Source organism: Roseibium sp. R5 (assembly GCF_055755305.1).
This window is the reverse complement of the sequence record NZ_CM146910.1, coordinates 340,633-397,745: the sequence shown is the minus strand read 5'-3', so window position 1 is coordinate 397,745 and position 57,113 is coordinate 340,633. Positions and strand designations below refer to the sequence as shown.

General features: G+C 57.1%; 51 protein-coding genes, 1 tRNA gene, 1 pseudogene and 2 riboswitches (1 of these 55 running past the window's edge). Of the genes and pseudogenes, 21 read left to right on the top strand and 32 right to left on the bottom strand.

All coding sequences use genetic code 11. From position 1 onward, the window contains the following. On the top strand, nt 1-1,482 hold the full coding sequence (locus tag AC0J4F_RS01850) for a sensor histidine kinase (RefSeq protein WP_166672692.1): 1,482 nt from the start codon (nt 1-3) through the stop codon (nt 1,480-1,482). Between the two features lie 264 nt (nt 1,483-1,746). Beyond that, nucleotides 1,747-1,823, top strand: a tRNA-Arg gene (locus tag AC0J4F_RS01845). A gap of 547 nt (nt 1,824-2,370) precedes the next feature. On the opposite strand, the pseudogene AC0J4F_RS01840 reads toward AC0J4F_RS01845, so the two are convergent. Continuing rightward, nucleotides 2,371-3,336: pseudogene (locus AC0J4F_RS01840) on the bottom strand (recombinase family protein); the annotation flags it as partial. A gap of 246 nt (nt 3,337-3,582) precedes the next feature. Here AC0J4F_RS01840 and AC0J4F_RS01835 point away from each other — a divergent pair. Together AC0J4F_RS01835 and AC0J4F_RS01830 are read left to right on the top strand one after the other, a co-directional pair. Further along, a protein-coding gene (locus AC0J4F_RS01835) for an IS3 family transposase (protein ID WP_473023626.1) occupies nt 3,583-4,772 on the top strand; the annotation gives its coding sequence in 2 pieces (ribosomal slippage) (nt 3,583-3,874 and nt 3,874-4,772; 1,191 coding nt in all). A gap of 216 nt (nt 4,773-4,988) precedes the next feature. Beyond that, nucleotides 4,989-7,235 (top strand): CHAT domain-containing protein, encoded by a 2,247-nt coding sequence (locus AC0J4F_RS01830; RefSeq protein WP_473025257.1) that lies wholly within the window; start codon nt 4,989-4,991, stop codon nt 7,233-7,235. A 189-nt stretch (nt 7,236-7,424) separates the two neighbouring features. Here the strand turns inward: AC0J4F_RS01830 and AC0J4F_RS01825 are convergent, their stop codons facing one another. The 8 genes from AC0J4F_RS01825 to AC0J4F_RS01790 all read right to left on the bottom strand — a co-directional run bounded on the left by AC0J4F_RS01825 (nt 7,425) and on the right by AC0J4F_RS01790 (nt 14,387). Next, a complete protein-coding gene (locus tag AC0J4F_RS01825; RefSeq protein WP_473025256.1) occupies nt 7,425-8,891 on the bottom strand; it encodes a type IV secretory system conjugative DNA transfer family protein in 1,467 nt (488 codons plus the stop codon). Then, nucleotides 8,888-9,118, bottom strand: coding sequence for a hypothetical protein (locus tag AC0J4F_RS01820; protein ID WP_209170564.1), 231 nt, complete (start codon nt 9,116-9,118; stop codon nt 8,888-8,890). Before AC0J4F_RS01820 ends, AC0J4F_RS01825 begins: the two co-directional genes overlap by 4 nt. Next, nucleotides 9,115-9,636 (bottom strand): hypothetical protein, encoded by a 522-nt coding sequence (locus AC0J4F_RS01815; RefSeq protein ID WP_473025254.1) that lies wholly within the window; start codon nt 9,634-9,636, stop codon nt 9,115-9,117. The genes AC0J4F_RS01820 and AC0J4F_RS01815 overlap by 4 nt, the downstream gene beginning before the upstream one ends. Nucleotides 9,637-9,648: 12 nt before the next feature. Then, nucleotides 9,649-10,920, bottom strand: a complete 1,272-nt coding sequence (locus AC0J4F_RS01810; RefSeq protein ID WP_473025253.1) for a relaxase/mobilization nuclease domain-containing protein — start codon at nt 10,918-10,920, stop codon at nt 9,649-9,651. After that, a complete protein-coding gene (locus tag AC0J4F_RS01805) occupies nt 10,917-11,339 on the bottom strand; it encodes a hypothetical protein (RefSeq protein ID WP_473025252.1) in 423 nt (140 codons plus the stop codon). The genes AC0J4F_RS01810 and AC0J4F_RS01805 overlap by 4 nt, the downstream gene beginning before the upstream one ends. A 103-nt stretch (nt 11,340-11,442) precedes the next feature. After that, on the bottom strand, nt 11,443-12,609 hold the full coding sequence (locus tag AC0J4F_RS01800; protein ID WP_473025250.1) for a tyrosine-type recombinase/integrase: 1,167 nt from the start codon (nt 12,607-12,609) through the stop codon (nt 11,443-11,445). A gap of 150 nt (nt 12,610-12,759) precedes the next feature. Continuing rightward, on the bottom strand, nt 12,760-13,347 hold the full coding sequence (locus AC0J4F_RS01795; RefSeq protein ID WP_473025249.1) for a MerR family transcriptional regulator: 588 nt from the start codon (nt 13,345-13,347) through the stop codon (nt 12,760-12,762). A 74-nt stretch (nt 13,348-13,421) separates the two neighbouring features. Continuing rightward, nucleotides 13,422-14,387, bottom strand: a complete 966-nt coding sequence (locus tag AC0J4F_RS01790; RefSeq protein WP_473025248.1) for a LysR family transcriptional regulator — start codon at nt 14,385-14,387, stop codon at nt 13,422-13,424. Between the two features lie 124 nt (nt 14,388-14,511). Between AC0J4F_RS01790 and AC0J4F_RS01785 the strand changes: the two genes are divergently transcribed. The 10 genes from AC0J4F_RS01785 (at nt 14,512) to AC0J4F_RS01740 (ending at nt 23,792) form a co-directional block, all read left to right on the top strand. Then, complete coding sequence (locus AC0J4F_RS01785) at nt 14,512-15,378, top strand: ABC transporter permease (RefSeq protein ID WP_133948733.1); 867 nt, start codon at nt 14,512-14,514, stop codon at nt 15,376-15,378. Further along, nucleotides 15,378-16,163 (top strand): ABC transporter permease, encoded by a 786-nt coding sequence (locus AC0J4F_RS01780; RefSeq protein ID WP_055670450.1) that lies wholly within the window; start codon nt 15,378-15,380, stop codon nt 16,161-16,163. Before AC0J4F_RS01785 ends, AC0J4F_RS01780 begins: the two co-directional genes overlap by 1 nt. 53 nt (nt 16,164-16,216) lie before the next feature. Continuing rightward, nucleotides 16,217-17,356, top strand: a complete 1,140-nt coding sequence (locus tag AC0J4F_RS01775; protein ID WP_473025247.1) for an extracellular solute-binding protein — start codon at nt 16,217-16,219, stop codon at nt 17,354-17,356. Nucleotides 17,357-17,431: 75 nt separating this feature from the next. Continuing rightward, complete coding sequence (locus AC0J4F_RS01770) at nt 17,432-18,517, top strand: ABC transporter ATP-binding protein (protein WP_133948729.1); 1,086 nt, start codon at nt 17,432-17,434, stop codon at nt 18,515-18,517. After that, nucleotides 18,514-19,869, top strand: a complete 1,356-nt coding sequence (locus AC0J4F_RS01765; RefSeq protein ID WP_133948727.1) for an aminotransferase family protein — start codon at nt 18,514-18,516, stop codon at nt 19,867-19,869. The genes AC0J4F_RS01770 and AC0J4F_RS01765 overlap by 4 nt, the downstream gene beginning before the upstream one ends. Nucleotides 19,870-19,878: 9 nt before the next feature. Beyond that, nucleotides 19,879-20,808 (top strand): 3,5-dioxohexanoate:acetyl-CoA acetone transferase, encoded by a 930-nt coding sequence (kce, locus tag AC0J4F_RS01760; RefSeq protein ID WP_473025245.1) that lies wholly within the window; start codon nt 19,879-19,881, stop codon nt 20,806-20,808. A 2-nt stretch (nt 20,809-20,810) separates the two neighbouring features. Beyond that, complete coding sequence (locus AC0J4F_RS01755; RefSeq protein ID WP_473025243.1) at nt 20,811-21,299, top strand: GNAT family N-acetyltransferase; 489 nt, start codon at nt 20,811-20,813, stop codon at nt 21,297-21,299. Next, complete coding sequence (locus AC0J4F_RS01750; RefSeq protein WP_473025241.1) at nt 21,296-22,318, top strand: histone deacetylase family protein; 1,023 nt, start codon at nt 21,296-21,298, stop codon at nt 22,316-22,318. Before AC0J4F_RS01755 ends, AC0J4F_RS01750 begins: the two co-directional genes overlap by 4 nt. Next, entirely contained in the window at nt 22,315-23,415 is a 1,101-nt protein-coding gene (locus tag AC0J4F_RS01745; protein WP_133948719.1) for an NAD(P)/FAD-dependent oxidoreductase, read from the top strand. The genes AC0J4F_RS01750 and AC0J4F_RS01745 overlap by 4 nt, the downstream gene beginning before the upstream one ends. Before the next feature lie 26 nt (nt 23,416-23,441). Further along, a complete protein-coding gene (locus AC0J4F_RS01740) occupies nt 23,442-23,792 on the top strand; it encodes a RidA family protein (RefSeq protein WP_133948717.1) in 351 nt (116 codons plus the stop codon). Nucleotides 23,793-23,918: 126 nt separating this feature from the next. Here the strand turns inward: AC0J4F_RS01740 and AC0J4F_RS01735 are convergent, their stop codons facing one another. The 9 genes from AC0J4F_RS01735 to AC0J4F_RS01695 all read right to left on the bottom strand — a co-directional run bounded on the left by AC0J4F_RS01735 (nt 23,919) and on the right by AC0J4F_RS01695 (nt 34,539). Next, the gene (locus tag AC0J4F_RS01735; protein WP_133948716.1) at nt 23,919-24,683 is read right to left on the bottom strand and encodes an SDR family oxidoreductase; all 765 of its coding nucleotides are present in this window, start codon (nt 24,681-24,683) and stop codon (nt 23,919-23,921) included. 18 nt (nt 24,684-24,701) lie between these two features. Beyond that, nucleotides 24,702-25,604 carry a 2-oxo acid dehydrogenase subunit E2 gene (locus AC0J4F_RS01730; protein WP_209002323.1) on the bottom strand — a complete coding sequence of 301 codons (903 nt, stop codon included), beginning with the start codon at nt 25,602-25,604 and terminating at the stop codon, nt 24,702-24,704. Nucleotides 25,605-25,614: 10 nt separating this feature from the next. Further along, nucleotides 25,615-27,060 (bottom strand): NAD-dependent succinate-semialdehyde dehydrogenase, encoded by a 1,446-nt coding sequence (locus AC0J4F_RS01725; RefSeq protein WP_133948712.1) that lies wholly within the window; start codon nt 27,058-27,060, stop codon nt 25,615-25,617. 19 nt (nt 27,061-27,079) lie between these two features. Continuing rightward, entirely contained in the window at nt 27,080-28,453 is a 1,374-nt protein-coding gene (locus AC0J4F_RS01720) for a biotin/lipoyl-containing protein (protein WP_473025240.1), read from the bottom strand. Continuing rightward, nucleotides 28,443-29,441: an alpha-ketoacid dehydrogenase subunit beta gene (locus tag AC0J4F_RS01715; protein ID WP_133948708.1), complete on the bottom strand. Its 999-nt coding sequence runs from the start codon at nt 29,439-29,441 to the stop codon at nt 28,443-28,445. The genes AC0J4F_RS01720 and AC0J4F_RS01715 overlap by 11 nt, the downstream gene beginning before the upstream one ends. Beyond that, complete coding sequence (locus tag AC0J4F_RS01710; protein WP_473025238.1) at nt 29,438-30,457, bottom strand: thiamine pyrophosphate-dependent dehydrogenase E1 component subunit alpha; 1,020 nt, start codon at nt 30,455-30,457, stop codon at nt 29,438-29,440. Before AC0J4F_RS01710 ends, AC0J4F_RS01715 begins: the two co-directional genes overlap by 4 nt. Nucleotides 30,458-30,522: 65 nt before the next feature. Beyond that, nucleotides 30,523-31,821: a M24 family metallopeptidase gene (locus AC0J4F_RS01705; protein WP_133948706.1), complete on the bottom strand. Its 1,299-nt coding sequence runs from the start codon at nt 31,819-31,821 to the stop codon at nt 30,523-30,525. A 66-nt stretch (nt 31,822-31,887) separates the two neighbouring features. After that, nucleotides 31,888-32,697: an SDR family oxidoreductase gene (locus AC0J4F_RS01700; protein WP_133948705.1), complete on the bottom strand. Its 810-nt coding sequence runs from the start codon at nt 32,695-32,697 to the stop codon at nt 31,888-31,890. Between the two features lie 12 nt (nt 32,698-32,709). Continuing rightward, entirely contained in the window at nt 32,710-34,539 is a 1,830-nt protein-coding gene (locus tag AC0J4F_RS01695; protein ID WP_133948703.1) for an ABC transporter substrate-binding protein, read from the bottom strand. Nucleotides 34,540-34,756: 217 nt separating this feature from the next. On the opposite strand from AC0J4F_RS01695, the gene AC0J4F_RS01690 reads away from it, so the two are divergent. The 7 genes from AC0J4F_RS01690 (at nt 34,757) to AC0J4F_RS01660 (ending at nt 41,791) form a co-directional block, all read left to right on the top strand. Next, nucleotides 34,757-35,719: a sugar ABC transporter substrate-binding protein gene (locus AC0J4F_RS01690; protein ID WP_133948701.1), complete on the top strand. Its 963-nt coding sequence runs from the start codon at nt 34,757-34,759 to the stop codon at nt 35,717-35,719. An 81-nt stretch (nt 35,720-35,800) separates the two neighbouring features. Continuing rightward, nucleotides 35,801-36,598 (top strand): SDR family oxidoreductase, encoded by a 798-nt coding sequence (locus AC0J4F_RS01685; RefSeq protein ID WP_133948699.1) that lies wholly within the window; start codon nt 35,801-35,803, stop codon nt 36,596-36,598. An 85-nt stretch (nt 36,599-36,683) separates the two neighbouring features. After that, nucleotides 36,684-37,658: an ABC transporter permease gene (locus tag AC0J4F_RS01680; protein WP_133948697.1), complete on the top strand. Its 975-nt coding sequence runs from the start codon at nt 36,684-36,686 to the stop codon at nt 37,656-37,658. Nucleotides 37,659-37,669: 11 nt separating this feature from the next. Then, nucleotides 37,670-38,671, top strand: a complete 1,002-nt coding sequence (locus AC0J4F_RS01675; RefSeq protein ID WP_133948695.1) for an ABC transporter permease — start codon at nt 37,670-37,672, stop codon at nt 38,669-38,671. Next, the gene (locus tag AC0J4F_RS01670; protein ID WP_473025235.1) at nt 38,668-40,179 is read left to right on the top strand and encodes a sugar ABC transporter ATP-binding protein; all 1,512 of its coding nucleotides are present in this window, start codon (nt 38,668-38,670) and stop codon (nt 40,177-40,179) included. The genes AC0J4F_RS01675 and AC0J4F_RS01670 overlap by 4 nt, the downstream gene beginning before the upstream one ends. Further along, complete coding sequence (locus tag AC0J4F_RS01665) at nt 40,179-41,057, top strand: NAD(P)-dependent oxidoreductase (protein WP_473025234.1); 879 nt, start codon at nt 40,179-40,181, stop codon at nt 41,055-41,057. Before AC0J4F_RS01670 ends, AC0J4F_RS01665 begins: the two co-directional genes overlap by 1 nt. Next, nucleotides 41,054-41,791, top strand: coding sequence for a ThuA domain-containing protein (locus AC0J4F_RS01660; RefSeq protein WP_473025233.1), 738 nt, complete (start codon nt 41,054-41,056; stop codon nt 41,789-41,791). The genes AC0J4F_RS01665 and AC0J4F_RS01660 overlap by 4 nt, the downstream gene beginning before the upstream one ends. A gap of 211 nt (nt 41,792-42,002) precedes the next feature. Here AC0J4F_RS01660 and AC0J4F_RS01655 read toward each other — a convergent pair whose 3' ends face one another. The 14 genes from AC0J4F_RS01655 to AC0J4F_RS01590 form a co-directional block, all read right to left on the bottom strand. Beyond that, complete coding sequence (locus AC0J4F_RS01655; protein WP_133948689.1) at nt 42,003-42,800, bottom strand: helix-turn-helix domain-containing protein; 798 nt, start codon at nt 42,798-42,800, stop codon at nt 42,003-42,005. 124 nt (nt 42,801-42,924) lie between these two features. Then, nucleotides 42,925-44,301 (bottom strand): sigma-54-dependent transcriptional regulator, encoded by a 1,377-nt coding sequence (locus AC0J4F_RS01650; RefSeq protein WP_473025232.1) that lies wholly within the window; start codon nt 44,299-44,301, stop codon nt 42,925-42,927. Continuing rightward, on the bottom strand, nt 44,294-45,817 hold the full coding sequence (locus AC0J4F_RS01645; RefSeq protein ID WP_473025231.1) for an ATP-binding protein: 1,524 nt from the start codon (nt 45,815-45,817) through the stop codon (nt 44,294-44,296). The genes AC0J4F_RS01650 and AC0J4F_RS01645 overlap by 8 nt, the downstream gene beginning before the upstream one ends. Before the next feature lie 95 nt (nt 45,818-45,912). Further along, nucleotides 45,913-47,184, bottom strand: a complete 1,272-nt coding sequence (mnhG, locus tag AC0J4F_RS01640) for a monovalent cation/H(+) antiporter subunit G (RefSeq protein WP_473025229.1) — start codon at nt 47,182-47,184, stop codon at nt 45,913-45,915. After that, entirely contained in the window at nt 47,184-47,540 is a 357-nt protein-coding gene (locus AC0J4F_RS01635) for an MrpF/PhaF family protein (RefSeq protein ID WP_473025228.1), read from the bottom strand. The genes mnhG and AC0J4F_RS01635 overlap by 1 nt, the downstream gene beginning before the upstream one ends. Further along, complete coding sequence (locus AC0J4F_RS01630) at nt 47,537-47,917, bottom strand: Na+/H+ antiporter subunit E (RefSeq protein WP_473025227.1); 381 nt, start codon at nt 47,915-47,917, stop codon at nt 47,537-47,539. The genes AC0J4F_RS01635 and AC0J4F_RS01630 overlap by 4 nt, the downstream gene beginning before the upstream one ends. Beyond that, nucleotides 47,914-49,455: a Na+/H+ antiporter subunit D gene (locus AC0J4F_RS01625; protein ID WP_008193634.1), complete on the bottom strand. Its 1,542-nt coding sequence runs from the start codon at nt 49,453-49,455 to the stop codon at nt 47,914-47,916. The genes AC0J4F_RS01630 and AC0J4F_RS01625 overlap by 4 nt, the downstream gene beginning before the upstream one ends. A 5-nt stretch (nt 49,456-49,460) precedes the next feature. Beyond that, the gene (locus AC0J4F_RS01620; RefSeq protein WP_133948680.1) at nt 49,461-49,850 is read right to left on the bottom strand and encodes an NADH-quinone oxidoreductase subunit K; all 390 of its coding nucleotides are present in this window, start codon (nt 49,848-49,850) and stop codon (nt 49,461-49,463) included. After that, nucleotides 49,847-52,768, bottom strand: coding sequence for a hydrogen gas-evolving membrane-bound hydrogenase subunit E (mbhE, locus tag AC0J4F_RS01615; RefSeq protein ID WP_473025226.1), 2,922 nt, complete (start codon nt 52,766-52,768; stop codon nt 49,847-49,849). The genes AC0J4F_RS01620 and mbhE overlap by 4 nt, the downstream gene beginning before the upstream one ends. Nucleotides 52,769-53,305: 537 nt before the next feature. Continuing rightward, nucleotides 53,306-53,519, bottom strand: a riboswitch (cobalamin riboswitch). Nucleotides 53,520-53,611: 92 nt separating this feature from the next. Next, nucleotides 53,612-54,508: a metal ABC transporter solute-binding protein, Zn/Mn family gene (locus AC0J4F_RS01610; protein WP_473025225.1), complete on the bottom strand. Its 897-nt coding sequence runs from the start codon at nt 54,506-54,508 to the stop codon at nt 53,612-53,614. After that, on the bottom strand, nt 54,505-55,407 hold the full coding sequence (locus tag AC0J4F_RS01605; RefSeq protein WP_473025224.1) for a metal ABC transporter permease: 903 nt from the start codon (nt 55,405-55,407) through the stop codon (nt 54,505-54,507). Before AC0J4F_RS01605 ends, AC0J4F_RS01610 begins: the two co-directional genes overlap by 4 nt. Further along, complete coding sequence (locus AC0J4F_RS01600) at nt 55,400-56,158, bottom strand: metal ABC transporter ATP-binding protein (protein WP_473025223.1); 759 nt, start codon at nt 56,156-56,158, stop codon at nt 55,400-55,402. Before AC0J4F_RS01600 ends, AC0J4F_RS01605 begins: the two co-directional genes overlap by 8 nt. Then, nucleotides 56,158-56,295 carry a hypothetical protein gene (locus AC0J4F_RS01595; RefSeq protein ID WP_473025222.1) on the bottom strand — a complete coding sequence of 46 codons (138 nt, stop codon included), beginning with the start codon at nt 56,293-56,295 and terminating at the stop codon, nt 56,158-56,160. The genes AC0J4F_RS01600 and AC0J4F_RS01595 overlap by 1 nt, the downstream gene beginning before the upstream one ends. Before the next feature lie 205 nt (nt 56,296-56,500). Further along, nucleotides 56,501-56,725, bottom strand: a riboswitch (cobalamin riboswitch). Between the two features lie 116 nt (nt 56,726-56,841). Then, a protein-coding gene (locus tag AC0J4F_RS01590; RefSeq protein WP_473025221.1) for an aldo/keto reductase crosses the window boundary here: on the bottom strand, nt 56,842-57,113 show its 3' end. Its footprint extends 1,198 nt past the window's final position; only the last 272 of its 1,470 coding nucleotides appear in the window; the start codon falls outside the window, past its right edge — the gene reads right to left on this strand; it ends in the stop codon at nt 56,842-56,844.

Sequence of the window (57,113 nt, the reverse complement as noted above, 5' to 3'; positions counted from 1 at the left end):
ATGAAGCATGAGGGCACCCCACAGGGGACTGCAGCACCCGATGCAAGCGGATTGGGGCCGGGCGGACCTCCGGAACTTGATCCGGGGTTCGGCCGGCATCGTTTTGGCGGCCTGTCGAGCAAACTTCTTCTTTTGACCATCGTGTTCGTTATGATTGCGGAGGTGCTCATTTATGTGCCGTCCATCGCAAATTTCAGGAACACGTGGTTGATGGACCGGCTGACAACGGCAGGTGTTGCCGCATCGGTCCTTGCTGAAACCAATACGCTTGCGCCGCGATTGCAGGAAGAACTTCTGAGAACAACGGGTGCTGTGGCCATCGCGCTGGATCAAGGCGCGCAGCGCCGGTTGATCGCGATGAGCAATGTGCCGACGCAGGTCGATTTCGTGGTGGACATGGCGGAAGTCACGCCGTTGACCTCGATCCTTGGAAGCTTTGCAATTCTGACCTACCGCGGGGACGGCGTCATGCGGGCGGTCGCAGCGGGTCAGATGGGCCATACCGAACGTGTTGACGTTGTCTTTCCGGTTGCGCTTCTTCAACAGGACATGCTGGCGTTTTCTGGCCGGATTCTGGCGCTGTCTCTGGTGATCTCCGGGATAACCGCCGCGTTGGTGTATATAACTTTGCGCGCGATTTTCATCCGCCCGTTGCGCCGGCTGACTCGCTCCATGGAACAATTTGCCGAAAACCCGGAAGATGGATCCCGGATTATAAAAGTGTCCGGGCGGCGCGATGAGCTTGGCGATGCGGAAGTCCGTCTGGCAGCCATGGAAGAGGCGCTCTCGCGCGCCTTGCACCAAAAACAGCGTTTGGCCGATCTCGGATTGGCCGTTTCCAAGATCAACCACGATTTGCGCAATTTGCTGGCATCCGCGCAGCTTTTTTTGGAGCGGCTGGAACATGTGCCTGACCCCACGGTCAACAGGTTGGCACCGAAGATCCTGGCAACACTCGATCGGGCGGTCGGGTACACGCAGGCGGTCATGGCCTATGGCAAGGCCCAGGAACGCGCGCCGCAAAGGAGGCTGATCGCGCTCCGCCGTGTGGGGGAGGATGTTGCTGATGTCCTAGGGCTCGTCGACCATGACACCATTCAGTTCGAAAACCGGATTGGCGAAACACTTGAGGTCGATGCGGATCCCGAACAGATCTTTCGTGTCCTTTTGAATCTGACCCGCAATGCGGTGCAGGCGCTTGAGGCGGAACGGGACGGGACGCTGGTTCGCCGGATCAGTCTTTCCGCGGAACGCCGCGCGAATTGCGTTCATATTGAGGTTCACGACACGGGCCCGGGTATTCCAGAAAACACGCAGAAAGGCCTTTTCAAGGCGTTTCACAGCGGTGCGAAAGCAGGCGGTGTCGGCCTGGGACTTGCTATCGTTGCGGAGCTGCTCAGGGCTCATGGCGGCGTAATCGAACTGGACTGTGACCAACCGGGAACGTGTTTCAAGATCCAATTGCCTGACAGGGCAGCTTAAGCGCGGTCAAACTGTTCGACAACCGGCATGAGCGAACACGAAGCTCAGCGTTCATGCAGTACTTGTGCAGAGTTGGAGCCCGGTTTCCCGGAAAACTGCGGGCGAAAAGACAACTTGGTGTGACTTTCAAAAAAAGTTCAAAAAGGCGCTTGCATCCCCCGCCAGTCCGCAGTAGATAAGCGCCCTGTCCGGGGCACACAGCGCCCCGCAGACTGAACAGCCATAAAGCAGATCGCTTCAAGATCTTATAGGCTTCGTTCTTAAGCACCGGTAGCTCAGCTGGATAGAGCACCAGACTACGAATCTGGGGGTCGGGGGTTCGAATCCTCCCCGGTGCGCCATCTCACCATCACACCTAAAAAAATCAGCTAAGACCTTGAAGGGTAAACTAAAATTTGCCGTTCTAAATCCCTCTTTGCGGGAGTATGCCAGCCGCTTGCTAAAAGCCAGTTTTAGCAGCGTATGACGGTCTTCAATTCTCTCCGAACGCCAGAGAATCAAAGGGTTTTTGAGAAATTCGAAAGCCGTTCTAAGTGACTCGTCAAAGGTGCTCGCTGGCTTGGCGCTCAAAGCCATATTTTCCTTGAGAGATTGTTTCTCCAATTCCAGCTCGCGAACCTTTTCCTCATAGGCTTTAATGACGCTCGGCACAGAAGCATCGAGAATGTGGTCAAGCAGCTTTGAAAGCTTGCCTTCTATTTTAGCGAGCTTCGCGCCCATGGCCTTCGCATTGGTCTCTGCCTGCGCGCCCTGGTACTCCCACAGTTCCTTGAACATGGACTTGCCCACCTTAAAGAGGGCATCGCTTGGCGTCGCTTGACCGATCAAAGCCTCAAATTCGCCTTCGATCTTATCGCGGCGGATTGATTTGCCGTAGCTATCGCAGCCGCGCTTCGGGCAGAGATAGTACGGGTATTTTTTGTTCGAGCCTTTCGACCAGCAGGCCGTCAAAGGCGTTCCGCAGTCGCTACACACGACATGACCGCGCAGCGGGAAGTCCTCTTTCAAATCGGACTGACGCGGCGCGTAGAAGCCGCCCTTGAGACGTTCTTGAATGCGCTGATAGGTCTGCGAAGAAATAATTGGCTCATGCTGACCAACTCGCATCTCAACGCCCCAGTTCGGCGCTTCGACATATCCGGCATACCCAGCTTGATTCAGCAGGACAGAAACGCGCTGATGACGAACCTCTCCGCGCTTATCTTTTGGGAAAAGAGGATTGTCTTGCAAAAAACGCTGAACGTCGGCCTGACTGTTAAAGCGGCCAGAGGCGTAGCCTTCCAGAGCTTCTTGAATAACCGAAGCGAGAGGTTCGTCTCGAACAATCATATTACCGCGTCCAGAGACGCGCTCATATTTATAGCCAGCCGGAGCCTGAAAGACCCAATAGCCATTCTGGACGCGGGCCTTCATTCGGTTCTTCGTTTGCTCACCGTTTTTCTCACGCTGATGCTGCGAGACACAGGCAAGCAGGTTCTCGACCAGGATTGAATCTGAGTCTTCCCCAAATTCGATAGAGGGAGATTCTAAAACGCCGCCAGCCTCGGCGATATTTCGGCGCAATTCGAGATGCGCTTCCACGCCCCGCGCCAGGCGCGAGACGTCATCAATGAGAATGCGAGTGCCTTTAGCTTTCTGCTTTCTTACGAAGGAAAGCATTGTTTCCATACCGGGGCGCTGTTTCGTGCTGCCTGACATATCGTCGCTGAACACACCAATCACCTGATAACCCTTGAGCCGCGCGAAGTCGCGGCAGCGGGTTTCCTGTGATTTTAGACCATCACCAACTTTGGTTTGTTTGGTGCTGGAAACGCGGCAATAAATGGCCGCTTGCTTTGGGTTAGTGTCACTCATGGCGATGCGTCCTCCCGTTTTTTGCTCGATGGCTTCTCCTCATTGTCTGAATGAGAAGAGTCTATCGCGCCGGGGTCGCCCTGAGTCTCTAGAGTGAAGTTTTCAAAAATCTGCCCACAATTTTTGACGTCAAAGCCTAGTCGGACGAAGGAATACATGATCGACCTGAGCTACCTCCCGAAATTAGGACACTGACGTAAGCTACGATTTGTTGTCTGCTGGTCTTCGAGAACAAGGAGATCAGAGATGTCGAAACGCAAGCAGCACTCGCCGGAGTTCAAGGCGAAAGTCGCCCTGGCAGCGTTGAAGGGCGAAGAGACGGTATCGGAACTGGCGAGCCGCTTCGGGGTTCATCCGACCATGATCCATCAATGGAAGCGTGCCCTGCTGGAAGGCGCCTCGGACGTGTTTGAACGTGGCGGCAAACGAAAGCCGGAGATTGACGAGGACCAGGTGAAGGAGCTGCACGCCAAGATCGGGGAGCTGGCCGTCGCCAACGATTTTTTGTCCAGAAAGCTCAAGCCTTGGGGCGTGAAGTGAGGCGCGGCATGATCGAGCTGGGACATCCCGAACTGTCGGTCGGCAAGCAGTGTTCTCTGCTGTCGATCTCGCGCTCGTCTTTCTATTACACGCCGAAGGGCGAGAGCGAGATGAACCTCGCGCTGATGCGCGAGATCGACGAGCAGTTCCTTGAGACGCCGTTTTTCGGCGTCCGTCAGATGACCTGGCACTTGAAGAACGAAGGCCATCCGGTGAACGAAAAGCGGATCCGGCGGCTGATGCGGCTTATGGGTCTGATGCCGATCTACCAGAAGCCCAATACAAGCAGGCCGGCCAAGGGACACAAGATCTGGCCATATCTGTTGAAGGGATTGCGGGTGGAGCGGCCGAACCAGGTTTGGGCGTCTGACATCACGTATTTGCCGATGCGCCGTGGGTTCTTGTATCTCGTGGCAATCATGGACTGGTTCACCCGCAAGGTGCTGGCCTGGCGGATCTCCAATACGCTGGAGGCCGATTTCTGCGTCGAGGCGTTGAACGAGGCGGTCCACAAATTCGGTGCACCGGAAATCATGAATACGGACCAGGGATCGCAGTTCACCTCGTTTGCATGGACAGACCGGCTGCGGAGGATCGGCGTGCGCATCTCGATGGACGGCAAAGGACGGTTCCTCGACAATATCTTCGTCGAGCGGCTGTGGCGCACGCTCAAATACGAGTGTGTTTATCTGCACGCTTGGGAAACCGGCTCACAGGCCCGGGACAGTGTCCGAAAATGGATGAATTTTTACAACCAGAAGCGTCCGCACACCGCCCTTGGCGGCAAACCGCCTGCCGTGATCTACTGGCAGCGCATTGAACAAAACCAACTCCCTCTCGGTGATGTGAACATCACCTGTCGGGCAATGGATCAGCAGGTGCAGAGAGTAGCTTAATTACGCCAGATCCTGTCCAACGGATGGGGAGTAGCTCAAAGCGAGAAATTCGCGGGGTCATCGAGCAGAAGAGAATGGAAAACTCACCTAACTTGAATGCGGAAGGGGAGTAATGGCGAGGGCGCAAACAAAGTAAAGTCTGAATAAATGACATGCCCTGTTACGCAGAATCAAGCCCTCACTTTATTCTAATAATAAACATTTGATATTTTTATTATGAATGAAACTCGCGCAGAAAATAGTAAGACACTACCCGGACTTTTTGGTGCTATTACGTATGTTATTCCTGTCGAAGATGGAGACCCTTACGAAGCGAGTCTGCTACAGGGTTTTGCCCGAAGTCTGATAGGTAACTCCGGCCTAATTCGTCTTATCAACACGTTGCCAAGTGATATATGGGAGTTGACGCCAGAGGGCCATGAAGTGCGTCTCCCTCGCAGGATGTCGGGCCAAGCCCCTGTGACTTGGTTTGGCCAATCCCCGCGAGCTTTGACGAGCAGCGTTACGCCAACATATCTGCCATTCTTAGTTCTATTTCTCGGACGTGATCATAAGATTGAAACCTACCGAGACTGGATCAATTCCCATTCATTTCCACTTACCGTAGTTGCGGAGAATGGCGGAACGATTTCATACGAAGAATTCAGCATAGAAAAGCTAAAAGAAGCATTCTTGGACGTTTGCAGCGCTTTAGAGGGTCAAGTAGAAGCAGAACATTTATCCGCAGCTAGGGACTACATTACAAGTTGGTACGAGCCCGAGGAGCGGCAGCTTGGATATCAGGTCGGCGGCCACAACGTCGTAACCCCAAATCTGTTTGCGCTTCACGCTGCCGGATACAGGGATATGGTGAGTGGCAGGTTCGATCAAATTGACAAAGGTACCGCGCCATATGTGGAAGCAATTGTGCAGACTACGCGGTCAGTCCTCGCTGAAAGGAAACGCATAGGTGAGCGCGAGGCTAATCAGTATTTCCGGCGCCCTCCGAGTGTTAGTCTATATGCGCCATCAATATATCCCCATTTCAATGAAATCGGAGTAGGTAACGCGCCGCTTTCGAATGAAGAGAAGAAGCGCTTTATAGCAGTCAGGCGGGCGCTGCAACGTCAAGAGGGCTACGGTTTTGATGCAAGCACTGAGGCGCAGGCGCAGGCACTTTTCGGCGGAAAATCAGGCAAAGAACCATCCCCGCACTTCCTGCTCCATGAGCGCGCAGGCGAGCTTTTGCTTGGCACCGATTGTGTGAGTACGCTGACGGCATCTGAAGTTTCGGCTCTTGTTCGGCTTCCCAACGCTGTAAACCGAACGTCTGGACAGGTCCGGCAATTTGCCCAACATTACCATGCGAACAGCACAACGGATCGCAAAAGACGAGATGCATTCCGCAAAGTTCAGAATACAATCACGGCCTCAATCCCCGAGGAGTTTCTGGAATTCGTGGAGCCAGCAGAAGACGGCGTCAGGCTGATAACAGACGCTCATATAGAGTGGATGAATGTGCGAGGCTTGCCGCTGTGTGTTCAAAAGGACATTACGAGAATTCCTGTCACTCCCGGAAACCTCTTTTTAGATCAAGTATCCCCAAGATCGTATCGACATCTAACGACGACGGATTTCGAAGAAATACTCATTTTAAGTGCACTTCAGGACAATGATCCGATAAGCAAATTTTTCTCAGTGGCGATTGACGGGTTCAAGCCGCACTTTAAAGATAAGATTCGGGTTAGGACGGAGCGCATACGAAACGAGGAAGACCTAATAAATGCTCTAAATTCATTTGACGGCTCTATTATGATGTTTGACGGGCATGGTGGACACAAGAAAAATAAACCCGCCGAACTTCAGCTTTTGGAAGAGAGCATTGATATCTGGCAGTTGGCGAGAAAACGACCACGCGTTCCCCCTATTGTCGTTCTCAGCGCGTGCGACACGCATGCTGCCGACAGGAACCATGCTACAACAGCTAACGGATTTCTCTCAATTGGTGCACGGACGGTTCTGGGATCAGTCTTTCCAATAGATGCCAGAGACGCCGCCTCGTTCGCGGCGCGGTTGCTGTATCGCGTAGCTGAGTTTGTACCTGCGGCGCAACGCATGTTCAATCGCTCCCTAACTTGGATGGAGATCATGGGGGGGATGATTCGAATGCAACTACTAACGGACTTTTGCCGTCGTCTTCACCAGAAAGGCATGATCGACGATAATTTGTATGAAGAAATTCATGTCTCCGGCAACATGGCGATCAATGGTGGCGACCAGTGGCCATTTGAAACCGTGATTGCAGATTTGGTAGAGCGTGGCATTGACGAAAAACGAGCGTGGCACGAGTTGCGCTCTGCCGTGGCAAACTCTACGGCAATAAGCTATATACAGATGGGGCGGCCAGAGACGATAATCGTACATCCCAATCAGCGATTTAGTGACGAAGCAAAGCTCGCTACCCAGAAGACTCCACTCGAATAATTGCAGTTGAACTCTTTGGATATGGAAGTTCCGACATCTCGGGGCTTCGCCCCGCGCGCTGCAATAGCCTTCCGCCCAGCTTCATGTCGCTTCGCTCATTGCAGCCGGTTCCCCGCGAAGGCTCTTTCCGCTTGCCCCCCATTCTCGCCGAAGGGCAAGGTTCGATGGGATCGAACCTGCTTTAATGAATTACAGATCAGATCGCGCTTCTTCCAAAATGCTAAGTAAGTCGCTATCGGCAGGCGAGGGCTGGTTTTCGACGGCCATAGCTATGGATTTTCGGAGCCATTCATACCTATCCGGCTTTTCGCGAACATCACGCAAATAACCATCCATTTCAGGCCGCTCCCAGAAGTTTGGCATATCGACAATGAAATAACCGAGATCGCGGGATTCCAGCAGCGCGGTCTCGCCGCCTGTTGCCGCGCGAATGTCTTCGACTTGCAGAAGCGGGCGGGATTGTTCGGAGAGGCTATCACCGGAACCGTTCACCTGGTTCTGGTTCACATTGAAGCCGCGTACCATGACGCTTGTCTTACCCGAGCGGTGTTCAATCTCTTTCAGCGTGTCGTTTTCCGGCAAGCCGCGATAGAGCGTATGCGCGACGGCCTTCTTCCAAATCCGCGCGGTCTCTTTGCCGTACTTGGTTTCAATCTGCGCAGCCGCATTTTGAAACACGCCCAAGAAGTTGATGCCGCCCTGGCGATAGAGTGTGAGGATTTCATAGAAATTGGAAACGTAAAGCTGACCCCATTCTTCACCAACGACAAGCGCGCGAAGCGGGCCGTGCGCTTCGGCAAAGCGTTCAATGATCGCCGCCGTCATTGCGCCGACGAAGTTGCGGCTGGTTTCACTGCGGGCTGAACCGAGAATAAAAAGCACCGTGCGCTCATTCTTCATATCGGCAGGATCAAAGGAGCTTGTTTCGGTGGCGTAACGCCCGGCAGAACCCGGCTGGAATCCTTGTAGACGCTCCATGAAGAGAGACGCATAAGCATTCCACTGATCGCGGGATTCTGTGAAACTGGCAATCTGGCGGCACATACCCGCATCATCTTGCAGGCGGCTATCAAGCGACCATTCCAGCAGATCAAGCTCAATTTCATCCGGGCTACGCGCATAAAAATCCCATAGACCGCCCGGATTGCAGGGCCACTTTTCGGACGGGTAGAGCGCGGTAATTTTGTAATAGAGCGCCGAGGCAGAGCGGACGCCTTGGCCGATCCAGCGGTGCGCGGGGTTGGGATCAACCGGAATGAGATAGCTGGCCGCGTCATAGGCCGTTTCACCGACGAGGGAGCGAAGCCGAGGCTCGGCAGCAATTTCCAAGAGCCGTGTGTTGAGATTATAGGTTTCGCTTGGATAACCGTAGAGTTGGCCGGGATTGATGAAGCGGACGCGGTAGCCTTGCCGTTCCAGTGTTTTCCAGGACACCCAGGCAAGCTCGGCATCTTTTGGGTCAGGAATAATCTTGGTCAGATGCGCAGTGCGCGGCGAGACCAGATTGACGCCCAGAAATCGGGTGAGCTTTCCTTTGCCAGCTTGCGCATCAATGGCAACGGGTTCCGTCCCATCATAGATAAGCGGCTGACCATCAACAAAGCCCAGTTCGATTCCTTGCCGGATATGGGAAAAGGATTTGACGAGGGCGCTCATAACAGGCCTTCTTTTTTGAGCGCCTCTATATCATTGAGCTTTGAATGGCCGAGCGCGCCGCTTGGGTTGGCATCCAGCATGGCTTGCAATTGGATCGCGGCGGCTTCTTCCGCCTTGAGCCGGGCGATGCGGGCTTGCCTTGCATCATCCCAGGCGAGACGTTGCTGCGAATGAGATTTGAACATCCACCATGTCTGATAGAGGCTCATAAAGAGGCGAATGCTCATCGAAATTCCTCCTCATCGTCCCAGCTCGCATAGCGCGGCTTATTCGGAGGCGGCGGCAGATATTCTTGTTTAGGCTGGGCCGGAAGGCTCCGGTAGTGCTGAGGCGGCGCGTCGTAATAGACATGCGGGATATTGGCGCGCCCAGCGAACAAATACCCAAGGCCGACTGAGAGCAACGTATAGCCAAGCACCATGTAAAGGTGCAGATACTGCCAATGGATTTTGACGTCTAAAACGACATCGGCAAACAGGAAAAAGCCAGGCAGAATGATCGCGCCGTAAATGCCACGCACGATGAAGGCGCGGGCGCTTTCACTATCCAGATAAATCGGTCCAAGATTGAAGGGAAAGAACCAGGCGATCAAGCAGACGAAAGACCAGGCAAAGGCCACAAAGACTGCAAAGATTGTCAGGAAGAACAGCAGATAAATCGCAACAATCGCCGCGATATAGACCGCAAATGCGCCTGCTGCCAGTATCAGCAGAGTCGCCATAAACTCATTACCGTTATTGTTCATAGCAGGGTACTCCTATAGTGTGAGCTTGAGACCGAGAGAGGCATTAGGCCCGCGCGCCCGAGCGGGCGGAGCCTTGGCAAGGGTGAGGAACCGGGCGACGTCTTGGCGCAGGCTCCGAAGCTGGCGCGCTTGGTGTTGGCGAAGATTTTTGATGCGCTCTTGCAGGACGGCGCGTTGGCCGAGTTGCTTGTCGATTAGCTCTTGCTGTTCATCTGCATGGCGTAGCCTGGTGGCGCTTGCCTCGGCTTCATTTGCGGTTTTTATCTTCCGATATTCGCCTGTGAGCCGATGCCATAGACCGCGAAGGCCGCGCGGCAATCGTTCGGTGCGGCGTAGGTTTTCCGCATCCCATTCCTTGCGCTGGCGATCTTCCAGCTTGGAGCGGGCCTGGCGGTGAAGGGCGGTAAGTTCGGATTTGTATTTTGCAAGCTTGGCTGCTTCGCCTTTATACTTTTCGCGCGCCTCGTTGATATGGCTGCGAATAGCGGGCGTCATGCGCTGCGCTATCGCTTCGCGGGTTTCCTCGACGCTTGAAAGCTTGTCGGGTTTACCGAGGCGCGCATTCACTTCTTTGTTTTTCAGGTTCAGAAGGCGGGCGAGCGCGTAAACCTCGCCATTGTGGTCGAGCGCCACGAAGCCGCGCCGATCACCCCTGGCAAGGAAAAGTCCGTTATCACGCATAGCGTGGGCAAAGGCTTTACCTCCGTCCGAACGTTGCCAGGCATCCTGCGCGACTTGTTTCAGCCAGCGCGGATCAATGCCTTGCCGCTTGGCTTGCTGCCATTCGGCCAAAGTGAAATTTGTAGGGTCGCGCTCAGAGGGGCTTCTTAATCCGTTCGGCAGCTTCCAGCCGTTTTCTAAATAAAGGTCACGTGAAACCGATTGCAGCTTGTTCTTGAAAAACGAGAGCTGTTTGGCCGTCATGGTTTCCGCGTCGATGCGTGACCACACGCAATGCGCATGACGGCGGCCTTCTTTTTCATGGAAGACGATAGCGCGCGGTTGATCTTGAAGGCCGAGCCGTTCTTCGATTTGGCCTATCGCGCCTTCGAAAGTCTCGACCGGAACGTTTTCACCCGCAGGCGGGTTCAGGCTCAGTGAGAATAGATACTGGCGGCAATTCGTGCCGCGACTGATCGCTTCACTTTCTTTGAACGCGCCTTTCAGATTATCGGAAGCAAAGCCGCGAAGCTCATGGACAAGCACATGCTCGTTATCATCGACGCGCATGAGGTGAGCGGCCAGGTCTTGCCCTCCGCCGCGCTGTGAGGCTTTCAGAATCATTCATCCGCCTCCTGTAATCCCAGGGCAAGGACGAGAAGGCGGCGCAATTCGCAAACGGCTTTGAGCGAGCGGAAGAGCGTTTCTTCTGTTTCCGGGGTGACGGGGAGAACGCCGACATCAACCGCACGGGCTATCTGATTGAGCGAGGGAGTGAGGTTGCTCTTGCCTAACAGGGCGAGCGCCTGAGCAAGTGCTTTGCGGTCCTCGACGGAGAGGCCGGAGCGGCGCAGACGGACAGGCGCACCTCCAAGCGCCTTAGCTTTAATGTAGGTGCTGAGAGGTTGCCCCTTGGCTTCACCAACAAGCTGGGCACGTTCAGCATCATTCAATCGAATGCTGAGCGGCGCGGGACGCTTGCGCTTGGGGGCGCTAGAAGGTGTTTTGTTGGCCGATGCCTCAAATCGCGATACTATGGGCATGGCGGCACCGGAGGATCATTCGATCCCAGGTGCTCTAATTGGGTGTTCCAGTCGGCCAGGACTTCAAACAATTCGTTCGAAGTATCGCCATCTAGGCGCGCCATTACTTAGCATGTTCCTGGTCTTCCTGTTTTGCAGTTCGTTTTGCAAAATCTGTTTCCAAAACGTTCTCAAGCTTTGCGATTGCGTTGTCGGCCATCGTGGATGTTCTGGCGAGATATTTGTCCAGAATGTCCTGTGCCCGTCGCAGTGAATGGCCAGTGATAGAGACGATCTCTCCCAAGTTACAACCAGCCTGAAATAGCATAGTCACCGTCGTTCCCCGGATATCATGGAAGTGCAGGTCCTCAATCCCGGCTTCCCTGCACGTCTTTTCCCATTGATTGGCAAAATAGCGTTTCTGAAAGGCGCGCCCTGTTTTGGTCGTCAGAATAAGCGTCGATTGTTTTTGGAGATGATCCAGCGTCTCTTTCAGGGCTTTGGTGCACTTAATGGTGACCAGGCGCCCTTCGATCTTGCCTCGGCGTGATTTTCCTTGGCGGAGTGAGATGCGCTCGCCATCATAGTTATTCCAGGCGATTTGAAGGATGTCGCCCTGTCTTTGACCTGTATGTAGGGCGAGAGCCATGGCAAGTTTCATCTCGGGGTTGGCGACACGAAGAAACGCGTTGACATGTTCTGGAAGCCAGATCTTCTCGGAGCGATCTCCTTTATAGGCGCGTTCAAACCCATCCATGACATTGCGTTTTAACGGGCCATCCCTGGTCGCCCAGGAAAGAACACGAGCGAGAACTGTTACCCGGTTATCCGCTTCCCGTGGTTTGGCTTCAGAAAACGCATCATGCCATTTGATGACCGCCCGTCGAAAAGCCTTGTCCTCTAATGCTGCATATGGGCACGTGCCATACTGATCTTCCCAGAATGTAAAAATTCTGCGGTATTCGCTCTGTGTGGATTCTGCCAACCGTCGCCATTTGGCCGTTTGCTGAAACTCTCGAATAAGACCGCCGAGTGTTCCGGAGTCGCGCTGCCGACACTGCTCGACAGCTGCCGCGATGCTGCTTAAGAACTCCGGAGACCCAGGCTCACCTTGGAGCCGTGTATTTGTGGCGCGATGATAATAGTAGGTCCGCAGTTCACCGGTTGCGAGCCTGCGACGGATGATGTTGATGCCTTTAAGGTGTGTCCGCATGGTTGGCTTCCCATTGCTCGAATGGCGACAGCGGCGCAGGGTCTCGTGTCGATGGCTGGTCTTCACCGACGAGTTCAATTCTGCCGTCCGGATGCTTTATAACCCGGCCCCTTTTGAAACCCGCTTCTTTGACCGCTTTGAGGTAACGGGTTGCCTCTGCTGTTCCGAGTTTCTGGTGACGCTGTGCCATGTTTTCCTGTCCATACACCGGCGAGCGACACGCGAAACTTAAGGGAGCCTTGCCTTTTTTCGATCTCCGAGCAATTCCTTGCTCGCAGCATAGATAGCCTTTTCGGCCTCGGTTTTTTGGTCTTCCGGCGTTTCTTCGAACCTAATGTCCCGAATACCGAACACCACAAAGGAGGCGATCCGGGTCAGCGAGACCTGTATGAAGGCGAACCGCTGCTCCGCCCAATCTTCCTCGTACGCGAACCTGTCATTGTCTTCGCTGCTTGCAATCAGTCTTGCAAACAGGCCGTCAGCATCGAAAAAGATCCGGCAAATGTATTCCTTGTCCGGGTCTTCACACGCTGACTTGAACCAGTCACTAACCTTCGCTTCACGTTCATAAAACAACTGCGAAACGAGGTTTGGCGAGACCCCGAGCGCACTCAGATGCGCGATCATTGTGACCGCCATAATATCGAGCGCCGAATACAAACGCCGCCGCCCCTTGCCGACACTGTCCTGACTAAGGCGCAGGATCCCCCGATTGGGATCTGTCCAATTCTGGAGCGTTTTCGCGCTCACAGCCGTGATGCGAATGACGTCCGCCTGGGTGTACTCAGGAATTTCAATGTCTACTCGATTACTCACACAAAAAACTCGCATGAGGCTTAAGTGATGTCAAGATAAAACCTCAGGAGAGTTTTTGGTTTTGACTGCTTAGCTCAACAGTATGTCCGCTGATCAATCGGCGTGTCTCGGATCCGCTCCAGCAGAATTTCCAGTAGAGCTTTTTCAGCCCGATTCAGTTTAGCGTTCGGGTTCCAGACCACATGAACACCGATTTCCGGTAGACCTTCATACGGTGGCAACTGCCAAAGCAAACCATCTCGAACATCCCGTTTGACCACGTGGATTGGCAAGGGGCCTATGCCGAGCCCGGCAATAATCATTCGACGGACCTCTTCGAGGTTTGCAGAAGTTCCCACAACGCGGTCTTCCAAATCGGCCTCCGCGCGCATGAGGGTCACAGGCCTTAAGGCGTCTTCCAGCCGGTCCGTTACAAAGCTCACCGCCGATTGCCCTGCCAGATCAGATTTTGAGAGATCCCTGCGGCCAAACAATGGGTGTGGCGGGCCACAGAACAGGCCGAAATACTCCCGGAACAACCGGGCATATTCGAGTTTAGGGCTTCGCTCGCGGACAAGGCAGACAGCTAGAGACGCCCGGCGCGTTGTCACCGCTTCCAGGGCCTGCTTACTGGCCGAAATATTGATAGACAAGGTCGCAGCCGGATGTGTTTCGTGAAAGACTCGGAGCGTCTGGTCAAACAAGGGACTCACCACGTGGCTCGCCATGGCGATTTCCACATGGCCGCGGACTTCGTCGGTAACATCTCGCATTAAGGTGCCAAGGCGCAGGATCGCGCCTTGAATCTCAATGGCTTCCTTCAAAAGCAAAGTGCCAGCTTCCGTCAATTCAAATTGACCGGGTTTGCGATTAATAAGCTTACGCCCAATCCGGTCTTCGAGCCGCTTTAGAGCGCTGGAAACGGTTGGCTGTTTCAGTCGAAGCTGGTCAGCAGCAGCTGTTACGCTGCCTGCTTTTGCGAGTACGATAAACGTTCGCAGGAGATTCCAGTCAAGTTCACGGGCCAGTCGGTCGGCATTCATCGGTTCGGCTTCACTCATAGACCAAATCTATAGTTAGAATTTCGATTATCTATTTGATCAATGTAGCTGCACTTGTCAGCTTTCAGTCAAGCATTTTCACAAAGCGAAGCATGGAGTCCGCAGCCACCATGGGTGATCTACGATGAGTATTGAGGCGCGCGAACGGCGCCAGCCTTGGATCCTGCTGTCACCGGCACTGACCGCAATTACACTGCTGTTGTTCATTCCGCTTCTGTTCATCGTTGTTTATTCGTTTTGGCTGCGCACTGCGACCGGAGCCGATCTGGCGGGGTTTTACCTCGACAATTGGTCCGAAGCGCTCAGTGATCCATTCTACCGCGATATTTTGCTGAGCACCTTGCGAATTGCGGCGATCACAACAGCAGTTTGCGCGGTGATGGGTTATCCGGCGGCGTATTTCATCGCTCGCTCCAAAAGCAACAAGGCGTTGCTGTTGCTGCTTTTGATGCTGCCGTTCTGGATCAGTTACATCATCCGGACCATGTCCTGGATCAACATTCTCGGGGTCTCCGGAGCGGTCAATTGGACCCTGGTCAATTTGGGATTGGTCTCTGAACCGATCCAGATGCTCTACAATGAAACCACAGTCATTCTGGGGCTGGTGCATTTCCTGCTGCCGTTCATGGTTCTCAATGTCTATGTCGCTCTGGAAGGCATCGACATTTCCCTTGAAGATGCCGCCAGTTCGTTGGGCTCGACCCGCTGGCAGGCCTTCCGCGAAGTGACCCTCCCTCTGTCGTTGCCGGGTCTAGCCGCTGGTGGGTTGTTGTGCTTCGTCTTGAGTGCCGGCACTTACATCACCCCATTGGTTCTAGGTGGACCCACAGATGCCATGTTCGCAAATCTCGTCTTTGAGGCCATTATTACTCAACTTAACTGGCCACTCGGCTCAGCCCTGTCCCTGATGCTTCTAGCAGTGCTCGGGGCGCTTGTTCTGATCTACAACCACTACCTCGGCATGGGGCAACTGATGAAGGGGCTTGGCTGATGGGCTGGTCTTTGATCCGGGCTTACACGTTGCTGGTTTATCTGTTCATGTTTCTGCCGGTTTTGGTCGTGGTGCTGTTGAGCTTCAATGCCAGCCAATTTGGCAGCTTTCCGATGACAGGCTTTTCTTTTCGTTGGTTTGTGGAACTGGCCGGAAACGACGCCATACTGCGGGCTTTCCGAACCTCGATCATTTTGGGTGCATTGACCGCGGTCATCTCAACAACGCTTGGTGTTTTGGCAAGTCTCGCGCTTGTGCGTTACAACGTGCCAGGGCGCAATCTGATCTCTACGCTGCTGATTGCGCCGATCCTGGTGCCGGAAGTGGTGCTGGCCGTTGCCCTGCTGCTATTCCTGAACTTCCTGTCGATCAACAAGAGTTTCCTGCTTTTGTTGATGGGCCATGTGATCTTCACACTCCCGTTTGTCATTCTGGTCGTGCAGGCACGTCTTGTCGGCATCCGGCGCGACTATGAAGAAGCCGCACTTAGTCTCGGCGCAAGTCCGGTTCAGGCATTCTTTCAGATCACGCTGCCCCTGCTGGCGCCCGCCGTCTTCGCCGGCATGCTGTTTGCCTTCACCATCAGTTTCGACGACATCACCGGAACTCTGTTTTGGAAGCCGGGTGGGGTTGAGACCGTGCCAACTCAGATCTTTGCCATGCTACGCAATTCGATTTCTCCAGAGATCAACGCCCTCGGCACGGTGATGATTTTCCTGACCGTCGGATTGCCGCTTCTCGGATTGGCAGTTGCCCGGCGCATGGCGATTCAGCGCGGCGGCTAGAACCGCGCGACCAACAACGAAACGTTCGAAAACAAACCAGAGTGGATTGAACAATGGACAATACCAAACGTTACGAGCGCTTGCGCGAACGCTATCTCAACGGAGATCTCGACCGCCGGAAATTCCTGGGTCTGATCGGTGCGGCGGGGCTGGCTTATGGGGTGCAGACACCGTTCGCCAGGCACGCCCTGGCGGCAACCGAAGAGGTGCGGTTTGATGGCTGGGGCGGGGTCGTTTCTGAAGCTTTCCGTCAGCATGCCTTCGCCCCATACACTGATAAGACCGGTATCAAGGTCGTCGACGGCACCTTTGGCGGCGGCGATGAATACCTGTCTCGTGTCAAAGCCAGCCAGGAGGGTGAATACAATATTGCCCACTTGTCTGGTGTTTTCGACTATGCGCGCTACACCAATCTCGGGCTGAATTCGACCCTGAATGAGGACAACATCCCGAACCTGAAATACGTGATCCCGAAGCTGGTTGACGTCTTCCGCAGTGTGACCGACGGAAAGCTGTCTTGCGTCCCATATGACTACGGCACTACGGGCATTGCGTATAACCGCAAGTACATCTCTGATGAAGAAGCCAAGGAAAAAGGCGCCAAACTTCTCATCGACGCGGCCTACAAGGGCAAGATTGGCGGCTGGTCTGATTGGCGCACCCGTGTCTGGTATGCATCGCTTCAAACCGGACAGGATCCCAACAATGCGACCGACATGGATGCGGTTTGGGAAGCGGTCCGCACCAACCGTGATCTGCTTTTGAAATACTGGCAGTCCGGCGCTGAACTGATGAGCCTTCTCGCCGAAGAGGAGATCTACGTCACCGAGGGTTGGTCTGGCCGCATCTACGCACTTCAAGAGCAAGGGCATGATATCGGCTACATCGATCCGCCGAACGGCTTCGGCTGGCAGGAATGCCTGTTTGTGATCAAAGGCTCTCCAATGGAAGCCTGTGAAGAGCTGCTGAACTTTATGCTTGCACCGGAAACCTCTATCGCAGTTGCTGAGGGCCAAAATTATCCACCGGCTTTGGACCCGACCAAAGTAGATCTGGGATCCAAAATTCCGACCCTGCCGGCCTTCGACCCGACAGGCACGTTGGATGGCCTGACGTTTGCCAATCCGGAGTACTGGAACTCCAATGAACCTGACTGGAACAAAACGTTCAGCCGGATTCAGAAGGGCTATTAAGCTCAACTAAAGCAACATGTTTTCCGCCCGGCACAGCCGGGCGGGGGTAACTTTCTCAGATCTTGGAGTTTGAGTGTGGGCGCCGTTTCCCTGACCAATATCGTCAAGCGCTTTGGAGCATTCACCGCGGTGCACCGCACATCGATGGAAATTCCTGAGGGGAGTTTTGTGACATTGCTCGGCCCATCTGGCTGCGGCAAGACAACCACCTTGCGTATGATCGCGGGTCTTATCGATCCCACAGAGGGCGACATCACCATCAAGGGCCGGCGCATCAATGATGTGCCGATCTATAAGCGCAATCTAGGCTTGGTGTTTCAGAACTATGCTCTGTTTCCACACAAGACGATCGCAGAAAATGTGGCTTTTGGTCTGAAATACCGGGATGTGTCCAAAGCAGATATGGACAAGAAAGTCCGGGATGTTCTGGAGCTGGTGCAGCTGCCGCATGTGGCGGGCCGCTATCCGAAACAATTGTCGGGTGGCCAACAGCAACGCATTGCGCTCGCCCGTGCAATCGTCATTGAACCGGATGTTTTGCTGCTGGACGAGCCTCTTTCTGCGCTTGATGCCAATCTGCGCGAGGACATGCGCGTTGAACTGAAACGTATTCAGCACCAAATCGGCATCACCACGGTTTTCGTGACACACGACCAGTCTGAGGCCCTAGCGATGTCCGACCAAGTCGTTGTCATGTCCAACGGCCGGGTGGAGCAGGTCGGATCGCCTGAGGAAGTGTACAACACGCCCGCCTCTGAATTCGTGTCCCGTTTTCTCGGAACTTCCAACATTCTCGACGCCACGTGCAAAGGTATGTCCAGCACGGACCTGGCCCTTGAAGTTCCGCATTTTGGAACAATAGCGGTGCCAAAAAACAAGGCCCCGGGCGTTGCGGCTGAAGGACCGTCCAAGTTGGTCATCCGTGCAGAAAAACTTCTTCTGATAGCCAAGGATACTCCGGTAGAGGACCGCATCGCTTTGGACGGTGTCGTCGAAGCGGTGGACTATCAAGGACAGGCGGCACGTTACTTCGTGCGCGTGGGCGAACAGCAACTTCAAGCCATCAACATGATCGACGAGCACCCCTTTGAAGAAGGGGCAGCCGTCTCTGTTCGGTTCCGGCCCCGCGATTGCGCGGCCATTCCGGGAGACATCGCATGAGCGACACGATAAAATCCCATCTCTTCTACCAAAGCCGTCAACGGCGTCCCGTCCTAGACCAGGCGAAGGGCGTCTATATGTGGGATGTCGACGGTAAGCGGTATTTGGATGGATCTTCCGGCGCCATGGTGTGCAACATCGGCCACTCCAATCCGAGGGTTTTGGAAGCAATGCGCCGGCAGATGGACAAGTCGACATTCGGCTATCGGCTCCATTTTGAAACAGAACCGGCTGAAATGCTGGCAGCGAAGACAGCGGAGCTGGCGCCAAACGGCCTGGACAAGGTGTTTTTTGTCTCCGGCGGGTCGGAAGCGGTGGAAAGCGCCATCAAACTGGCGCGTCAGAATGCGATCGCAACCGGTGAGGCACAACGTTACAAGGTTGTTTCCCGCGAGCCGAGCTACCACGGTTGCACGCTTGGGGCTCTGGCTTTGACAGGATATGCGCCTTTAACTGCGCCATTTGACCCGATGATGCGACCAATGCCGAAGATCCCGGCACCACGCGCCTATCTTGACGGTTTCAATGCCAACGAACCGTCAACAGGTCATCACTATGCCGATATGCTGGAAGCAAAGATTCTGGAAGAGGGGCCAGAAACGGTTCTGGCATTTATCGTTGAGCCCGTTGGAGGTGCTTCAACTGGGGCGTTGGTGCCGCCGGTTGGATACATGCAGCGCATTCGCGAGATTTGCAGCCGCTACGGCGTTCTTCTGATCCATGATGAAGTGATGTCCGGTGGCGGCCGAACGGGGCGTTTCTTCGCGGCCGAACATTGGGATATTGCCCCCGACATATTGGTCATATCGAAGGGCTTTGCAGCTGGTTATGCGCCGCTTGGCGCAATGGTTGCGCACAAGTCCATCGTAGAGAACGTGTTAAACGACGGCGGTTTTCTGCACGGCTTCACCTATGCCGGGAACCCGCTGGCCTGTGCTGCGGGGTTGGCCGTCCTTGAGGAAATTGAAAGGCAGGCCATGTGCGCAAATTCCGGGCGCATAGGCCGTCTCCTGAAAACGGAACTACAAAAACTGATGGCACGGCAAGATTTGATCGGCGATGTCCGCGGGCAAGGATTGCTGTTGGCCTTTGAGCTGGTTGCTGACCGGGACACCTTGGCTCCTCTGCCTGCCGAATGGGGCGCCTTCAACCGTTTGGTTGATATTGCGTACAACAATGGCCTCATCATCTATTCACGCCGCACGCGTGGTGGTTATTCGGGCGATCATTTTCTCATCGCACCGCCAATGATTTCCAATGAAGAACATGTTGCTGAAATCGTTGCCGGGCTTGACCGTTCTCTCAAACAGCTAGAGGCGGAACTTCCTTCTAAACGTGCGAAGGCAAGCTGAGATCCCGAGATGACAGACAAGATACTCATTACCTGTGCGATTACGGGCTCAATTCATACCCCAACCATGTCGCCTCACCTTCCGGTAACCGCAGATGAGATCGCGGGGCAGGCAATCGGGGCTGCGGAAGCTGGGGCAGCGATCCTACATCTGCACGCAAGAGATTTAAATACTGGTCGCCCATCCGCAAAAGCCGAAGACTTTTCCGCTTTCCTCCCGAAAATTAGTGCAGAGTGCGAGGCGGTCCTTAACCTGACAACCGGCGGCAGCGCCGTGATGCCGTTGGAAGAACGCCTGGACGGCCCGCTTAGAGCCGAGCCGGAAATGTGTTCGCTTAACATGGGAACAATGAACTTCGCGCTCTATCCGATGGTGCCCCGCTACGAGAACTGGAAGTTCGATTGGGAAAAGCCATTTCTTGAAAATACCGACGACCTTGTTTTCAAGAATACGCCCAGAGACATAGCTTATGTTCTCAACGAACTTGGCGAGAAACGCGGCGCCCGGTTTGAATTCGAATGCTACGATGTTGGCCACCTCTATATGCTGCGCCATTTTGTTGATCGAGGCCTCGTCAAACCACCATTTTTTATTCAATTCGTCTTCGGTGTGTTGGGTGGAATTGGCGCAGATCCGGAAAACATGCAGCATATGAAGCGGATGGCGGACAAGTTGTTTGGCAACGACTATCTGTTTTCGGTCCTTGCAGCTGGACGCCAGCAGATCCCTTTCGCGACAATGGCGGCCAGCATGGGCGGTCACGTACGTGTCGGTTTGGAAGACAATCTATTTATTGCCAAGGGTCGGCTTGCAGCGTCGAATGCCGAACAGGTAGTCAAGATCCGTCGAATTGTTGAAGCGCTTGGTCGAATAGTCGCGACGCCCAATGACGCTCGTTCCATGCTTGGGCTGAAGGGGATGGCGGAGACGGCGTTCTGATCATGAAAGGACTTTCAATCCGCAAAACAACGGCATCCGATGCGGATCGGCTTAATCAGGCGTTGGAGAAACTCTCCACCGATCTTGGCGATAAGCATCGGGCAAGCGCCGAGGATCTCGTGCGCCATGGTTTCGAGGAAAATCCAGCCTTTTTTGCCCTTATCGCAGAAAAGTATGCCAGCAGTGAAGTGATAGGCGCGTTGATTGCTTCACCCATGTTCTCCACGAGCTTGGGAGGGGCCGGACTTTACGTCTCCGATCTATGGATTTCCAAGGAGGCTCGCGGGAACGGTCTGGGAAAACGTTTATTGGGGGCAGCCGTTACTGAGGCATCAGTAAACTGGACCATTAAATTCCTGAAACTCACGGTTCACAACCACAATGCCAAGGCACGCCGGTTTTATGAACGCCTTGGTTTCCAGAATCTCCCGGACGAAACAGTGCTGGCTCTTAAGGGCGAAGCATTGGAAACTTTGAGGATACACTCATGAAAGCCATTTTTGACGACCGTCAGTGGACCCACGACCCCAAACATTTCATGGCAAATGGCACACGGCTTCCGAATCCCGAGCAACCGCGCCGAATAGAAGTTTTGCAAACCGGCGCAATGAAGGCTGGGTGTGTTTTTCAAACTCCGGCAGACCATGGTTTAGGTCCCATTGCGGCGCTGCATTCATCGGAATATCTGGTGTTTCTGCAGACTATTCATGAGCGCTGGCGCCGCATCGAGAATGCTTCGGACGAGGTCATCCCGAATATTCATCCAGACCGGCGGACGGCAAGCTATCCACGCTCGGCAGTCGGTCAGGCCGGGTATCACCAGGCCGATACGAGTTGCCCGATCACGGCGGGCACCTGGAACGCGGCGTATTGGTCGGCGCAAAGCGCGATCTCGGGCGCAGACCTGATACTGGCAGGTGAGCAGGCGGCCTACGTCTTGTCCCGACCGCCAGGCCATCACGCCTTTGGAGATTTGGCGGGCGGGTTTTGTTTCCTGAACAACTCCGGCATTGCCGCCGAGCGCTTGCTCAGAGCCGGAAAACGTCCGGCAATTCTTGATGTCGACGTGCATCATGGCAACGGCACGCAAGGCATTTTCTATAAGCGCAGCGACGTTCTGACGGTGTCGATCCACGCGGATCCGGAGCGGTTTTATCCGTTCTTTTGGGGCCATGCCCAAGAGCGGGGGGACGGCCTGGGGCGCGGCGCGAATCTCAATCTTCCGCTTGAACGGGGCACCGGGGACGATGAGTACCTTAAAATCCTCGACACGGCTCTTGAGCGCATTCTAGCCTTTGGGACGGATGTTTTGGTCGTCGCGCTTGGCCTGGACGCGTATGAAAAGGATCCGTTGAAAGGTCTTGCCATCACGACCCCCGGGTTCTCGCGGATTGGCGCAGCCATCGCCGGACTTGGCCTTCCAACCCTCTTTGTCCAGGAGGGCGGTTATCTTGCGGATGAGCTGGGACATAACCTGACGAGTTTTCTGACGGGATTTGAAACCGCATGACCACGCGGTCCGATTTCCTGATCATAGGCGGGGGCATTGCCGGCGCGGGGGCAGCCGCACGGCTTGCCCCAAGCGCCTCCGTTACGCTCCTGGAAATGGAAGGCGCGCTTGGCCGGCATGCAACCGGACGCTCTGCTGCCATCTACATTCGCAACTACGGCAATGCCACGTTGCGCGCACTCAATGCAGCTTCCGAACCTGTTCTGGAAACCCCTGACGGATTGTCCGATCACAGCTTGCTGACGCCGCGCGGCGAAATGCTGATTGCCACGGAAAATGAGCTCGATGATTTCCGAGCCTATCTGGCTGGAGCAGAGGGCATGGAGTCCTTGAGCCCGGAAGAGGCCGTCGCCCTGTTTCCGCTTTTGCGGCCGGAGACAATTGCAGCGGCGGCGATTGAACGGGCCGCAAAAGACATCGATGTTGATCGTTTGCTGCAAGGGTTTGTTCGGTTGGCCCGGCGGAACAACGCTCAAATCGTTATCCATGCTCCGGCTGACAGGATCTGCAAGAAAGAGGGACTGTGGCAGGTTGAAACAGCGGCGGGCACATACGAAGCGCCGGTGTTGATAAATGCCGCAGGGGCGTGGGCAGATGTGATCGCCGACCGCGCCGGCGTCTCCAAAATCGGTTTGCAACCCATGCGCCGGTCTGCTGCAATCGTCCCGCCGCCGGACGGGATGGACATCACATCCTGGCCTCTGGTCGCCAGCGCTTCGGAGAGCTGGTACTGCAAGCCGGATGCCGGAAAATTCATGGTTTCCCCAGCAGACGAAGATCCCGTGGACCCACATGATGCCTGGGCCGATGACATGGTGCTTGCGGAGGGCCTGCACCGCTTTGAACAGGCTGTGACCATGGATGTGACCCGCGTCGAACACAGCTGGGCTGGTCTGCGCAGCTTTGTAAAGGACCGGACACCTGCGATCGGCTTTGCGCCGGACGTGGACGGATTTTTCTGGCTGGCCGGACAAGGCGGTTATGGTGTCCAGACCGCGCCCGCGCTATCCCAACTGACGGCGGACCTCTGCCTTGGCAACGATCCGGCCCTGTCTCCCGACGTTGTCGCCGCACTCGACCCGATGCGGCTTATCTGAAGCTCTGAGCAAACAAAGGAAATTCAATGTCCGATATCAAACGCCTGCAAGTTGGCCCGCGCATGAGCCAGGCTGTCATTCATGGCGGTCTTATTTGGCTGGCCGGTCAGGTTGGCAACCCGGGTGAGAGCGTTGCCGACCAGACCAGGGTTATCCTGGAGAAAATCGACCAACTGCTCGCGGATGCCGGCAGTGACAAATCCCGCTTGCTTCAGGCAACCATCTGGCTCGCCAGCATGGAGGACTTTGCCGAAATGAATGAAGTCTGGGATGCCTGGGTTGATCCGGCCAATCCACCGGCCCGCGCCTGCGGAGAATCCAAACTGGCAACGCCGGAGTACACTGTGGAAATAATCGTGGTTGCTGCCGTCGCTTAGTCACGTCTTTAGCTTTTGGAATAAAGCCTCATCTAGTCTGCCTCTAGTTTTTGAAGACGAGCAGGAATCAGATAACGCAGCCGGGTAAAACCAAAACTCCGAACGAACCCGCTGCAGTCCGCTCTTTCATCGTGCGAGCCAGCCGCCGTCTACGGGTAGAACTGCGCCGTGGATAAAGCTTGCATGGTCGCTGGCAAGGAATGTGACGGGACTTGCAATGTCTTCTGGTGCGCCCCAGCGTCCCACTGGAACACGCGCCATGAGGTCTGCGGTGCGTTTTTCATCTGCCTGCAGGGCGGCCGTGTTATCCGTTGCGATATACCCTGGGGCGACGGCGTTTACATTGACACCTTTCGGGGCCCACTCGTTTGCAAATGAGCGTGTCAGCTGGGCAATAGCACCCTTTGCCGCCGCATATCCCGGCACCAGAATGCCGCCTTGAAACGACAGCACCGAGGCAATGTTGATGATCTTACCCGACCCGCGTTCAACCATCTTGCCGCCAAAGTCACGGCTGAGCAGGAAAGCGGCATCCAGATTGACCGCCATCACCGCATCCCAGTCCTCGACGGTGTGAGAGGCCGCTTCCGTCCGCCGGATGATGCCGGCGTTGTTGACCAGGATGTCGATCTGCACCTGATCGTGCGTCAGGCGTTCGACCAAGCCGGAAATCTGTTCCCGTGATGCCAAGTCGCAATTGATCGGCGTGAAGCGGACACCGGCGTTTTCTATCTCTGCCTTTAACTCCGCCGAGCCTGTCTCGATGGACGTGCCGATCCCAACGACATCGGCTCCGGCTTCAGCCAGACCTTTTGCAATCGCCGCGCCTATGCCCCGACTGGCACCGCTCACGAAAGCGGTCTTGCCGGAAAGGTCGATGGTCAACGCCATGGCCGGGTGTTCTCCTCTCTAGCCAATCAGCAGACGGCGCGGATCGGCGAGCATGTCGGCAAAGTGCTTTAAAAACCGGGCCGCATCTGCGCCGTTTATTACCCGGTGATCGTAGCTGAGGTCCAGCGGCACCATGGGCACCGGTACAAAAGATTCGTTCTCCCAAACAGGAATGGTCTCGGTGCGGGTGATACCGAGAATTGCCACCTCCGGCGGGTTGACGATTGGTGTAAAAGCCGTCCCCCCGATGCCGCCAAGATTGGAGATCGACATGGACGCGCCGCCCATTTCTTCCGGCCGGATCTTCCGGGCCTGCGCCCGCGCCGCCAGATCTGCGATGTCGGTGGCAATCTGCCAAAGACCCTTACGGTCTGCATTGCGTACCACAGGCACCATTAGGCCCGCCGGTGTGTCGACGGCAATCCCGATATGGACGTAAGTCTTCATGTGCAGGGTCTGGCCGTCGGCGCTGAGCGAGGCGTTGAATTTCGGGAAAGCCTTCAGGCAGGTCGACAGGGCCTTCACATGGAAGGCGAGCGTTGTCAGCTTGATGCCCCAGTCCAGCGCCTCTTCTTTCAGCTTCGCCCGGAAGGCTTCGACTTTGCGGATGTCGGCCCGGTCATGGTGCGTGACCTGGGGGATATGAGCATTGGCCGCGGACAGGTTGTCCGCTGCGACCTGGGCCATGCGGCTCACCGGTTCGTCGCGCACCGGGCCATGGGCCGTGTGGTCTACATCCCAGTACCTGTTGCCATGAGCAACAGCTGCCGACACACCGGTATCGGATACGTCACCCGAGAGGTGCTGGTCTACATCCTCCTTAGCAAGGTTTCGCCGTCCACTCGCGGCAGCGACTGCATCGAGATCAACACCCTTGCGGCCGGCATAAGACCGGACGGACGGCGATGCGATGTAATTCATGCCGTCCTCCCTACCAACTAGCCGAGATGTACTGGGTTTCCATGAATTCCAGCATGCCTTCATGTCCACCTTCGCGGCCGAGACCGGACTGCTTGGTGCCACCAAACGGGGCTGCCGGGTCTGAAACCAGACCGCGATTCAGTCCGACCATGCCGTAGTCGAGCTTTTCGCAGACCTGCAGGCCGCGTTTCATGTCTTCCGTAAAGACATAGGCGACCAGACCGTACTCGGTGTCATTGGCGCGCCGGATGACATCCTTGGTATCTGAAAAGGTCTGCAGCGCCGCAACCGGGCCGAAAATCTCGTCATGCACGCAGTCCGCGGTTTCCGGCACATCGGTCATGACAGTTGGCGGATAGAAGAACCCCTTGCCGTCCGGGATTGTCCCTCCGAGTGTGATCTTCGCCCCCTTTTCGACCGCGTCCTGAACGAATTGGGCAACCTTTTGCTGGGTATCTCGGTTGACCAGCGGGCCCACATCCACGTCCGGCTCCAATCCGTTGCCGAGCTTCAGTTTCGCCATGGCAGCGGTGAATTTCTCTGAAAAGGCGTCAGCCACGCATTCATGGACATAGAACCGGTTGGCGGCAGTGCAGGCCTCGCCAAGGTTCCGCATCTTGGCGAGCATCGCGCCTTCCACCGCAGTATCGAGATCAGCATCGTCAAACACGATGAGCGGGGCATTGCCACCAAGCTCCATCGCCGGTTTCAAGACCTGGTCGGCGGCGGAATGCAGCAGTTTCCGGCCCACACCAGTGGACCCGGTGAAAGAGACAACGCGCACGCGCGGATCATGCAGAAGATGGTCGACCAGCTTGCCGGAGTGCTTTGTCGGCAGCACGTTCACGAGGCCCTTGGGAACACCGGCTTCTTCCAGAAGCGGCATCAGGGCCAGCATGGTCAGCGGTGTTTCGCCGGCCGGCTTGATGATCACCGGGCAGCCTGCGGCCAGAGCGGGCGCGATTTTCCGGGTGCCCATTGCCGCAGGATAATTCCAGGGCGTCACCAGAACAGCGATGCCGGCCGGTTTGTGCTGTACCATGATCCGCGCACCAGACGAGGGCGCGTGGGTGATCAGGCCATCGGCACGCACGGCTTCCTCGGCAAACCAGCGGAAGAACTCGGCCGCATAGGTTGCCTCGCCGCGGGCGTCGTTACCTGCCTTCCCGTTTTCCAACGTAATCAGCTTGGCAAACTCGTCGAGCCGGGCCGTCATCAGCTCCCACGCCTTGCGCAGCACCTCTGAGCGCTCGCGCGGCGTGCGCGCGGCCCAGTCCGCAAAAGCGTCCTCGGCGGCATTGAGCGCGGCATCGGCATCCGCCAGTTCGGCGGAAGCGACGCTTGCCAGCACTTCTTCGGTGGCCGGGTTGATCACGTCGAAGCGGTCGCCGGATGCGCCGGACCGCCATTTTCCGTCAATGTAGAGATCGGTGAAGTCTTGAACGGCATAGTCCATGGGGAGCGCCTTTCGTTCCTTAAAGAAGCTGGCGGAGGGGATCGCCGACCCGCTCCGCAAATCCAGTGACAAGAGCAAGCGCGGTCCCGGCGGACACGGTATCGCCGGGACACTCGCAGGTGATGGTCAGCGTGCTGCCGGTGCCGGATACGCTCAGAACCGGGGTGGCTTCTGCGCCAAGCTGGACTGACGTGACCGGAGTGCCGCTGAGATCGCGCACAACAAGAGACGGCGCGCCTAAGTCGTCCAAAGGTTCAGAACGGCCAAGGCCTGCCAGATCCGGGTCCTGATAAGCCCGGACCAGCCCCCGCACTTCGGTTTGAACGCCAATGGTATCCCTTTGCCCCGTGGTTCGCAGGGCGGACGCGGCGAACCCCGCAAGGACGGCCTCCCGCTGGACTTTCTGGCCGAGTTCGCGTGACAGCCAATCGACGAAATCTGAAAGAGCCGAACCGCTCACCTCGGCGACGATGCGGCGGGTTGCGGCCTGCGTGGCGGTTGCCGGTGCGGTCTCTTCAGGCAGGGATTTCAGCGTTTCCAGGTCCGCCACGTGGAACGGCTGCGGTGTGCCCGCGCGCGCAAGCCGATCAAGATCGAGCCCTTGTTCCTTTGCAAGGCGCTTTGCCTTGGGTGAAGCCAGGATCTTGCCGCCCGATGCTGCAGGGGGCGCCACTGGCACCGCCTTTTCGGGCGAAGGCGTCTTTTGTGTTTTCGCTGGTGAAGCCGTTTCAGAGTCTGTAGCGATTTCAGGCGATGTAGAACCCGCAGCGGGCTCTAGTGTGCCTGATTTCGCGGAGCGGGTGACCGGCGCATCGGGTTTTTCGGCTGAGATGACCGCAATCACATCCCCGACGGGCACGTTCTCACCCGCTTCGGCAAGGATCGCAGCAACATACCCGTCGAACCCGGCGGGCACCTCCATGGCGCTTTTGTCGGTCTCGACTTCCAAAAGCACATCATCGGCAGACACTGCATCGCCTGCAGCCTTGGCCCAGGAGATGATGAGCCCGGTGTCCTGCGCCATACCCAGCGCCGGCATGATCACCTGCTTGCCATCAATGTCGGCGCTGTCTTGTGCCGGAGAATCGGCGGCCATGCCGTTGCCGGTCGGTTCAGACGGCGGAGGTGCGGATGATTTGCTACCGTTTCCTTTCGGGTTTTCCGAAATCAGCGCAATGGTTTGCCCCACCGGCACATCGCTCCCCGGCTCGGCGCTGACATCGGTCAGATATCCGGCCGCCTGGGCCTCGACCTCCATCGAGGCCTTGTCGGTTTCCACCTCAAACAGCACATCGCCCTCGGCAACTTCGTCGCCCGGCTTCTTGTGCCACGCGAGCAGAAGGCCGGTATCTTGTGCCATCCCAAGTGCGGGCATGATCACGTCATGCGGCATGGAGCAGCTCCCCGCGGCAAATCTTGCGCGCATTGTCCGCAACGCCGGCTGCAGTGGGCACGGTCAAGTCTTCCAGCGCCGGCGAGAACGGCACCGGCACATCCATGGCCCCCATGCGGATGACCGGCGCATCCAGGTGATAGAAGGCCTTTTCACTGATCCGCGCGGCGATTTCCGCCGTCACGCCGTAGCTCTGGTGGCCTTCATCGATGACGATGGCCCGCGATGTCTTGCGCACCGAGTTCAGGATCGTTTCTTCATCCAGCGGAACGATGGTACGCGGGTCGATGATTTCAGCGCTGATCCCGTCCTTGGCCAGCGCATCAGCGGCTTCTTCGGCCACCTGCACCATCGAGGACGTCGCCACCAGCGTGATGTCGCGGCCTTCGCGCTTCACATTCGCCTGGCCAAAGGGGATCAGGTACTCCTCTTCCGGAACAAGAGCCTTATCCTGATACATCAGCTTGTCTTCGAAAATCACGACCGGGTTGTCGTCCCGGATCGCCGTCTTCAAAAGCCCTTTCGCCTCATAGGCCGAGGAGGGCATGGCGACTTTCAGCCCCGGAATATGGGCAACGATGGCCTGGAGCGACTGGCTGTGCTGGGCTGCGGATCGCCGGGTCGCGCCCATGTTGGTGCGCAGGACCAGCGGAACCTTCAGCTTTCCGCCGGACATGTAATGGGTCTTGGCCGCCTGATTGCAGAGCTGGTCCATGACGAGATAGATGAAGTCACCGAACATCAGGTCGACGATGGGCCGGGATCCAGTCATCGCCGCCCCGACGGCCATGCCCATGAAGCCCGGCTCCGAGATCGGCGTGTCGATCACCCGGTCCGTTCCAAACTCCTCGACCAGGCCGGACAACACTTTAAACGGCGTTCCCGCCTCGGCCACGTCCTCCCCGATTAGAAAGACCGTCGGGTCGCGGCGCATTTCTTCTGCGATCGCCTCGTTGACCGCCTTTGAAAAGGTTATTTCACGGGTCATCCTCGGGCTCCTCCCAGATAGTCAAGCGCGTGATCCACACCGGCAAACACGTGCAGGTCGACCTCGGATGTGTCCGGATAGGGCGCGTTGAGGGCATACTCGACCGCCGCTTCGGCCTCGGCCTTGATTTCGTTGTTGATGGTGACCAGCTCATCGGCGGACAGGATCTTCTCGTCTTCCAGCCATTTGCCGAAATTGGTGATCGGATCACGGACAGTCTTCCACTCCGCTTCCTCGTCCTTGGAGCGGTAGTAGTCGCGATTGATGTCACCGACATGGTGGCCGTGATAGCGGTAGGTCTTCAGCTCGATGAAAAACGGGCCTTCCCCCTTCCGGCAGCGCTCGACAAGCTGCGTCGTCAGGTCGTTGACGGCCAGAACATCCTGGCCATCGACCTCAAAAGCTTCGATACCGAAAGCTTCAGCGCGGGCGGTCAGGGACCCTGCAGCGATTTCCTCTGTCTTGGTATATTCGCTGTAGCCGTTGTTTTCGCAGGCATAAATGACCGGCAGTTTCCAGAGCGCGGCCATGTTCATGACCTCGTACCACAGACCCTGCGCGGTCGCGCCGTCGCCGAAGAAACACACGGTCACGAAATCCTGGCCAAGGTGTTTTGCGGACAGTGCCGCGCCGGTGGCGATGCCCATTGACCCGCCCACGATAGCGTTGGCACCCAGGTTCCCGTGGGACTGGTCGGCAATATGCATCGAGCCGCCCTTACCCCGGCAGTAGCCTTCCGCCTTGCCCAAAAGCTCGCAGAACATGGCCCTGAACTCGGCACCCTTGGCGACACAGTGGCCGTGTCCCCGGTGGGTCGAGGTAATGCGATCCTCGTCCGTCAGCGCCTCGCAGATGCCGACGGCGACGGCCTCCTGGCCGGAATACATGTGGGTCAGGCCAGGCATCTTGGCGGACAGATACAGCTGGTTCGCATTGTCCTCGAAGGCCCGGATCCGGACCATCTGCTTGTACATGCGAAGGTAGTCTTCAGTGTTGTGCGTGCGCGTGTCGGACACGGGCTTGTCTCCTCCCTGTGTGCCGCCCGCGATTACAGCGGACGGCGTGCCGCAGTTTCTTGCGGTTAGTAACGGTTGGCGATCGGCAGCTCCTCGGCCGGGAAGAGCGAGATCACCTCGCACCCGGTTTCGGTCACGACGACCTCCTCCTCGATCCGCGCTGCGGAATAGCCGTCGGCCGCCGGGCAATAGGTCTCCAGCGCAAAGACCATGCCGGTCTTGATCTCCATCGGATGCTCGAGCGATACCGCGCGGGAAATGATCGGCCGTTCGTGCAAGGCCAAGCCGAGCCCGTGACCGAATTGCAGACCAAAGGCTGCGTCCTCGTTCGGAAAGCCGAGGCTTTTGGCAGTGGGCCAGACTTCAGCCACCTTGTCGGTGGTCACGCCGGGCTTGATCATCGCGATGGACGCATCGATCCACTCCCGCGCCTTGACGTAAGCGTCGTTCTGCGCGGGCGTCGCGCGGCCCACGTTGAATGTGCGGTAGTAGCAGGTCCGGTAACCCTGATAGGACTGCAGAATGTCGAAGAAGCACTGATCACCCGGCCGGATCAGACGGTCGGTAAAGTTGTGCGGATGCGGATTGCAACGTTCGCCGGAGATGGCGTTGATTGCCTCGACGTCGTCCGAGCCCATTTCGTAGAGCAGCTTGTTTGACAGGGCGACGATGTCGTTCTCCCGCACGCCCGGCTTCAGCTCCTCGTAGATCATGTGGTAGACGCCATCGACCATGGATGCGGCCTGGGTCAGGAGCTGGATTTCGTCCCAGTTCTTGATCTCGCGTGCTGCCAGCATGATCTGCTGTCCGTCCACGACCTTGATGCCCTCTTCTTGCAGGGCATGGAACATGGCGGTCTCGGCGTAATCGACCCCCACCGGCATGTCGGCCATGCCCGCATCCTTGATCAGTTGGGCGATCATTTTGGCGTATTTGCGCATCAGGCCAAACTCAGGCGGAATGGTGCCACGCATGCCGACGACGCCGGCCAGACAGTGATCGGGCTCCAGCCAGTCGGAATAGCGCTGGTGATGGACCGCGGCCGACCCGAAATCCCAGACATAGGGACTGTCATCGCCGGTCAGCAGACAAAAGCGGCACATCTTGTCCCGTTCCCACTCGCCGATCTTGGTGGCCGAAACGTAGCGGATGTTGTTGACGTCAAACAGCAACAGCGAGCCCGCATTGGAGTTCTGCAAGGACTGCCGTGTCCGTGCCAGCCGGTAGCGGCGCAGGCGGTCATGGTCGACACGGCGCTCGAAGTCGACGGAGGTATGGCCCCAGGCAGGGAGGCGGTCACGCCATTCCCAATTGGGTTCCAGGTCTTGCGGCGTGAGCATGTTGGGCATCAGGGCGCGGGTCATAAAAGGCTCCTGTCGGGTGCGGACAGGCGCACCCGTTCTAAGGTGAAAATTGTCATCGGCGCGGGCTTACTTGGTCACCCAGCCGCCATCGATGGAGATCATCTGACCGGTCATGTAATCGCTGTCGTCACTGGCCAGGAACGACGCGGTTCCGGTGATGTCGTCGGGATAGGACACGCGCTTGATGACCAGATTGCTTTCCACGATGTCTTCGTAGGCCTGGCCTTCGCGCTCTTTGAAACCGATGTCGACTAGGTCCTTGTCCAGCTGTTCCCAGAGCGGGGTAACCACCACGCCGGGCGCGTAACCGTTCACGGTGATGTTGTGTTCCGCGAGGCCAAGTGCGCCGCATTCCGTCAGCGCGAGGCAGCCATATTTGGAGGTGCAGTAGACAGTGACATCCACGAGCGGCTTGCGGCTGGCGATACTTCCGACATTGATCAGCTTGTAGGGGTGATCCGGCATCGGACCCTGCACGATCATCTGGCGGGCTGTTTCCTGCATGCCCAACCACATCGCCTTGGTGTTGACGTTCATGATCATGTCCCAGTTGTCTTCATCAATGTCCATGAAGAACCGGGGCTTGTTGAGGCCGGCGTTGAACAGGCCCACATTAATCGATCCGAACGCGTCAACCGTTGCGGCCACGGCCGCTGCGTTGTCGGCCCGCTTGGTGACATCCATTTTCACCGCAATCGCCTTGCCGTTGCCCGCACCATTGATGGCGTCTGCCACCTCACCCGCGGTGGCTCCATCCAGATCACCCACGCAGACATTGGCGCCCTGGGCCGCGAAGGCCTTGGCGTTGGCCTCGCCCATACCGCGGGCGGCGCCGGTGATCAGGATGTTCTTTCCCTTCAAGCGATTGGGGTCCATGAATTCCTCCCGTTAAAGTTTTCCCGCGTCCCTCATGACCTGATCGGCGCGGTCTTGTGCTGCCCTTAAGGCTGTTTTTGGAGACTGAACGCCGCGCAGCATGTCATGGCATTCCTCTCCGCAGATTTGGATGATTTGATTGATTTCCGGGACTGGCGGCCGTGGCCAGAACTGAAGTTCGTCCCGCCATGACATGCCATCGACCGCTTCGAAGATCGGTGAAAGGCGCCGGACTTCCGGGTCGGCCCCGACCGAATAGCGTGGGTTCGTCCGGCTCCCATGTTCGACATAAAGCTTTTGGGCTTCCGGCGATGTGAAGACGATGAGTGCCTCGACCGCCGCGTCCAGCCGCTCCGGCGGAATATTTGCCGGAATACCGAGCAGATAGCCTCCAACGGGCGCTACCGGGTTAGCTTTGGGCCCGGCCGGATGCGGTAGGTAGCCGACATTGCCGAAGGCGGCACAGGATGGATTTTGTTCAAAGTAGGGGGCCAGGAGCGTGTAGCCATAAGCCATGGCGACCTTACCATTGGCAAACGGACGCACGCGTTCGTACCAGGACATCGACAGGATGTCCGGCGGCGAATACTGCAGCAGGGCCATGAGATATTCTGCCGCTTCCAGTCCGCGCGGCGTATCGATCATCGGCCGGTAATCGCCTTTTGACAGCTGCGACGCATCGAATCCGCCGGCCTGCTTGGGCAGATCAAGCACCGGCTGGCCAAAATCCGCACAAGTCATGATGAAGGTGTGGCCGAGGGCCGTGCCCCTGGCGGCATTCCAGGCGATGCCGTAGCGCCCTTGCGACGGCTGATGCAGTTCTTCGGCCGCTTTCAGCAGCTTTGCGATCGTATGCGGTGGCTCAAGACCCGCCTCCGCGAATAGGTCCTTGCGGTAAAACAGCAGTTCTGGGGTCGTTTGGGAGGGCACGCCATAGGACCGGTCGCCCCAATGTGCGCTTTGCCATCCGGCGGTATGAAAATCGCTCGGATTCAGCCGTTCGGTGTCCAGAATGTCGTCAAGCGGCAGCAAGTAGCCGTTTTCCGCAAACTCGCCGACCCAAGGCAGGTCGATGGCGATGAGGTCGTACCGGCTCGCCGGCCGCTGTGCGTTTTTCACGGCCTCTTCATGAAGACGGTCAATGGAAAAAGCCCGCTGCTGAATCGGACAGCCTATTACCTGCTCGAATTGGCGCTTTAATCCGTGCATCACCATGAAAGTCGGATCGCCATGCACCAGGACTTTAAGCCCACCGGTGAGTTTAAGTGGTTCTAGCAAGACTTGAGGTGGCTGAATCGTTTGCGCAGCCAAATAGGATCCGCCAAAATAATAGTCTTGGGTTTCTGAGCGGGGCTCTATTGAGCCGAAGCTTTGGCCTGCTAGCCGCCGGACCCGATTGCTGAACTGCGTCCAAGCCTCCAGCATCTCGGCACTCGGATGTAGGGAGAAGCTCTTTCCACTGGCGGTTCGGGGACGTTGCTCGATCAATCCTGAGACGATCATTTCTTTCATCCGCCGTGTTGCTGTCGCATAGGGAACGCCCGATGCGCCGATAAGCGATGTCGGTGTCACTGCCTTTGCTTCCAGATGGCGTTTGACGAGATAGGCGGACATTTTTACATATGGATTGGGCGCGGTGACCTCGAGCAAGCCGTCAAGTTCATCCTCGAAATTCTGCAAGAAACTTAGAACTTGCAGAATCTCAGTCTTAGCTTGGGGCGTAAGGGTTTGCCGCTCCGTAACCAGTTCTCCATGATGGTGGTTCATCGGATTGCTCCAGGATTTTGCGGATCCAGAACCACGGCCAGATTTCTCCAAATCGGATATTTTTTGGATCGACATTGATCTTCCCCATAAGCTTCTGTGAGAGCCCAACCTGGCAAAATGAGAGAAATATCCAGATTGAATATTTTTATGTTCATATTGGATAATTTTTGGGGCGCGACGCAAGGGAAGGCCGGGCACCGTTAGTTAAATGCCACCGCCACACCAGCGGCGCGGCTCTGGAGGAGAGCTGCACCGGCATAAAAATATCACACTCAAGGGAGGAATAACGGGTATGACACAATCTCTTCGCGCCCTACTGATCGCGTCAACAGCCGCTGCGGGTATGGCGTTTGCCGGAGCCGCATCAGCCGAAACGATGAAGATCGGCATCACGCAGAACAACGTCGGTGTCGACAGCTACCAGACCACTTATGAAAAAGCGTTCATCGAGGCCGCCGATGCGAATGCAGACGTTGAAACCGTCGTCCTGGACGCCGGCGGCGACGTCGCGCGTCAAATAGCGCAGATGGAAGACCTTATTCAGCAAGAGGTGGATGCCATCATCATCTGGCCGACCAACGGCGAGGCTGTCATCCCTGCCGTTCGAAAGGCGCATAAGGCCGGGATCCCGGTCATTGTAACCAACTCAAACATCGCCGAGCAGGGTTTTGATTTCGTCAAGTCGTTCTCCGGCCCGGACAACATCACCCAGGGCAAGCGCTCCGCCGAGATCATGTGCGATAAATTCAAGGAAATGGGCATCGAGAACGAAGCTCAGGTCGTGCACATTACGGGTCAGCCGGGCTATACGACTGCCATCGAGCGCGCCAAGGGCTTTGACGACCGCTTGCCGGAAGTCTGCCCGAATGTGACCCAGATCGACAAGCAGCCTGGCGACTGGAACCGCGAGAAGTCGCAAAAAGTGATGGAAGCCTTTCTCGTCAAGTACGACGACATCGATGGTGTCTACGCCGGCGATGACAATATGGGCGTTGGCGCGCTTAACGCTGCCAAGGCGGCCGGCCGTGAAGGCATCATCTTTGTCGGCGCAACCAATTTCGCGGTTGGCTATGAGGCCATGGAGCGCGGTGAGTACTGGGGGTCGATCTATCAGTCCCCCGTTGACGACGCCAAGGCTGCGCTCAAAACAGCCGTTGCGGTCCTCAATGGCGAAGAAGTCCCATTCCTGAACTACTTCGACACACCGAAGATCACTCAGGACAATATGGCTGAGTTCGACAAGCCGGTCTTCTAAGACCCGGACACCTCTCACAGGGCGCGGTAACACCGCGCCCTGTATTCAATAAAAACAAAACACTTTCTCTGGGAGGAGATCATGGGCCGCTTGTCCGGGCGTTCTTGCATCGTGACCGGTGCTGCGCGGGGTATTGGCCGCGCAATCGGCGAGGCATTGGTCAGAGAAGGCGCCGATGTTTGTTTCGCCGATATAAACGGAGACCAGGCCGAACGCGCTGCATCCGAGAGCCGCAATCTCAGCAACGCCAACGGCGCCAAGGTCACATGGGCGAAAGTCGACGTGACCAACCGTCGGCAGGTCCGGGACATGATTGAAAAAGCAGTTTCCATCTTTGGCAAGCTGGACGTCAAGTTCAACAATGCCGGCGTCAACAAGCCTATGAACTTTCTGGATGTGACCGAGGACAACTGGAATTTCATTATGGGTGTCAACGGCCTAGGCTGCATGATCGGTATGCAAGAGGCTGCCAAACAAATGATTGCGCAAGGCACCGGCGGTAAGATCGTCAATACGGCCTCAATCGCCAGCCGCCAGGGTTTTGGCAACGTTGCGCCCTACTGCGCTTCGAAATGGGCGGTAGTTTCCCTAACCCAGTCCGGCGCGCGCGATCTGGCTCCGCACAACATTACCGTGACCGGATTTGCACCCGGCGTTGTTGCCACCGAAATGTGGGAGCAGGTCGACCAAGATCTTATGGAAATTGGCGCCTCCGACCGGCCCGGACAGGCCATGGAAGAGTTTTCAGCCGAAATCCTCAAGGGCCGTGTGGCAAAACCTGAAGACATCACCGGGACAACCAATTTTCTTGCTTCAAAAGACAGCGACTACATGACCGGGCAGATTGTTATGATCGACGGTGGTATGACACTGGTTTGAGATAAAACAACAGGTTAGGGAGGATCTGTTGGCGGATGTAACCGACAAAACAGAGGTCCGCAGCAGCGGACACAGGGAGAGCGGAATGACTTCCTTCAACCTTGCAGGCGCCGGGCGTTTGCTGGCGCGGCAAGGTATCCTCGTGGCGTTTGCTGTTTTTATGATTGGGTTCACCCTCGCCAACGAGCGGTTTCTGGACCCTGAAAACATCATGGGCGTTGTCCGGTCATCGGCGATTTTGGGTGTTATGGCGCTCGGCGTTACCTTCGTGGTAATCAGTGGAAACCTGGATCTTTCGGTTGGCTCCATGATGTCGTTTGCTACCATCGTGGTTCTGGATCTTCACGACAAAATTGGTCCAGCTATGGCGATCCCGGGCATGTATGCGATGGTGCTGTGCCTCGGGGCGTTTATCGGCTTTCTCGTCGGTTACCTCAAACTCAATTCGCTGATCGTCACGCTTGGCATGTTGTCGGCGATCCATGGCCTGACGCTGACCTATTCGGGCGGCAAGAACATGGACATTGCCGACAAGGAAGGCACCTGGTTCAGCGTCTTTGGCCAATCGGATGTTCTCGGCATTCCCGTGCCGATCCTGCTGTTCGCCTTCCTTGCCTCTGTGCTTGGCATTTTGCTCGCCAAGACACCGTTCGGCCGCAAGGTCTATGCGGTTGGCGGCAACGGCACGGCCGCGACCTTTTCCGGCATCCGGCGGGCGCGTGTGGTTTTCACCTGTTACCTGCTATCGGCCTTTTGCGTTGCCACCGCCGGCCTGTTGCAAGCCAGCCGGTCGCTCGGCAGTCAGAACACGGTCGGCCAGGGGCTCGAGCTTGAGGTGCTGGCTGCGGTCATCCTCGGCGGTGCCTCGCTCCTTGGCGGGTCGGGCACGATCTTCAAGACCGTGATTGGCGTGCTGATCCTTGGCTTTATCCAGAACGGACTTTTGCTGGTGGGCTTGCAGTTCTACGCCCAATACGTCGTCACTTGGGTCATCATCATTCTTGCGGTTTGGCTGGATATCGCAGCCAAGCGCGGCAAGCTCTGGTCGCCGATCGCGTGAGGGAGAGAACAATGGAACCGGGAACTCTCAGCACCTTTTTGAAACGCGGCGCGATCTGGGGCTTCATCGTCCTGCAGCTGGTGTTTTTTTCCGTCGCGGGCAAATACCTGTCACTCAGCGACACGGCTTTCATGGATCTCGACAACATGCTGCTGCTTTTGAAGCAGTCTGCGCCCATCGGGATCATTGCCGTCGGCATGACAGTGATCATGATCAACGGCAACATCGACCTGAGTGTCGGCGCGATCTTTGCATTGGCAGCTGTTGTCATGCTGGACAGCATGACCTGGCCGATTTTTGCCGGCCTTGGCGATTGGGTCATTCCCGTTGCCTGGGGAATGGCTCTGCTGACCGGTGTGGCCTTGGGGGCGATCAACGGACTGATTGTCTGGAAGACCGGGGTGGACGCTTTCATCGTCACGCTCGGCGCCATGCTTGGCTACCGCGGCCTGGTGTTCATGTATAATGGCGAACAGCCGACATCCCATCTCAACTGGACGCTAGTCGACTTTGCTGAAGCGCAGTTTTTGGGCCTTCCAACGGCAGCCTGGTTCTTGCTCGGCACGGTTGCTGTCGTGTGGTTTATCATGAATCGCACAGTGCATGGCCGGAACGCCTATGCCATCGGTGACAACCGGGAGGCGGCGGTGAATGCCGGGATCCGCGTTGGCCCGCACTTCCTGATCAATTTCATGCTGATCGGTTTTCTGGCTGCGTTGTCTGCCGTGGTCTTCTACTCCGAATCGGGATCCGTGAACCCGAATGACGGCCAGCTTTACGAGCTGTGGGCGATCACAGCCGTTGTGCTCGGCGGCACCAAGCTGACCGGCGGGTCCGGCTCGATCATTTCCACGCTCGGCGGGGTGATTGCGATCCAGCTTTTGCGCAAGGGTCTTGGCCATATCGGCGCCGACACCGAGACCGTAAACCTGGTCATCGGCCTGATCCTGATCGCGGTTCTGTTCCTTGACCGCCAACTCAACCTCAAAGGTAAGCAGGAGCTGCGGGTATGAGCCAGTCGCCACCGGCCTTGCGGCTTGAAAACATCGTTAAAACCTTTCCGGGCGTGCGCGCTCTCGACGGCGTCTCACTGGAGGTCCTGCCGGGCGAAGTTCATGCCCTGATGGGCGAGAATGGCGCTGGAAAATCGACCTTGATGAAGGTCCTGGGCGGTTTGCACCAGCCGGACGAAGGCAAGATCATCGTCAGCGAGCAACCGGTCCGCATGGCCTCGCCGCTCGACGCCAAGTCCAAGGGCATCGTGTTCATTCACCAAGAACTGAGCCTTGCCTCCGAATTGACCGTTGCCGAGAATATCTATCTGGGCGAACTGCCGAAAAAACGATTTGGCCTGGTCGACTGGCAAAAACTCTACGCCCAGACCGATGAGATCCTGAGCAAGCTGAAGGTCGGTTTCAACGCCAAAACGCGTGTCGGTGACTTGTCCATCGCGAACCAGCAGATGGTTGAGATTGCCCGGGCGCTGACCGTCGATGCTAAGGCAGTGATCTTCGATGAGCCGACAGCTTCGCTGACCGATGCGGAAAAGGTTGTGCTGTTCGATGTGATTGCGGATCTGAAGGACCATGGTGTCGGCATCATCTACATTTCCCACCGCATGGAAGAGATCTTCAAGATCACCGACCGGATCAGCGTGCTGCGTGATGGCTCCTACCGGGGCACCCTGGTGACGGCGGAGACCAATGAGGACGAAATCACGCAGCTGATGATCGGGCGCAGCCTCGATTTGAGCCGGAATGTCAATCACAACGAACTTGGCGACACCGCCCTTGAGGTCAAAGGCCTCTCCTGCGGCAAACTCTACCGGGACATCAGTTTTGAGGTCAGGCGCGGTGAGGTTGTTGGGTTTTATGGCCTTGTTGGGGCCGGACGCACTGAGATTGCCGAGACCCTGTTCGGTTTGCGCGAACCAAGCGCCGGAAAGATCCTTCTGGATGGCCAGGAAACCCGGATCCATTCCCCGGCCGATGCGATCTCCAAGGGCATTTCCCTGGTGCCGGAAGACCGCAAGGGCCAGGGTCTCGTGCTTGGCATGAACTGCCGGGACAACATGACCTTGCCGCAGGTGGACGATCTGAAGGCCGGACCTTTTGTTGCCGAGGGCGCGGAAGTGGCGATTTTCGACCAGTACCGGGACCGGCTGGACATCCGCACGCCCGGCTGGAAGCAGACAGTCGGCAACCTGTCCGGTGGCAACCAGCAGAAGATCGTCATCGGCAAATGGTTGTCCATGCATCCGAATGTGCTGATCGTGGACGAGCCCACCCGCGGCATCGATGTCGGCAGCAAGTCCGAGATCCACAATCTGATCCGCGAGCTTGCGGGACACGGCTATGCAGTAATCGTGATCAGCTCCGAAATGCCAGAGGTCTTGCATGTCAGCGACCGGATCGTTGCCATGTATTCCGGCGAGATCATCCGCACCTTCACCTCGGACGAGGTCACCGAAGACAACCTGATCCAGGCCATCTCCGGCATCACTCCCGACAAGGCTGCTTGATGAAGATCGGGTTTGCGGGGCTGGGCCGGATGGGCGCGCGCATGGCGGCTAATCTAGTCGTGGCCGGACACGAAATGCGTGTCTGGAACCGAACGGCCTCCAAGGCCGACGTTTTTGCGCGGGATCATGGGGCGAAACGTGCCGCTTCACCCCGCGATCTCGCCGAAAAGTGCGACGTGGTTATCTCCATGCTCGCCGACGACAGCGCAGTGGAGGACGTTTATTTCGATCCGGACAGCGGCCTTTTGCTGGCCACCGCCGGGTCCACGGTTCTGGTGGAGATGGGGACGGTCTCCGTGCCGACGGCAAACCGCTTGTTTAAGGCCGCTTCCGGATGTGGCAAGCGCTTCGTGGACGCACCTGTGTCTGGTGCCACAAAGGCTGCCGAGGATGCACAACTTCTGATCATGGCGGGATCAGGAGCGGCGTATGCGCCAGAATTGGAATCGGTGTTCGCTACGCTTGGTAAACGCACGATCTGGCTTGGCGGACCGGGTAAAGGGGCTGCCATGAAGCTCGGCGTGAACATGCTGATCCATGGGCTTAACCAGACCCTGTCCGAAGCCCTGGCGCTCATGACATCCGCCGGGATTGCGTCGGAAACCGCCTACGAGGTCATTGAAAACTCCGCCGCCGCCGCCCCGGTCATTCACTACCGCAAGGGGCTCTATCTGGATGAGGCGGCCCATGACGTGACTTTCACTGTTGCGCTCGCCCGGAAGGATGTCGGCCTGGCTCTCGATCTCGCCCGATCCTTGGGCGTCGCCATGCCCCAGGCCGACTTGAACCGATCCGTTCTGTTAGCGGCAGGCGAGGCCGGATACGACGCCCGGGACATGGCCTCCATTTATGGATTCGTCAAAAGGGAATTGTCATGAAAGCGGCACTGTTCGTCGGCGGCTGGGAAGGCCATGCACCGACCCATTTCAGCGACTGGTATCAGGATTTGCTCCAGAAAAACGGCTTTGCCGTTGACGTCTACGACACGATGGAACCGCTGGAACGGCCTGAAGACCTTCAAGATCTCGATTTGATCACGCCGATCTGGTCGTCCGCCCGTTCGGGCCACAAGGAAGAATTCGGCAACATGACCAAGCCCCAGGAAGACGGGCTTTTAAAACTCATCGGCGATGGATGCGGTATCGCCGGCTGGCACGGCCATATGGGCGATGCGTTCCGGGACCGGCCGACCTATCACTTTCTGACCGGCGGCCAGTTCGTGGCGCACCCCCCTGGCTGGCCGGACAACTTGCAGCCGAAGGAAGACTACATCGATTATGATGTCACGATCTGCCGTCCCGACGATCCGATCGTGAAGGGCATCAAGAGTTTCCGGCTAACCTCCGAACAGTATTACATGCTCGTCGATCCCTCCAACGAGGTCCTGGCGACCACGACGTTCTCCGGGGAGCACCTGTGGTGGATCGAAGGCACGGTGATCCCGGTAGTCTGGAAACGCCGCTGGGACAAGGGCCGGGTGTTTTACTGCTCCATCGGCCACGAGCTGGACGACTTGAAAGTGCCGCAGGTCACCGAAATCATTCGCCGCGGTTCAATTTGGGCGGCGGAGGGAAAACAACAGTCCGGTTACGAAAACACTGGGTGTATTTGAACCCTGTAACCGTGAACAAGTCTGTAGTGCACAAAGACCGTAATCGGCCCCCTTAAGACGCAGCAAGTTTAACTGCCCCTGCCGCACTAAAGGGCAAAACGACCTGACCCTGACAATGATCCTGACATATCGCCAGCCACCGCGTGCTCGAGTTTCCCGCGGTGGCGAATGACCCCGTGGTCCTCACGATGCCTCGAAAGGACCCGCGCCACTAGATACGACCTAACGCTTCTTTCATCTCGCCTAGAATAAACGCTAAGCCACCACCAGGTTGGTCAATCTCTGCGTCTGTGACCTTGTCCATCCGGTCCGCCGTCAGCCATTCTACAATTGCCACCTTTTGTGGTTCCCGCTGCTTCATGATGTCTCCTTCCCAGCGTTGTTGCGCCTTATCTCTGGAAACTTCAGAACGCGTGAGAGACTGTCTTCCTTGAGGTGGTATTGATATGAACTGCTTGGTTTCCTTTTGTTTCTTTTTCAAAAGCCCCTTGGGGTCTTTCGTCCTGCTCAGGTCGGGATTGCTTGTCCCAGGCTTATCAACACGGCAGTGTTCGATGGGTTTCTTGGAAGGGTTCTTTCGATGGGTTTGGGTCTCATTTCTGAGACGCCCAAGGTCGCAAGACTGAGACTTTGGAGGTCTCAAATCTGAGACCATTTTCAGATTGTGCTCAGGCCCTTCTCCAGACTTCATTCCAGCGTCCCAATCGTCAACAAAAGCTCTAAACACTGGCCAATTGGGCGAGTAAGCTGTTCGGTGAGATTTGCCGCCATGGCTTTTCTTTTCGATCAAACCCAACTCGTCGAGCTCGTTTGTCGCCCTGATCACAGCTGCGCGGCTGATTTTCAGAAGCTTCATGAGCCTCCCAATGCTGGGGTCACACTGACCGGTCCGCTTGTTGAAATGATCGATGATTGCCGCGGCGACCCGACGTGTTGCAGCCGAAAGGTCGGGCACAAGCCCCAAAGCCTTGTGCGCGAAAAGAATGTCATTCTGCTGTAGAAGAGGCATCTAAACCTCGCAGAATTTTTGGGGGAAACAGTTTGCAAACGCTGAACTAACGTATTGATATCGTTTGAGCGCAAACGAAGCCGTTTTGCAAAAATCTCCAGTCAGTTCAACAAACTGGTCCTGCCTAGCTCTCTATCGACCGGTCGATGCCGTGGCGGCGCATGCGTTCCCAAAGGGTTGTGCGTGAGATATCCAAAAGCTTGGCGGCGTCCTGTAACCGGCCATCGGTTTCATCCAGGGCCCGCAAAATGTGGGTGCGCTCTGCCTGATCCCGAACTTCAGCCAAAGAGGGGAACCCAATAGAACTGTGTGGCAGGCCAGACTTTGGGTCGCCGGATGTCTGGGCTGCAGGCTGGAGGATGTGCGCGGTGTTTTCCGGAAACAAATCGATTGGCGTCAGCTCAGCGCCGCCCGCCAGTGCAACGGCGCGTTCCACACGATTCCGGAGTTCGCGAACGTTCCCGGGCCAATCATGCTGCTCAGCCGCTGACACGGCGGCAGCTGTGGCCGTTTTGGGAGCAATTCCCATGCGCTGCGCAGCGTTTGCGGCAAAGGCTGTGAGGAGCGGCGCCACTTCTTCCAGACGCTCGCGCAAAGGCGGAATGCGGATCGTCACAACGTTGATGCGAAACAGGAGATCCTCTCGGAACACGCCGTCTCTGACCGCCTCCTCCAGATCACGGTTCGTTGCGCACACCAGCCGGCCTTTGAAGGCAAGATCCTGTGTTGCGCCCAGCCGCCTGAACTGCCGCTCCTGCAACACGCGCAAAAGCTTCAATTGAAGTTCCGGTCCGGTGTCACCGATTTCGTCAAGAAGAAGCGTCCCTTCGCCAACACTTTCCAAAACGCCGATCCGCCTGTCATGTGCGCTTGTGAAGGCGCCTTTCTCGTGCCCGAAGAGCGTCGAATCTGCCAGCTCGGGTGAGAGTTGCCCGCAGTTCACAGCTTCGAAGGGGCGCGATTGTGCCGCGTTCTTGGCGTGCAGATACCGTGCTGCGATTTCCTTGCCGGTGCCGGTTTCTCCAATCAGCAAAACGGGTAAATCAATCCCCGCCAGGCGATCCAGCATGGATCGCACGCCGCGCATGGAAGCCGAAAGTCCAAAGGTTGAAAACGGGTCATCCAGTTGCGGGGTAAGCGGGCGAAGCAGAAGCTCCTGAATGCGGCTGACAAGCTCATCCAAGTTGAAGGGTTTGGCAAGGTAATCCCTGGCGCCATCGCGAACGAGTTCCACGGCCTGATCGACAGAGCCATAGGCCGTCATATAGACAATCGGCACCGCGCCGTGCTGGCTGAGCACCTCCTGCAGCAAATCAGCACCGGACCCGTCCGGCAACCGAATGTCCGACAAAACAAAGCTCGGAACCCGTTTGCCAAGAAACTCGCGGGCGGCTGCCAGTGTGGTGGCATGAACGACAGAAAACCCTTCCAGCACCAGCCGTTGTTGCAAGGAGGGGCCAAGGACCGGATCGTCTTCCACCAGCAAAATCAGCTCAGACATTTTCCGCCTCGTCGGTGCGTTTTGGAATGGTGATGGTGATTACCGTGCCGCTTTGCGGGCGTGTTGAAATCGCCAGCCGGCCATTCACATCATCAATCAGTTGATGAACCAGCCATAGCCCAAGGCGCCGCGTTTGTGGCTTCTCCGGAGTGGTTCCGCCGGTCAGGACATTCAGGGCTTCTCCAGGAAGACCAGGGCCGCTGTCGGAGACCTTGATGGTGAGTTGCTCTTCGATCAGCCTGGACTCAAAGGCAACGGAACTGCCAACCGGAGTGGCGTCTATGGCATTCAAGAGCAAGTTGAGCACGATCTGACGCACGGCTTCCGCGCTGGCAGGGTAGGTTTCCGCGAGCTCCGATTTAAAACTCAAGTCCACCTGTTTGGCGCGCACTTTCGGGTTGATCAATGTCCGCAAGTCATTGAGATCGTCGGGCTTGAGATCTCTGTTGCCTTCCGGTGGCCTGTAGGTCGACAACATACTGGCCGCCACATGATCAATGCTTTGCAGGCCCCGGTCAATCAGGTCAATCGTCTGTTCCCGCACAGCTTTGTCATCTCCGAAGCGGCGCAATGTCGATGTGGCCGCGCTCATTCCGGCAAGTGGATTGCGCACCTCATGCGCGAGCCCTGCTGCAAGGCGCGCCAGCGTTGCCTCCCGCGCATGTTTGTTTTCAGTTTTTGCGATCGCGTCAGCTCGTGCCTGAAGCTCGGCCCGGGTTCTCAGTGCATTTTGCAGACGGCCGATTTCCGTGTTCGCGGACACTGGATCAATCTCAGTATTTGCATCGTAAGAATCGTCGTCGAGAGCCTTGGTGAGGTCATCAATGGGGCGCAGGCTGTATTGCGCGATAAAAAACGTCAGGATCGCCGCGAGGACAGAAAACGCGACATCCACGGCAAGAGCGACACGGCGCCGTTCTTCTTGCTCGGCGCGTTGCCATTCGAGATCAAAGGCCGCACCAAGCAAGATCGTTGAGCCATCGCCTCCGGGAAAAGACTGTACGATCAGTTGTTTGCTTGTCTCATCGACAATTTGGATTGCGGCTTCGTTTGGCGGCAGACTGCGATTGGCGTTGAGCCAGTCTTCAAGTGCAAGCTCGGTTGTTCGCGGTTTGGCGCCATTTGCGGGATCCTCCGGGTAAGAGGACGTGATTAAAATGGAGCCGTCCGCCAGGCAACAGACGGCAACAGCTTCGTTGCGCAAAGAGGGTTTGAACCGGGCAGAGGCCGACAGCAAGCCTTCAATTTCCGATAACGGACCACCGGTGACAATCACTGGTGTGATCAACCCGGCCAAGGTGTCGAGAAATGCCCCGCCAACTTCGATGCGGAGCTGGGCTTCCCGGCGTTCCAGCTCTTGCAAACCAAAAATGGTCAGAACAACCGCAAACAGCATAACCACCGAAGCCATGGCCACCGGCAGCCGCCACACCAACGGCCAGGATCTCAGTTTTTTTGCACCCGGTCCGGCTGTGCCGGTTTTCTTTTGATTTTCCGAAGGTGCGTCAGATGGCATATGGGGTCCAGCTAAAGAACAGGGATGGCGCTGCCGCCATCCCCTTGATGTTTTTCAAGAACGTTGAGCATCCTAATGCCAAGGACCGCCTTGGGCTAGGTCCAAACCAGAACGTCTCCCCGCCAATTTGGCGAGATCTTGTCCTGCCAGAAGGTTCCGTACCAACGGGTCCGCAAAGGTCTTGGAAGGTCCGGAAGGATCACCGCGACAGCATCAGAGACCATTTGTTCCGGCAACAAGGCATCATCCGGTGCGGTCAGTTCCGGGTCTGCGAAGACAACCGGTGTGTTGGCATCGGCAGCACGTTGCTCAATTTCCGCCCGGCTGGCGGCATCAACGTACCCGAAAACCCGGAGTTCTGTGGCCGTCCAAAGCCGTTCTACGAGCGCCAGATCAAGTGCACGCCAGACATCATAAGACCCATCGAACAACACGGTGACGGGACCGGCTCTGGGGACATCGACCGCGTAAAGCGTCGGCCCAGGGTGCATGCTGGCAACACGCAGCAATCCGTCAGGTTGCTTGGTGGCATGGGGGGTTGCAACGCCGACACCATGATCCGCCCATCCGTCCGTTGGCAGAACCAAAAACTCACGCACGTCGCCGACACCGGCCATTGATGCAGCCGCATCACCTTCCTCGTAGACGAGCTCCACTGAAACGCCGAGATCGTCTGAGAGCGAGCGCAGATCAGGCAGCCAATGACCGACCTTGTCGCGGATCAGCCGCATCGTCTCGGTGCTGTTGTCTGTTGCATCCACATATCCAGTGTCGACAGCGACAACAGCGATGAGCGGAAGGTCAGTGCGTGCCGCAAATTCTGCCGCGCGGCGCGCGAGTTTCGGCGCGGCATCGCCAACTGCTGCAAAGCGGACGCGTTCAGGCGCAACCACATCCTTGAGGGATACGAAACCCGATTTTTCAGCATCGCAGAGCACAGGATCCGCAGACACCGGCACTTCTGTTGCGATGTCTGCCTCAGCCGCCATCCCTTGAAGATCCAAGCGTTCAGCCTGCTTTTCAATCGGCTGCTCTGGCCTTTTCAAAACGTCACGCAAGGCATTGTCCGCATCTCCGATCCCGGCCAGCTCAGCGCCGGACAGGTATGCCGCCCGTGCCAGCAAATGACTTGCGACGGGAATCGTCAGGATCAGGAACAACAGGGTCATGCCGCCCATCATCGTTGAATCCAAGCTGGATTTGCTGAGCATGGTCCCGATCAGGACCAAACCAGCACCCAGCGTGCCTGCTTTCGTTGCGGCGTGCATCCGCTGGAAAGGATCGTCAAAGCGCAGCAATCCGATCGTTGCGATCAGCAAGAAGCCAACGCCAACGAATTTCACCAAAAGGGCAATAAGATCAACCATCACGATGCCTCCTGCTGCGGGGCTTTGCTGGCTTTTTGTTTGCCTTTGTCCCGGAAGCGGTCATCGGTGACAGCGACCTTGCGTTCCAGGAAAGCTGCAAATGCTGCCGTTGCGACAAAAGCGATCAGGGCCAGCGCAAATGCCACATCGAGGAATTCGGACCGGCCGGTTGTCAGCGCGGTCAAGGCACAGGCGGCCACGGCCAGACCCGTCAGCATATCAATGGCGACAAACCGGTCCGCATAGCTCGGGCCCTTCATCAGGCGCAGGGCTGTGAGCGCGAAAGCGCCGATGATCAACAGCACAAGAACCGTGTTGAGGGTCTCAGAAATACCCAGAATGCTTTCAGTGTTCATGCGACGGCTCCTTTCTTGGTTATAGTTTCGCTGGGAGCCGGTCCCTCGACAGCCCGAACGCGGGTTTCAAACGTGTCTTTGATGGAACGGATCACGTCCTCGTCGCTTTCCCGGTCCAAGACATGGACATAGAGCGTCTTGCGATCATCTGAGATGTGCAGCGAGGTGGTTCCCGGCGTCAGGCTCACGATGTTTGCAAGGGTGGTGATCCCCATGTCTGTCCGCAGGTCGAGCGGGACCGCAACAATGGCCGGCTTCAATTTCTGCTTGTTGGACAAGACGGCGACCGTCACGTCCACTGAGGCTTTTACCAGCTCGATGATAAAGACGCCGCACAGAAGGCCGAAGGCGCCCAAACGCTTTAGAAGGCTAATCACTGGTCGATCCTTTCAAGAGCAGCTTCACCAACCTGGGTCTCTTCACCGAAGAAGGCGGCGATGTAGACATCCGGTTGCGTGAGTGTGATGGAGGCTTTCTCCGCGAACTGAACGAACGGTTCGGCGTAAAAGCCAATTGTGAGCGTAATCGCACCCAGAACGGCGATTGGAGCGACCATCAGGACAGGGACCGGACGCGTTTGAGAACGCTCGATGCCCGGTGCTTTCCAGAACGCTTCCATCCAGATCTTTGTCATTGAGTAGAGCGTCAACAGACCGGTAAACAGGGCAACGGCTGCTAGCCACGCCATGTCGCCTTTAAACGAGGCGTCAACGACGAGGAACTTGGCCCAGAAACCCGACAGCGGCGGCAACCCTGCCAGCGACAGGGCGGGAATTAAAAAGAGCACCGCCAGCCACGGGTGGCTTTTCAGGAGGCCGCCAGATTTCTTCAGGTCGTCCGTCCCGCTCGCCTGACGAATGGCACCGGCCAGCAGGAACAAATTGGCTTTTACGATGATGTGGTGAACGATGTAGAACACCGCACCTGCGATGGCCAAAGGTGTGGCGATCGCAAGGCCCATCAGGATATAGCCGATCTGCGAGATGATGTGGAACGACAGGATCCGGCGGATGTTCCACTGGACTGCGGCTCCGAACACCCCGGTCACCATGGTGAGCGCTGCAACAACGGCGACGATTTCGCGGATCCCGGATTCCTCCACCGTGAAAAGCAGCGTGAACACGCGGAATGCCGCGTAGACGCCGACCTTGGTCAGGAGACCTGCAAAGATCGCGGAAATTGTGAACGGTGCCGTGTGGTAGCTGGCCGGAAGCCAGAAGAACAGCGGAAACACGCCAGCCTTGATGCCAAAGGCACACAAGAACAGGATCGCTGCTCCAACGAGGCCGGGTGTCGGCTCAAGCGTTGGCAGGACCCGCGCAAGGTCTGCGAATGCCAACGTGCCGGCGGCCCCATAGAGCAAGCCGATGGCCATTAGGAACAAGACCGTGCCGAGAAGGTTCAGCAGCGCGTATTTAATCGCGCCGTCGATCTGCGCTTTCGTGCGGCCAATCACCAGCAGGCCGAGTGACGTAATGAGCATCACCTCGAACCAGACATAGAGATTGAACAGGTCTCCGGTCAGGAACGCCCCGTTCACCCCGGCGACCATGCCGAAGAAGAGCGGGTAGAAACCTGCACGCATGTGGATCTGGCGCATATCCCGAAGGCTGAAGATGCCAACGCAGAATGCGAGAACACCCGTGATCATGACCAGAGCCGCTGCGAAGCGGTCTGCCACAAAGGAGATGCCAAATGGCACGGCCCACGAGCCGAATTCAACGGCAAGGATGTCGTAGCGGAGCACGGCCATCGTGAGCAGGACCGAGCAGACCACGATAACGCCAAGGCCGGCAATCGCGACAACGCGCTGGGCCTGAATATTGCGCCAGAGGATTGCTGTGATCGCTGCAAGTGTCAGCGGAACCAGCACCGGAAAGGCGAGAACAAGCAGATTGTAAGATGTTTCTGTCATTTAACTCAGCCTTGTTTTGGTGCTGATTTTGCCGTGAACGGCGATCCGAGATCTTCTGCGTCATGCATCTGGCTCGTATCCATGGTGCCCAGCGACTTGTAGCCTTTCACAGCAAGCGCAACGGCATAGGCGGTAAGAGCAAAGCCGATCACGATCGCCGTCAGTACCAGGGCTTGCGGCAGCGGATTGGCGGCATAACTGCCCAACACTTCCGCATCTTGCCGGATGATCGGCGGCGTGACCGAGCCAAGCCGGCCGGACAGGAAGATCAACAGGTTGGCCGAGGCAGCGAGCAGGGCGACGCCCAAAATGATCCGCACGATGTTCTGTGCAAGGATCATGTAGATCCCAGCTCCTGCAACGATGGCGATGGTAGCCGCATAAACGTAGATCATGCCGACGCTCCTTGAGTTGAGATGTTGGATTTCGTGACATCGTCAGCGGCAGTGGTGGCGTCATCGCCGCCACTGTTTTGCTGTTGAACCCGAATGAGGAAGGCGAGAACGCCGCCGATCACTGTCAGGTAGACACCAATGTCGAAAAGATAGGTGGTGCCAAGTTTCAACGAGGTCACGCCGAGGTTCAGGTTGACCCATTGGTGCGTGAGGAACGACTCGTTAATGATCGCGCCCGGGACGCCGGACAAGATGGCCAGGGTCAGACCGATACCCATCCAGGCGACTGGATGCAGGAGCAGTCTCCGGCGTGCGAAGTCGACGCCCAAGGCCAGTGCGAGCACTGCAAACCCTGCTGAGGCAATCAAGCCACCGATGAACCCGCCGCCCGGCTCGTTATGACCGCGGAACAGAACCCACACCGACACGATCAGCATCAGGAAGAAGAACATCCGTGCCGTCGTTTCGAAGATCAAAGACGGCACGGCGCGGTTTGTTGCAACGCCAGCTTTTGCGGTCTTCGATGGTGGATTGCCGCCGGTCAGGACCGCCCATGCTGCGATGGCCGCGAATGCGACAACAGCAATCTCTCCAAGCGTATCCAGAGCCCGGAAGTCGACAAGGATCACGTTGACCACGTTGCGGCCAAACGCTTCAGACAGGCTGGTGACGGCGTAATATTCTGTGACCGTCGGATTGAACGGCTTGGCCGCAATTGACAGGAGCACGACAAACAACGCACCGGCAAAGACGGTCGACAACAGCGCGTCCCCTGTCCGCAGGTCAAACTTGGAATAGCTGCGCAGGCCATCGGCAATCGCTGGCATCTTCACCAGGACCGCAGAGACGATGACGACCAGAAGTGTCTCGACAAGGAACTGTGTCAGAGCCAGGTCAGGTGCGCCGTTCTTCAAGAAGACCAATGCAATGCCATAGCCCGAAAGCCCCACGCCGACGAGTGAGACGACCATCGAACGGGAGATCGCCGCAACGATGCCCCCAAGTGCGATGAGCGTACAAACAATCAAGAGGTACGGCCGGATTTCGTCCGCAGCGAGTGGCGGCAATGTGAGGCCGGCGGCGCCGGCAAAGGTTTCACCGGCGAGCACTGCGTAGGCCAAAGCACCCGTCACCACGGCAATGGTCACAGCGACGTAGGTCCGCATCTGACCGTTCTGGATTGTGCGTGTTGTGCTCTGCGCAATGCTGAGCAGACCGCCAAAGATCGCGTCATAGCCCTTCTCGAAGGAAAAGCGGTCGATGAACGACAGGCGCAGCATGGCCTCATGGATCGGTGTCCATTTCCAGACCAGAAGGCCACCAATCAGAACAACCAGAGCGGACAGGCCAAGCATTGGTGTGATGCCATGCCACAGCTCGAAGGAAACATAGAAGGGAGCACCCTGCAGGGCGACAGCCGCCGGCCCGACGATGAAGTACTGCGGGATATCTGCGAACAGGCCGAAGAATACGCCGAGGGCTGCCAGAACAACGGGTCCGGTAGTCATCCCGATCGTTTCGCCATGTTTCGGTTTTTCAGTGTAGGCCGTTGCTTTGCCGAAGAACGGGCGAAGCGCGAAGATACCTGCAATTGCGACCAGGACTGAGTTCACCAGAACCGCAACAAACGTCACAACGGCCGCAAAGGACGAGTCAAGTTTGGCCTCGAAGACATATTCCTTGGCGATGAACCCAACGAACGGGGGCAGGCCGGCCATGGACAAGCTGGCGAGAATTGCCGCGATTGCGGTCAGTGGCAGCAGGCCGAAGAGTGCACCGAGATCGCGGACCCGCGTCGCTCCGGTCGCGTGAATGACAATGCCTGCACAGAAAAATAGCGCGGCTTTGTAGAGCGAGTGGGCGAGAATAAAGCCTGCGATCCCGATCGAGCTTCCGGGGCCCTGAAGACCGATAAGCGTTACCAAGAGGCCGAGGGAGGCCACTGTCGAATATGCAAGAATGGCTTTCAAACCATCAGCCCGAAGCGCCATCAGTGCAGCAACCAGCATCGTGGTCAGGCCAACGGCAACCATGATTACGATCACGGTCGGCGAGGCGCTCAAGATCGGGTCGAACCGGGCCAGCAAGAAGATGCCCAGCTTCACCATTGTTGCAGAATGGAGATAAGCGGAGGCCGGTGTCGGCGCCTGCATTGCATTCGGCAGCCAGAAATGGAACGGGAACTGCGCGGACTTGGTGAAGGCACCGATCAGGACCAGGGCGGCAATCACACCGAACCATGTGCTGTCGGTCACCAGGCCTGGGTTGCTTGTGATTTCAAGCAGCGAGAAGGTGCCGGCTTCCATACCCATGATGAGCAGACCGCCGAACAGTGCCAAACCGCCACCGGCGGTGATCACCAGCGACTGCAGTGCTGCCTTCCGTGCTTCAATCGAGGTGGAATTGAAGCCGATGAGCAGGAAGGACAAGAGGCTCGTCATTTCCCAGAAGACGAACATCACGATCACGTTGTCGGACAGAACGGTGCCAAGCATCGCCGCCATGAACATCAGGATGTAGCTTAGGAAGCGTCCCCGGTCGTCCGCGGGTTTTTCCGCAAAATAGGACCCCGCATAGAGAACCACCAGGGACCCGATGCCTGTGATCATCAAGGCGAACAACAGGGAAAACCCATCCAGCCGCACATCGAAGTTGATGCCGAGCGACGGAACCCATTGCACCGTCTGGAGGATTGTCGGAACGCCCTCACCATACGCCATGACAGGCACGTAGGTCATGAAGGCCACAAACAGGCCTGCAGGCAACAATGCGGCGACGGGTCCGGCAGACTTGCCGAGCCGCGGCAGAACCAGGAAGCTGAGCGCAGCACCTAGAAAAGCGATCACCAGCAAGCTTGGAATGGCCTCTCCGGGCATCCAGCTGGCGATAGCAGAGCTATCAAGCGTGTTTGAAAACATGTTGGCACCTCAATTGATCGTCTCTCCGACGTTAGCAATTGCAGTGCCATCTGGCCTTATTACGTAAATTCAATAAGTTACGATTTGTTCTCTGTTGGTAGTGTTCGGGCTTCCGAACACCTTTTTCAAGCTCATGTTCGGAAACCTGAACATGCGTTTCTAACGGTAACATACGCCGTTGGAATTCCGCTGTTCGCCACTCTCAACGCACTCGCTTGCTCAAAGAGGGACCGTTAAACAACGGTTGCCCAGTTTCTGCAGTCCTCTCTGATGAAGGCGCGAAAGCGATCACGTGTTGCACTGTTTCCAAGGCTTCAGAGTCGCCTGCACCATTTGGGCGCATGGCCCTTTGGGCACGCTGGCTCAAGCTTTCAGTGAAATTGAGTAGATTGCTGACTATGTCTTGTGTCGTATTCCGGTTCATTGCGCCCTCCGCGTCTATGCGGGGCATGAACTGGAACAGAGCTGGATGCAGGCATCTGGCCTGTGGTCACGAATACCATATCGTCCTTCTCCGCCGGAGCACCCCGCCCGGGTTTGAGTTACAGAACGATGGCAGGTCTCCTGACTTGCGGGTCTTAGCTTCCTTGAGCCTTCCCGGGATCTCCCAGTGGCCAGTTCAAGGCTGCTCTCCGCTCACAGTTGCGGGGGCAGTCACGGATTTGGCTTTGTTGCTTAAAGCCGCACCGTATTCCCTTTTCATCCCAAGGTGAGCGAGTCACCGCCGGGAACCATCATCATCAGTCTCACCTGCCATGTAGAGCGTGTCAACTCGTCCAAACAGGCGGCAGACGTAAGTATTGAAGGCGACGGGAGATCGTCGCCTTCATCTTTCCATGTCGCTCAGCTTGCGTTCTGTTTGCCGAGTGCCTCGAGCAGTGTGCCGAGATTGTGCTGGAACATGGCCTCGTAGCTGGTTGCAGGTCCGCCGCGTTCCGACAGGGCGTCAGAGAACAGACGTCCACCGATTTCGATGCCGGTTTCATCGGAGATCTGCTGGACAAGTGCCGGGCTGGTGATGTTTTCAACGAACAGGGCGGCAGCGCCTTGCTCTTTCAGCTGAGCGATCAACACGGCAAGATCCCGCGCGGACGGCTCGGCTTCGGTGTCAATGCCGACCGGTGCGAGGAAGGTCAGTCCGTAAGCGTCGGCGAGATAGCCAAACGCGTCATGCGCCGTGACGACTGTGCGGCGATCTTCCGGAAGAGCGGCAAGCTTCTTGCGGGTTTCCTTGTCGAGGGCTTCCAGCTTCGCAATGTAGGCGTCCGCGTTTGCGGTGAAGTCATCGGCGTGCTCGGGCAGGGCCTTGCCCATGGCATTGGCGATGTTGCGCACGTAGATGGCGCCGTTTGTCAGGGAATTCCAGGCGTGCGGATCTGTTTCCCCGTCGACCTTCACCGGCGTGACGCCTTCCGTTGCCACAAAGACGGTTGCCTCGGTGCCGGATTCCTTGATCAAGGTGTCCGACCAGGTTTCAAAGCCGAGGCCGTTGACGAAGATCACATCGGCCTTCGCAACCGCCTTCGCATCGGCGACCGACGGCTGATAGACGTGGGCATCGGCATCGGGACCGACGATGGTGGTCACGCTGGCATAGTCGCCCACCACCTGTTCGACCATGTCGCCAAGGATCGAGAAGCTGGCGACAACTTTGACGTCGTCATGCGCGGCAGCCGGCAAGGCAGCAAACGCCAGGGATGTGGCCGCGAAACCTGCGGCCAGGGTTTTCAAAAAAGTCATTGTATCCTCTCTTCAGTGTAGCTTTGTTCGATAGAAGGTGTTGTCTTGGGTGACGGTTTGCGCAGGCGGGCGCCGAATCCGAGCGGTCCGAAGAGGGCCGAAATCAGGAAGAAACCGCCGGCCACCAGGACGATGGCAGGCCCCGAGGGAGTCTCGGGAAACAGGTAGGACAAGGTCAGCCCGATCCAGCAGCTGGCAAGGGCAAAGACGAAGCCCAGCACAAGCTGGCCGGTGATCGTGCTTGCCCAATAGCGGGCAGCAGTCGCCGGCAAGATCATCAAGCCGACCGCCATCAACGTTCCGAGCGTCTTGAAGGCGGCAAGCAGGTTCAGCACCAGAAGCAGCATGAACCCCTGGTCGACCAGCCATGGCCGCCGGGTCTGGGCCTCGAAGAAGATCGGATCGCAGGTGCTGACAATAAGGGGGCGCAGCAGGATAGCAAAGGCGATCAGGGTCACGGTCGCAACACCGCCGACGAGCATCATCGACGCGTCGTCAATCCCGAGGATGGATCCGAAAAGAAAGCTTTTCAGCGGCACGGCGGACCCGGCCGCTGACAGGATGAAGATCCCGGCAGCCAGAGCGATAAGATAAAGGGACGCCAGGCTGGCATCGCTGCGCAGGATTGTTTTGCGCGCAAGAAGCGCGGTCAGGATCGCAACGCCGACGCCGGCGACGAGCCCACCGACCAGCAAGGAGACCACAGACAAACCAGCCGTGACAAACCCGATGACGATGCCGGGCGTGATCGCATGCGCCATGGCTTCTCCGGCAAGGGATAGCCGCCGCAGGACCAAAAATGCTCCGATCGGGGCTACAGAGGCCGAAAGTACGGTGGTCGCGACAAAGGCCCGCCGCATGAAGGCGAAGTCCCACATTTCCGCAAAAAGTTCAAACATGGGCAGCCTCCCTCCGTTGGGCGTTGCCCCGGAACATCCAAGAGGCCTGGCTTTCGGACATGTACCCCTGGGCAACGAGCCGGTCTGGCGTCAAAACCTCGTCAACCGTCCCCTGAGTTGCCACCCCACCGCCCAGAAGCAGGGCATGGCTGCAGTGATCGAGAACGGAGGACAGGTCATGCACGACCAGAACAATCGCCCGGCCTTCCGCACGCCAGCGATTGATGATCGAAAGGAGGTGCGCTTCGGTGCTCTGGTCGACTGCCGCAAAGGGTTCATCGAGCAGGATCAAGGGCGCATCTTGCAGGATCACGCGGGCAAACAGGGCTCGCTGCAGCTGCCCGCCGGACAGCGTGTGGAGCGACCGGTCTGCCAGATCCAGAATGCCGGCTTCCTCAAGCGCCGCGGCCACCCGGTTCCACCCCGCGCGGCCAAGGCCTGACCAAAGGCCAAATCCGCGCCAGGCGCCCATGGCTGCCAGATCCCGGACCCGGATCGGGAACCTGCGGTCAAATTCGGTCAATTGTGCCAGATAGCCGACTTCCTGCGGGCGCCCGGCCGGCCAGGTGACACGGCCGACAAGGGGATCCATCAACCCAAGCAGCATCTTGACGAAGGTGCTCTTGCCCGAGCCGTTCGCGCCAAGCACCGCCAGCGTTGTTCCGGCCTGAATGTCCAAAGACAAATACTTGAACAACGTCAGCTCGGGATATCCGAGAGCAAGATTCCGGATTTCAACAACTGCGGTCATCAAAGCACCGCCAGAATTGCGAGCCAAAGTATGGCGGACAAACCTGCAGCCCCGGCAATCAGCCCCGGCAGGCTCAATTCTGTCAGGCACGGGAATCGGCTTGCCGCCAGCCCCTTCGAAGCAGCGCGCCGGGTCATAGGGACAACTCGCGATGTTTGTAAATGACGGGGATCAGGCCGGCTGTGCTGACCCGTTTATCGCCATTGGCTGGAAAATTGTTTCGAATCGCAATCGGGCGCATCGCCACCTCCGATGAGACGGGGGCATGGCGAGACCATATTGTCGAACGGCAGTGTAGGCCGCGTGGCACATTGGCTTCTCCCTCCGGGACACCCCGCCCGGGTTGTTGTGGTTGCGATGGCAGGTCTCCTGACTCGCGGGTCGAAGCTTTCCCGTACCTTCCCGGGCCATTCGATCATGGGCCCAGTGGCGTCGTTCGGGGTCGCTCTCCGCTCACAGTTGCGGGGGCAGTCACGGATTAGGCGCCCTTGCGGCTCTTCCTCACCGTGTTCCCTTTTCATCCCGCAGCGATTTCGTTCCGCGGGAACCATCAACGCTCAGACTATTTGTGCAGACGCGAATGATCAATACGGAATTTATCTTATTCAACGAGACCTTACAGGTCACTGAATAGGGCGTGCAAAAACCAAGGCAGAACGTGTTAGACATGCGAGTTGGTGCCGTCAGGCGTCGCCCTGCAACAAAGCCTCGGCCTCAATTTCCACCTTGTGATCGCCGATCAATCCGGCAACGACCACAAGTGTGTTTGCCGGCTTGATGTCCGAGAAAACGCGGCCATGGGCGCGGGAGATGTCGAACACATCGGCCTCCTCCGTGATGAAGATCCGTGTCCGCACGACATCGTTGGCAGTTGCGCCAAGCGCTGAAAGCGCGGCGAGAATCTTGTCGAGAATGAAGGTGGTCTGTGCCGCGGCGTCCTCTGGCGCAACGGCCC

Bases quoted from the DNA above. Each gene is read 5' to 3' on its own strand.
- AC0J4F_RS01850 (WP_166672692.1), top strand. From the start codon at position 1: ATGAAGCATGAGGGCACCCCACAGGGGACTGCAGCACCCGATGCAAGC.
- AC0J4F_RS01830 (WP_473025257.1), top strand. From the start codon at position 4,989: ATGAATGAAACTCGCGCAGAAAATAGTAAGACACTACCCGGACTTTTT.
- AC0J4F_RS01825 (WP_473025256.1), bottom strand. From the start codon at position 8,891: ATGAGCGCCCTCGTCAAATCCTTTTCCCATATCCGGCAAGGAATCGAA.
- AC0J4F_RS01820 (WP_209170564.1), bottom strand. From the start codon at position 9,118: ATGAGCATTCGCCTCTTTATGAGCCTCTATCAGACATGGTGGATGTTC.
- AC0J4F_RS01815 (WP_473025254.1), bottom strand. From the start codon at position 9,636: ATGAACAATAACGGTAATGAGTTTATGGCGACTCTGCTGATACTGGCA.
- AC0J4F_RS01810 (WP_473025253.1), bottom strand. From the start codon at position 10,920: ATGATTCTGAAAGCCTCACAGCGCGGCGGAGGGCAAGACCTGGCCGCT.
- AC0J4F_RS01805 (WP_473025252.1), bottom strand. From the start codon at position 11,339: ATGCCCATAGTATCGCGATTTGAGGCATCGGCCAACAAAACACCTTCT.
- AC0J4F_RS01790 (WP_473025248.1), bottom strand. From the start codon at position 14,387: ATGAGTGAAGCCGAACCGATGAATGCCGACCGACTGGCCCGTGAACTT.
- AC0J4F_RS01785 (WP_133948733.1), top strand. From the start codon at position 14,512: ATGAGTATTGAGGCGCGCGAACGGCGCCAGCCTTGGATCCTGCTGTCA.
- AC0J4F_RS01780 (WP_055670450.1), top strand. From the start codon at position 15,378: ATGGGCTGGTCTTTGATCCGGGCTTACACGTTGCTGGTTTATCTGTTC.
- AC0J4F_RS01775 (WP_473025247.1), top strand. From the start codon at position 16,217: ATGGACAATACCAAACGTTACGAGCGCTTGCGCGAACGCTATCTCAAC.
- AC0J4F_RS01765 (WP_133948727.1), top strand. From the start codon at position 18,514: ATGAGCGACACGATAAAATCCCATCTCTTCTACCAAAGCCGTCAACGG.
- kce (WP_473025245.1), top strand. From the start codon at position 19,879: ATGACAGACAAGATACTCATTACCTGTGCGATTACGGGCTCAATTCAT.
- AC0J4F_RS01755 (WP_473025243.1), top strand. From the start codon at position 20,811: ATGAAAGGACTTTCAATCCGCAAAACAACGGCATCCGATGCGGATCGG.
- AC0J4F_RS01750 (WP_473025241.1), top strand. From the start codon at position 21,296: ATGAAAGCCATTTTTGACGACCGTCAGTGGACCCACGACCCCAAACAT.
- AC0J4F_RS01745 (WP_133948719.1), top strand. From the start codon at position 22,315: ATGACCACGCGGTCCGATTTCCTGATCATAGGCGGGGGCATTGCCGGC.
- AC0J4F_RS01740 (WP_133948717.1), top strand. From the start codon at position 23,442: ATGTCCGATATCAAACGCCTGCAAGTTGGCCCGCGCATGAGCCAGGCT.
- AC0J4F_RS01735 (WP_133948716.1), bottom strand. From the start codon at position 24,683: ATGGCGTTGACCATCGACCTTTCCGGCAAGACCGCTTTCGTGAGCGGT.
- AC0J4F_RS01730 (WP_209002323.1), bottom strand. From the start codon at position 25,604: ATGAATTACATCGCATCGCCGTCCGTCCGGTCTTATGCCGGCCGCAAG.
- AC0J4F_RS01725 (WP_133948712.1), bottom strand. From the start codon at position 27,060: ATGGACTATGCCGTTCAAGACTTCACCGATCTCTACATTGACGGAAAA.
- AC0J4F_RS01720 (WP_473025240.1), bottom strand. From the start codon at position 28,453: ATGCCGCATGACGTGATCATGCCCGCACTTGGGATGGCACAAGATACC.
- AC0J4F_RS01715 (WP_133948708.1), bottom strand. From the start codon at position 29,441: ATGACCCGTGAAATAACCTTTTCAAAGGCGGTCAACGAGGCGATCGCA.
- AC0J4F_RS01705 (WP_133948706.1), bottom strand. From the start codon at position 31,821: ATGACCCGCGCCCTGATGCCCAACATGCTCACGCCGCAAGACCTGGAA.
- AC0J4F_RS01700 (WP_133948705.1), bottom strand. From the start codon at position 32,697: ATGGACCCCAATCGCTTGAAGGGAAAGAACATCCTGATCACCGGCGCC.
- AC0J4F_RS01695 (WP_133948703.1), bottom strand. From the start codon at position 34,539: ATGTCGATCCAAAAAATATCCGATTTGGAGAAATCTGGCCGTGGTTCT.
- AC0J4F_RS01690 (WP_133948701.1), top strand. From the start codon at position 34,757: ATGACACAATCTCTTCGCGCCCTACTGATCGCGTCAACAGCCGCTGCG.
- AC0J4F_RS01685 (WP_133948699.1), top strand. From the start codon at position 35,801: ATGGGCCGCTTGTCCGGGCGTTCTTGCATCGTGACCGGTGCTGCGCGG.
- AC0J4F_RS01680 (WP_133948697.1), top strand. From the start codon at position 36,684: ATGACTTCCTTCAACCTTGCAGGCGCCGGGCGTTTGCTGGCGCGGCAA.
- AC0J4F_RS01675 (WP_133948695.1), top strand. From the start codon at position 37,670: ATGGAACCGGGAACTCTCAGCACCTTTTTGAAACGCGGCGCGATCTGG.
- AC0J4F_RS01670 (WP_473025235.1), top strand. From the start codon at position 38,668: ATGAGCCAGTCGCCACCGGCCTTGCGGCTTGAAAACATCGTTAAAACC.
- AC0J4F_RS01665 (WP_473025234.1), top strand. From the start codon at position 40,179: ATGAAGATCGGGTTTGCGGGGCTGGGCCGGATGGGCGCGCGCATGGCG.
- AC0J4F_RS01660 (WP_473025233.1), top strand. From the start codon at position 41,054: ATGAAAGCGGCACTGTTCGTCGGCGGCTGGGAAGGCCATGCACCGACC.
- AC0J4F_RS01655 (WP_133948689.1), bottom strand. From the start codon at position 42,800: ATGCCTCTTCTACAGCAGAATGACATTCTTTTCGCGCACAAGGCTTTG.
- AC0J4F_RS01650 (WP_473025232.1), bottom strand. From the start codon at position 44,301: ATGTCTGAGCTGATTTTGCTGGTGGAAGACGATCCGGTCCTTGGCCCC.
- AC0J4F_RS01645 (WP_473025231.1), bottom strand. From the start codon at position 45,817: ATGCCATCTGACGCACCTTCGGAAAATCAAAAGAAAACCGGCACAGCC.
- mnhG (WP_473025229.1), bottom strand. From the start codon at position 47,184: ATGGTTGATCTTATTGCCCTTTTGGTGAAATTCGTTGGCGTTGGCTTC.
- AC0J4F_RS01635 (WP_473025228.1), bottom strand. From the start codon at position 47,540: ATGAACACTGAAAGCATTCTGGGTATTTCTGAGACCCTCAACACGGTT.
- AC0J4F_RS01625 (WP_008193634.1), bottom strand. From the start codon at position 49,455: ATGACAGAAACATCTTACAATCTGCTTGTTCTCGCCTTTCCGGTGCTG.
- AC0J4F_RS01620 (WP_133948680.1), bottom strand. From the start codon at position 49,850: ATGATCTACGTTTATGCGGCTACCATCGCCATCGTTGCAGGAGCTGGG.
- mbhE (WP_473025226.1), bottom strand. From the start codon at position 52,768: ATGTTTTCAAACACGCTTGATAGCTCTGCTATCGCCAGCTGGATGCCC.
- AC0J4F_RS01610 (WP_473025225.1), bottom strand. From the start codon at position 54,508: ATGACTTTTTTGAAAACCCTGGCCGCAGGTTTCGCGGCCACATCCCTG.
- AC0J4F_RS01605 (WP_473025224.1), bottom strand. From the start codon at position 55,407: ATGTTTGAACTTTTTGCGGAAATGTGGGACTTCGCCTTCATGCGGCGG.
- AC0J4F_RS01600 (WP_473025223.1), bottom strand. From the start codon at position 56,158: ATGACCGCAGTTGTTGAAATCCGGAATCTTGCTCTCGGATATCCCGAG.
- AC0J4F_RS01595 (WP_473025222.1), bottom strand. From the start codon at position 56,295: ATGACCCGGCGCGCTGCTTCGAAGGGGCTGGCGGCAAGCCGATTCCCG.